This is a genomic window from Streptomyces sp. G5(2025), from assembly GCF_049542075.1.
GTDB lineage: Bacteria > Actinomycetota > Actinomycetes > Streptomycetales > Streptomycetaceae > Streptomyces.
The window spans coordinates 4,571,440-4,629,110 of record NZ_JBMUZT010000006.1 but is presented as its reverse complement, the minus strand read 5'-3'; the positions used below and the strand labels follow the sequence as shown (position 1 = coordinate 4,629,110).

49 protein-coding genes and 1 pseudogene (2 of these 50 only partly in view) are annotated in these 57,671 nt (G+C 70.7%); 16 read left to right on the top strand and 34 right to left on the bottom strand.

The window, feature by feature from the left end:
* The 5 genes and pseudogenes from ACOBQB_RS31870 to ACOBQB_RS31850 all read right to left on the bottom strand — a co-directional run.
* Window positions 1-99: pseudogene (locus ACOBQB_RS31870) on the bottom strand (NuoI/complex I 23 kDa subunit family protein); its annotated part reaches 430 nt to the left of the window's first position; the annotation flags it as partial.
* Window positions 99-1,067 (bottom strand): complex I subunit 1/NuoH family protein, encoded by a 969-nt coding sequence (locus ACOBQB_RS31865; protein WP_423596649.1) that lies wholly within the window; start codon window positions 1,065-1,067, stop codon window positions 99-101. The gene ACOBQB_RS31865 and the pseudogene ACOBQB_RS31870, both read right to left, overlap by 1 nt.
* Complete coding sequence (locus ACOBQB_RS31860) at window positions 1,064-2,548, bottom strand: NADH-quinone oxidoreductase subunit C (RefSeq protein WP_423596647.1); 1,485 nt, start codon at window positions 2,546-2,548, stop codon at window positions 1,064-1,066. The genes ACOBQB_RS31865 and ACOBQB_RS31860 overlap by 4 nt, the downstream gene beginning before the upstream one ends.
* Window positions 2,545-3,144 (bottom strand): NADH-quinone oxidoreductase subunit B, encoded by a 600-nt coding sequence (locus tag ACOBQB_RS31855; RefSeq protein ID WP_423598894.1) that lies wholly within the window; start codon window positions 3,142-3,144, stop codon window positions 2,545-2,547. Before ACOBQB_RS31855 ends, ACOBQB_RS31860 begins: the two co-directional genes overlap by 4 nt.
* A gap of 74 nt (window positions 3,145-3,218) precedes the next feature.
* Entirely contained in the window at window positions 3,219-3,608 is a 390-nt protein-coding gene (locus ACOBQB_RS31850; protein WP_423596645.1) for an NADH-quinone oxidoreductase subunit A, read from the bottom strand.
* 244 nt (window positions 3,609-3,852) lie between these two features.
* Between ACOBQB_RS31850 and ACOBQB_RS31845 the strand changes: the two genes are divergently transcribed.
* The 6 genes from ACOBQB_RS31845 (at window position 3,853) to rarD (ending at window position 12,207) form a co-directional block, all read left to right on the top strand.
* The gene (locus ACOBQB_RS31845; RefSeq protein ID WP_423596643.1) at window positions 3,853-5,055 is read left to right on the top strand and encodes a sensor histidine kinase; all 1,203 of its coding nucleotides are present in this window, start codon (window positions 3,853-3,855) and stop codon (window positions 5,053-5,055) included.
* Between the two features lie 202 nt (window positions 5,056-5,257).
* Window positions 5,258-6,616: a sensor histidine kinase gene (locus ACOBQB_RS31840; RefSeq protein ID WP_423596641.1), complete on the top strand. Its 1,359-nt coding sequence runs from the start codon at window positions 5,258-5,260 to the stop codon at window positions 6,614-6,616.
* Between the two features lie 379 nt (window positions 6,617-6,995).
* Window positions 6,996-7,655, top strand: coding sequence for a LuxR C-terminal-related transcriptional regulator (locus tag ACOBQB_RS31835; protein ID WP_423598892.1), 660 nt, complete (start codon window positions 6,996-6,998; stop codon window positions 7,653-7,655).
* A 384-nt stretch (window positions 7,656-8,039) separates the two neighbouring features.
* Complete coding sequence (locus ACOBQB_RS31830; protein WP_423596639.1) at window positions 8,040-9,971, top strand: 2-oxoacid:acceptor oxidoreductase subunit alpha; 1,932 nt, start codon at window positions 8,040-8,042, stop codon at window positions 9,969-9,971.
* The gene (locus ACOBQB_RS31825; RefSeq protein ID WP_423596637.1) at window positions 9,964-11,025 is read left to right on the top strand and encodes a 2-oxoacid:ferredoxin oxidoreductase subunit beta; all 1,062 of its coding nucleotides are present in this window, start codon (window positions 9,964-9,966) and stop codon (window positions 11,023-11,025) included. The genes ACOBQB_RS31830 and ACOBQB_RS31825 overlap by 8 nt, the downstream gene beginning before the upstream one ends.
* A 198-nt stretch (window positions 11,026-11,223) precedes the next feature.
* Window positions 11,224-12,207 carry an EamA family transporter RarD gene (gene rarD / locus ACOBQB_RS31820; protein ID WP_423596635.1) on the top strand — a complete coding sequence of 328 codons (984 nt, stop codon included), beginning with the start codon at window positions 11,224-11,226 and terminating at the stop codon, window positions 12,205-12,207.
* Between the two features lie 93 nt (window positions 12,208-12,300).
* On the opposite strand, the gene ACOBQB_RS31815 is transcribed toward rarD, so the two are convergent.
* Window positions 12,301-12,552: a hypothetical protein gene (locus ACOBQB_RS31815; protein ID WP_423596633.1), complete on the bottom strand. Its 252-nt coding sequence runs from the start codon at window positions 12,550-12,552 to the stop codon at window positions 12,301-12,303.
* Between the two features lie 14 nt (window positions 12,553-12,566).
* Entirely contained in the window at window positions 12,567-13,040 is a 474-nt protein-coding gene (locus tag ACOBQB_RS31810) for an SDR family oxidoreductase (protein ID WP_423596631.1), read from the bottom strand.
* Between the two features lie 277 nt (window positions 13,041-13,317).
* On the opposite strand from ACOBQB_RS31810, the gene ACOBQB_RS31805 reads away from it, so the two are divergent.
* Window positions 13,318-14,181 (top strand): AraC family transcriptional regulator, encoded by an 864-nt coding sequence (locus ACOBQB_RS31805; RefSeq protein ID WP_423596629.1) that lies wholly within the window; start codon window positions 13,318-13,320, stop codon window positions 14,179-14,181.
* On the opposite strand, the gene ACOBQB_RS31800 is transcribed toward ACOBQB_RS31805, so the two are convergent.
* On the bottom strand, window positions 14,118-14,369 hold the full coding sequence (locus tag ACOBQB_RS31800; protein ID WP_423596628.1) for a hypothetical protein: 252 nt from the start codon (window positions 14,367-14,369) through the stop codon (window positions 14,118-14,120). The two genes, ACOBQB_RS31805 and ACOBQB_RS31800, sit on opposite strands and share 64 nt — an antisense overlap.
* Before the next feature lie 202 nt (window positions 14,370-14,571).
* Between ACOBQB_RS31800 and ACOBQB_RS31795 the strand changes: the two genes are divergently transcribed.
* From ACOBQB_RS31795 to ACOBQB_RS31785, 3 genes are all read left to right on the top strand, one after another.
* Window positions 14,572-15,024 (top strand): VOC family protein, encoded by a 453-nt coding sequence (locus ACOBQB_RS31795; RefSeq protein ID WP_423596626.1) that lies wholly within the window; start codon window positions 14,572-14,574, stop codon window positions 15,022-15,024.
* Between the two features lie 695 nt (window positions 15,025-15,719).
* A complete protein-coding gene (locus ACOBQB_RS31790) occupies window positions 15,720-17,234 on the top strand; it encodes a hypothetical protein (RefSeq protein WP_423596624.1) in 1,515 nt (504 codons plus the stop codon).
* A 239-nt stretch (window positions 17,235-17,473) separates the two neighbouring features.
* Window positions 17,474-18,070, top strand: coding sequence for a flavodoxin family protein (locus ACOBQB_RS31785; RefSeq protein WP_423596622.1), 597 nt, complete (start codon window positions 17,474-17,476; stop codon window positions 18,068-18,070).
* Window positions 18,071-18,136: 66 nt separating this feature from the next.
* On the opposite strand, the gene ACOBQB_RS31780 is transcribed toward ACOBQB_RS31785, so the two are convergent.
* The 4 genes from ACOBQB_RS31780 to ACOBQB_RS31765 form a co-directional block, all read right to left on the bottom strand.
* Complete coding sequence (locus ACOBQB_RS31780; protein WP_423596620.1) at window positions 18,137-19,069, bottom strand: ABC transporter permease; 933 nt, start codon at window positions 19,067-19,069, stop codon at window positions 18,137-18,139.
* The gene (locus tag ACOBQB_RS31775; RefSeq protein ID WP_423598890.1) at window positions 19,056-20,057 is read right to left on the bottom strand and encodes an ABC transporter ATP-binding protein; all 1,002 of its coding nucleotides are present in this window, start codon (window positions 20,055-20,057) and stop codon (window positions 19,056-19,058) included. The genes ACOBQB_RS31780 and ACOBQB_RS31775 overlap by 14 nt, the downstream gene beginning before the upstream one ends.
* A 247-nt stretch (window positions 20,058-20,304) precedes the next feature.
* Window positions 20,305-21,600, bottom strand: coding sequence for a LolA family protein (locus ACOBQB_RS31770; RefSeq protein WP_423596618.1), 1,296 nt, complete (start codon window positions 21,598-21,600; stop codon window positions 20,305-20,307).
* A 287-nt stretch (window positions 21,601-21,887) separates the two neighbouring features.
* Complete coding sequence (locus ACOBQB_RS31765) at window positions 21,888-22,898, bottom strand: polyprenyl synthetase family protein (RefSeq protein ID WP_423596616.1); 1,011 nt, start codon at window positions 22,896-22,898, stop codon at window positions 21,888-21,890.
* A 381-nt stretch (window positions 22,899-23,279) separates the two neighbouring features.
* Here ACOBQB_RS31765 and ACOBQB_RS31760 point away from each other — a divergent pair, with 381 nt between their 5' ends.
* Together ACOBQB_RS31760 and ACOBQB_RS31755 are read left to right on the top strand one after the other, a co-directional pair.
* Entirely contained in the window at window positions 23,280-23,513 is a 234-nt protein-coding gene (locus ACOBQB_RS31760; RefSeq protein WP_423599024.1) for a hypothetical protein, read from the top strand.
* A 64-nt stretch (window positions 23,514-23,577) separates the two neighbouring features.
* Complete coding sequence (locus ACOBQB_RS31755) at window positions 23,578-25,581, top strand: CocE/NonD family hydrolase (protein ID WP_423596614.1); 2,004 nt, start codon at window positions 23,578-23,580, stop codon at window positions 25,579-25,581.
* A 4-nt stretch (window positions 25,582-25,585) separates the two neighbouring features.
* On the opposite strand, the gene ACOBQB_RS31750 is transcribed toward ACOBQB_RS31755, so the two are convergent.
* Complete coding sequence (locus ACOBQB_RS31750) at window positions 25,586-26,398, bottom strand: HAD family hydrolase (protein WP_423596612.1); 813 nt, start codon at window positions 26,396-26,398, stop codon at window positions 25,586-25,588.
* A gap of 443 nt (window positions 26,399-26,841) precedes the next feature.
* Between ACOBQB_RS31750 and fahA the strand changes: the two genes are divergently transcribed.
* Entirely contained in the window at window positions 26,842-28,176 is a 1,335-nt protein-coding gene (fahA, locus tag ACOBQB_RS31745) for a fumarylacetoacetase (RefSeq protein WP_423596610.1), read from the top strand.
* 580 nt (window positions 28,177-28,756) lie between these two features.
* Here fahA and recQ read toward each other — a convergent pair.
* From recQ to ACOBQB_RS31670, 15 genes are all read right to left on the bottom strand, one after another.
* Window positions 28,757-30,805, bottom strand: coding sequence for a DNA helicase RecQ (gene recQ, locus ACOBQB_RS31740; protein ID WP_423596608.1), 2,049 nt, complete (start codon window positions 30,803-30,805; stop codon window positions 28,757-28,759).
* 188 nt (window positions 30,806-30,993) lie between these two features.
* A complete protein-coding gene (gene nuoN / locus ACOBQB_RS31735) occupies window positions 30,994-32,643 on the bottom strand; it encodes an NADH-quinone oxidoreductase subunit NuoN (protein WP_423596606.1) in 1,650 nt (549 codons plus the stop codon).
* On the bottom strand, window positions 32,640-34,253 hold the full coding sequence (locus ACOBQB_RS31730; protein ID WP_423596604.1) for an NADH-quinone oxidoreductase subunit M: 1,614 nt from the start codon (window positions 34,251-34,253) through the stop codon (window positions 32,640-32,642). Before ACOBQB_RS31730 ends, nuoN begins: the two co-directional genes overlap by 4 nt.
* A 5-nt stretch (window positions 34,254-34,258) precedes the next feature.
* Window positions 34,259-36,214, bottom strand: coding sequence for an NADH-quinone oxidoreductase subunit L (nuoL, locus tag ACOBQB_RS31725; protein WP_423596602.1), 1,956 nt, complete (start codon window positions 36,212-36,214; stop codon window positions 34,259-34,261).
* Between the two features lie 10 nt (window positions 36,215-36,224).
* Entirely contained in the window at window positions 36,225-36,524 is a 300-nt protein-coding gene (gene nuoK / locus ACOBQB_RS31720) for an NADH-quinone oxidoreductase subunit NuoK (RefSeq protein WP_409006188.1), read from the bottom strand.
* Window positions 36,521-37,360 (bottom strand): NADH-quinone oxidoreductase subunit J, encoded by an 840-nt coding sequence (locus ACOBQB_RS31715; protein ID WP_423596600.1) that lies wholly within the window; start codon window positions 37,358-37,360, stop codon window positions 36,521-36,523. The genes nuoK and ACOBQB_RS31715 overlap by 4 nt, the downstream gene beginning before the upstream one ends.
* Window positions 37,357-38,154 carry an NADH-quinone oxidoreductase subunit NuoI gene (gene nuoI / locus ACOBQB_RS31710; RefSeq protein WP_423596598.1) on the bottom strand — a complete coding sequence of 266 codons (798 nt, stop codon included), beginning with the start codon at window positions 38,152-38,154 and terminating at the stop codon, window positions 37,357-37,359. Before nuoI ends, ACOBQB_RS31715 begins: the two co-directional genes overlap by 4 nt.
* Window positions 38,147-39,496 carry an NADH-quinone oxidoreductase subunit NuoH gene (gene nuoH, locus ACOBQB_RS31705; protein WP_423598888.1) on the bottom strand — a complete coding sequence of 450 codons (1,350 nt, stop codon included), beginning with the start codon at window positions 39,494-39,496 and terminating at the stop codon, window positions 38,147-38,149. The genes nuoI and nuoH overlap by 8 nt, the downstream gene beginning before the upstream one ends.
* Before the next feature lie 38 nt (window positions 39,497-39,534).
* On the bottom strand, window positions 39,535-42,045 hold the full coding sequence (locus ACOBQB_RS31700; protein WP_423596596.1) for an NADH-quinone oxidoreductase subunit G: 2,511 nt from the start codon (window positions 42,043-42,045) through the stop codon (window positions 39,535-39,537).
* Complete coding sequence (nuoF, locus tag ACOBQB_RS31695) at window positions 42,042-43,403, bottom strand: NADH-quinone oxidoreductase subunit NuoF (protein ID WP_423596594.1); 1,362 nt, start codon at window positions 43,401-43,403, stop codon at window positions 42,042-42,044. The genes ACOBQB_RS31700 and nuoF overlap by 4 nt, the downstream gene beginning before the upstream one ends.
* Window positions 43,403-44,275: an NADH-quinone oxidoreductase subunit NuoE gene (gene nuoE, locus ACOBQB_RS31690; protein ID WP_423596592.1), complete on the bottom strand. Its 873-nt coding sequence runs from the start codon at window positions 44,273-44,275 to the stop codon at window positions 43,403-43,405. The genes nuoF and nuoE overlap by 1 nt, the downstream gene beginning before the upstream one ends.
* Window positions 44,272-45,612: an NADH-quinone oxidoreductase subunit D gene (locus ACOBQB_RS31685; RefSeq protein WP_423596590.1), complete on the bottom strand. Its 1,341-nt coding sequence runs from the start codon at window positions 45,610-45,612 to the stop codon at window positions 44,272-44,274. The genes nuoE and ACOBQB_RS31685 overlap by 4 nt, the downstream gene beginning before the upstream one ends.
* Entirely contained in the window at window positions 45,612-46,310 is a 699-nt protein-coding gene (locus tag ACOBQB_RS31680; protein WP_423598886.1) for an NADH-quinone oxidoreductase subunit C, read from the bottom strand. The genes ACOBQB_RS31685 and ACOBQB_RS31680 overlap by 1 nt, the downstream gene beginning before the upstream one ends.
* A 98-nt stretch (window positions 46,311-46,408) precedes the next feature.
* Window positions 46,409-46,963, bottom strand: coding sequence for a NuoB/complex I 20 kDa subunit family protein (locus tag ACOBQB_RS31675; protein ID WP_031035164.1), 555 nt, complete (start codon window positions 46,961-46,963; stop codon window positions 46,409-46,411).
* Window positions 46,964-46,984: 21 nt separating this feature from the next.
* The gene (locus tag ACOBQB_RS31670; RefSeq protein WP_003992243.1) at window positions 46,985-47,344 is read right to left on the bottom strand and encodes an NADH-quinone oxidoreductase subunit A; all 360 of its coding nucleotides are present in this window, start codon (window positions 47,342-47,344) and stop codon (window positions 46,985-46,987) included.
* 956 nt (window positions 47,345-48,300) lie between these two features.
* Between ACOBQB_RS31670 and ACOBQB_RS31665 the strand changes: the two genes are divergently transcribed.
* Complete coding sequence (locus tag ACOBQB_RS31665; RefSeq protein WP_423596587.1) at window positions 48,301-49,134, top strand: C40 family peptidase; 834 nt, start codon at window positions 48,301-48,303, stop codon at window positions 49,132-49,134.
* A gap of 103 nt (window positions 49,135-49,237) precedes the next feature.
* Here the strand turns inward: ACOBQB_RS31665 and ACOBQB_RS31660 are convergent, their stop codons facing one another.
* On the bottom strand, window positions 49,238-49,567 hold the full coding sequence (locus tag ACOBQB_RS31660) for a putative quinol monooxygenase (protein WP_423596585.1): 330 nt from the start codon (window positions 49,565-49,567) through the stop codon (window positions 49,238-49,240).
* A gap of 139 nt (window positions 49,568-49,706) precedes the next feature.
* Between ACOBQB_RS31660 and ACOBQB_RS31655 the strand changes: the two genes are divergently transcribed.
* On the top strand, window positions 49,707-50,306 hold the full coding sequence (locus ACOBQB_RS31655; protein WP_423596583.1) for a Uma2 family endonuclease: 600 nt from the start codon (window positions 49,707-49,709) through the stop codon (window positions 50,304-50,306).
* A 42-nt stretch (window positions 50,307-50,348) separates the two neighbouring features.
* Here the strand turns inward: ACOBQB_RS31655 and ACOBQB_RS31650 are convergent, their stop codons facing one another.
* Window positions 50,349-51,632, bottom strand: coding sequence for a geranylgeranyl reductase family protein (locus ACOBQB_RS31650; protein WP_423596581.1), 1,284 nt, complete (start codon window positions 51,630-51,632; stop codon window positions 50,349-50,351).
* A gap of 97 nt (window positions 51,633-51,729) precedes the next feature.
* Here ACOBQB_RS31650 and ACOBQB_RS31645 point away from each other — a divergent pair, with 97 nt between their 5' ends.
* On the top strand, window positions 51,730-52,272 hold the full coding sequence (locus ACOBQB_RS31645) for a GNAT family N-acetyltransferase (protein ID WP_423596579.1): 543 nt from the start codon (window positions 51,730-51,732) through the stop codon (window positions 52,270-52,272).
* Window positions 52,273-52,353: 81 nt separating this feature from the next.
* On the opposite strand, the gene ACOBQB_RS31640 is transcribed toward ACOBQB_RS31645, so the two are convergent.
* From ACOBQB_RS31640 to mqnC, 4 genes are all read right to left on the bottom strand, one after another.
* Window positions 52,354-54,891 (bottom strand): zinc ribbon domain-containing protein, encoded by a 2,538-nt coding sequence (locus tag ACOBQB_RS31640; RefSeq protein ID WP_423596577.1) that lies wholly within the window; start codon window positions 54,889-54,891, stop codon window positions 52,354-52,356.
* 155 nt (window positions 54,892-55,046) lie between these two features.
* Window positions 55,047-55,742 carry a demethylmenaquinone methyltransferase gene (locus tag ACOBQB_RS31635; RefSeq protein WP_423596575.1) on the bottom strand — a complete coding sequence of 232 codons (696 nt, stop codon included), beginning with the start codon at window positions 55,740-55,742 and terminating at the stop codon, window positions 55,047-55,049.
* A gap of 379 nt (window positions 55,743-56,121) precedes the next feature.
* Window positions 56,122-56,721, bottom strand: a complete 600-nt coding sequence (locus tag ACOBQB_RS31630) for an imidazolonepropionase-like domain-containing protein (protein WP_423596573.1) — start codon at window positions 56,719-56,721, stop codon at window positions 56,122-56,124.
* Between the two features lie 7 nt (window positions 56,722-56,728).
* Window positions 56,729-57,671, bottom strand: partial view of a cyclic dehypoxanthinyl futalosine synthase gene (gene mqnC, locus ACOBQB_RS31625; RefSeq protein WP_423596571.1) — the 3' portion only. The gene runs 272 nt beyond the window's last position; only the last 943 of its 1,215 coding nucleotides appear in the window; its start codon lies beyond the right edge, outside the window; its stop codon occupies window positions 56,729-56,731.

The window sequence follows — 57,671 nt, the reverse complement described above, 5'->3', positions numbered from 1 at the left end:
CTGGGCGTCGGGGTATTGCTCGGTGACGGTCTTCTTCGTCATCGTGCGGAGGGTGACGGCGAGGCCCTTGGCGAGGCCGGACCCTGGGATCGGAGGCATCAGTTGATCGCCACCTTCACGATTCCGGTGAGCGCGATCTGCGCGAGGGCGAGGGGGACGAGGGTGGTCCAGGCCAGCTTCTGGAGCTGGTCCTCACGGAGGCGGGGGTAGGACACGCGGAGCCAGATCACGACGAACGCGAGGACGGCCGTCTTGAGCAGGGTCCAGACCCAGCCCAGGCCGTCAGCGCCCCATGGGCCGTGCCAGCCTCCCAGGAAGAGGACGGTGGTCAGGCCGCACAGGACGACGATTCCGGCGTACTCAGCGAGGAGGAAGAGGGCGAAGCGCAGGCCCGTGTACTCGGTGTAGGCACCGAAGATGATCTCGGAGTCGGCGACCGGCATGTCGAAGGGCGGGCGCTGGAGTTCGGCGAGGCCGGCGACGAAGAACACGAGGGCGCCGACGATCTGCCAGGGCAGCCACCACCATTCGAACGCGTCGACGATGCCGGGCAGGGAGACCGTGCCCGCGGCCATCGCGACGGAGGCGGCGGCGAGCAGCATCGGCAGTTCGTAGGCGAGGAGCTGGGCGGCGGTGCGCAGGCCGCCGAGGAGGGAGAACTTGTTGGCGCTGGCCCAGCCCGCCATGAGCGAGCCGAGCACACTGATGCCCATGATCGCGAGGACGAAGAAGACGCCCGCGTCGACGACCTCGCCGACCGCGCCCTCGCCGGGGCCGATCGGGATGGCGACGAGTACGAGGAGGTAGGGCAGCAGGGCGATGGCCGGGGCGAGCTGGAAGACGCGGCGGTCGGCCTCGGCCGGGACGATGTCTTCCTTCTGGGCGAACTTGACGCCGTCGGCGACGAGTTGGGCCCAGCCGTGGAAGCCGCCGGCGTACATGGGGCCGAGGCGGCCCTGCATGTGGGCCATCACCTTGTGTTCGGTCTGACCGATGACGAGGGGCAGGACCAGGAACACCGCGAAGACGATGACGAGGCGCAGGGCGACGTCGAGGGCGTCGTTCACTCGGTGCCTCCGGTGCGGTCGTCGTTATCGGGGTGCGGGGTGGTGGGGGGAGTGGGGCGCGGGGTGGGGCCGGGCTTCGGCTCGGGCTGCGGCTCGGGCTGCGCGGGCGCCGCTTCCGGCTGGTTGGTCTTCGGCTCAGGACGTGTGACCTCAGCGTCGGGCCGCGTGAACTCGGCTCCGGGCTGGACAGCCTCCGGGTCAGGACGCGCGGACTCCTCTCCCGACTGCAAGGACCCCACTCCCGGCCGGTCAGCCTCCGGCTCAACACGCGCGGACTCCACTCCCGGCTGCACGGGCTCCACTCCCGGCCGGTCAGCCTCCGGCTCGGGGCTCACCGGCTTCCCTTCCGGCTGGGCAGCCTTCGGCTCGGGGCTCACCGGCTTCCCTTCCGGCTGGGCAGCCTTCGGCTCGGGGCTCACCGGCTCCCCTTCCGGCTGGGCAGCCTTCGGCTCGGGGGGGTCGGTTCGTGGTGTCGGCTGGGGCGGGGTGTCGAATGTCGGGCGGGCGTGGTGCCAGGGGGCGTCGGAGTTGCGTGGCGGTGAGGGGCGCTTGGCCTCGGGGCTCGCCGTGGCCGCAGCGTCGTTCTCGGGATCGGTCTTGCGGGCCGCCTCCGGCTTGGCCTCAGGCTCCGCGGCGGCCGCCGCATTCGGCTTCGGCTTCGGGGTCGCCTCAGCTGACGTCGGCTCCGGATCCGTAGCCGTCGCCCGCTGGGAAGCCGAGCCCTGGCTGACGCTGCGGGAGCGGCGCGGGGGGCCGCTGGGGGCTTCCGGGGGCTGGGGGGCGGCCTGGCTCGCCGAGCCCTCGCTCGCCGAGCGGGTTCGCCGCGCGGGACGCTCACCGGCTGCCGCTCGACCGGCGGCGCCCGCCGCGCCCGCCGCGCGGCCCGCGCCTCGGGCTGGGCGGGCCGGGGCCGCCGGGAGCTGCCCCTTCAGGGGGCCCCACTCGTTGGGGTCGGGTACGCCGGGCGGCAGCATCTGGCGGCGCTTGGGGCCGCCGTGCTCGGACTCCCCCGGCTCCTTGGCGCCCGGCCAGGCCTTCGCGACACGCGCCGCGAGCACGAAGTCCTTGCGCAGCGGGTGGCCCTCAAAGGTTTCGGGCAGCAGCAGCGGGGTCAGTCCGGGGTGGCCCTCGAACGTCACGCCGAACATCTCGTGTGTCTCGCGCTCATGCCAGGCGGCGCCCGCGTAGACGTCGACCGCGGAGGCGAGCACTGGGGCGTCGTGCGGAACCGTCGTACGCAGGAGGAGGCGGCGTACGGGCGCGAGTGCGACCACGTGGGCGCAGATCCTGAAGCCCGTGCCGGGTTCGTCGACCGCGCTCAGCCAGTCGAAGTAGGTGCAGGAGAGCGTGGTGCGGGCCGTCTCCAGGGCGGTCGTCCACTGAGCCGGGGGGACGTCGACGGTCAGTACGTCGTACGACTCCTCGGCCGTCGCCTCCGCGCCGAAGAGCTCCTCGACGGGGCTCGGCAGCCAGCCGGTCACCGGTCACCTTCCCGAGCTTCGGGCGTGGCCGCGGGTCCCTGGACGAGGCCGCTGCGCAGCGCCGCTACGGAAGGTCGCGTACCGCTGCCGTACCGCTCGCCGAGCGACTCGCGGGCGATCTTCTCCTGGAGCTTGAGAATGCCCTGGAGCAGCGCCTCGGGCCGGGGCGGGCAGCCGGGGACGTACACGTCGACCGGGATGATCTGATCGACGCCCTTGGTGACGGAGTACGAGTCCCAGTAGGGGCCGCCGCAGTTGGAGCAGGCGCCGAAGGAGATGACGTACTTCGGTTCGGGCATCTGTTCGTACAGACGCTTCACGGCGGGCGCCATCTTGTCGGTGACCGTGCCGGACACGACCATCAGGTCGGCCTGGCGCGGCCCCGGTGCGAAGGGGATGACGCCGAGCCGGATGAAGTCATGGCGCGCCATGGAGGCGGCGATGAACTCGATCGCGCAGCAGGCGAGGCCGAAGTTGAAGACCCACAGGGAGTAGCGGCGGCCCCAGTTGAGGACCACCTTCATCGGCTCGGGGGCCAGACGGGAGAGCACGCCCAGCCGCTTCGGCTCCGGAAGGTCCACGGGAGCGGGATCCATGGGAGCGGGGTCCACGGAAGCGGGGTCCACGGAAGCGGAGTTCACGGAAGCGTGGGGCACGGGGGTCATGGGGCTCACGTCCATGTGAGGACGCCCTTCTTGTATGCGTACAGCAGGCCCACGGCGAGGAAGCCGAGGAAGATGAACATCTCCACGAGCGTCGTCGCGCCGTAGCCGTGCGCGGCGAAGACCGTCGCCCAGGGGAAGAGGAAGATCGAGTCGACGGCGAAGATCACGTAGAGGAAGGCGTAGACGTAGTAACGGACCTGGGTGTGGGCCCAGCCCTCGCCGACGGGGTCGACGCCGCACTCGTACGTCAGGAGTTTCTCAGGGGTGGGCACCACCGGGCGCAGCAGCCGTCCCGCGCCGAAGGCGACGGCGACGAACAGCACGCCGACGACCGCGAGCAGCCCCACGACGGAGTACGACTGGTAGTAGCTCGCCGCGACGTTCGTCACGTGCACGTCAGCCCCTCACTCCCCGACCGCCCTGATCCTGTTCTTGATCCTGTTCGACGATCTGTACGCACGGGAGTCTAGGGCCTGCTAAAGGATAGGTAAGCAGAGCGTCACACTTCGGTCAGGGTGAGCGTCGCCCGCCGGTCAGGGTGAGCGTGTCCGCCGGTCACGGCGAGGTGGGGTTATCCCCCGGCCGGCCTGGCGGGGGCCCTCATGGCGTTACGGCGGCGCGCCCGGCACTCTGTCGCGTATGACCGCACCCGGCACCACACTCCCGCACGATGACGAACCGCTGCCGCCCGCGCGCTTCGCGTACGAAACGCGCACCTGGCAGGAGGTCGCCCACCTCCTGGTGAACCTGCCGATGGGCATCGCCGGCTTCGTCTACGCGGTGTTCACGCTGTCGCTGGGGGCCGGGCTGACGGTGACGGTCGTCGGCCTGCCGCTGCTGGCGGTGGGGCTGCTCGGTGCGCGGCGGCTGGGCCAGGCCGAGCGGGCGCGGGCGAGGAAGCTGCTCGGCGTGCGGGTGGAGGAGCCGAGCCCGATGCGGGTGCTCGACGGAGGCGGCTTCTTCGGCCGGCTCTGGTTGACCCTGAAGGACCCGGTGGGGTGGCGCACGATGCTGTACGCGTTCATCCGGTTGCCGTGGGGCGTGGTCACCTTCACCGTGACGCTCGTCGGGCTCTTCGTGCTCTGGCCGGTGCTGCCCTTCATCGCCCGTGGCCTGACCAATGCCGACCGGGCGATGGTGCGCGGGCTGCTCTGCCCCTCCGACGAGCTGGAGCGGCGCATCGCCGAACTGGAGTCCGACCGGGGCGTGGTCGTGGACACCGCCGCCGCCGACCTGCGCCGCATCGAGCGCGATCTGCACGACGGCGCGCAGGCCCGCCTGGTCGCCCTCGCGATGGGGCTCGGCCTGGCCAAGGAGAAGCTGCTGGAGGACCCCGACGCCGCGGCCCTGATGGTGGACGAGGCGCACGGCGAGGTGAAGCTGGCCCTTCAGGAGCTGCGTGACCTGGCCCGCGGCATCCACCCGGCAGTCCTCACCGACCGCGGTCTGAACGCCGCGCTGTCCTCCGTTGCGTCGCGCTGCACGGTGCCGGTGAAGGTGACCGCCGACCTGCCGACGCGTCCGGCGGCGGCCATCGAGGGCATCGCGTACTTCACGGTCTCCGAGCTGCTGCAGAACGTCAGCAAGCACAGCGGGGCGCGGAGCGCGAGCGTCGAGGTGTGGCGCGCGGAGGACCGGCTGCTCATCCAGGTGTGGGACGACGGGCGGGGCGGGGCCCGGCTGGACGGCGGCACCGGCATGGCGGGCCTTGCGGACCGGCTCGGCGCGGTCGACGGCCTCTTCGTGATCGACTCGCCGCAGGGCGGGCCGACCACGATCACGGCGGAGCTGCCGTGGCGTGACCGCACGGCGGACCACGCTTCCGGGGCGCGCCGACCGTGAGACCCCGCCCGGGGGTAGGGAAAACCCCCGCCCTAAGACGCCGACGCGCTCCATGGCCCGGCGGCGGCCGGACGGCGAGGCTGGAGGCACGGGAAACAGGCAGCTGAGCTCGGAAAGACCTTGAGCGAACTTGGCAGACCTTAAGCGAACTTGGCAGACCTTGAGCAGCCTAGGCAACCTTGAGCAGAAACGGATGGCGGCGATGGCCACGGAGTACGGACAGGGGTACGCGCGCATGGACCGGCCGGACTTCCGGGCAGCCGACGTCGCGGAGCGGCGCCACCGCCTCCCCGCGGGGCTGCGCGCCCCGATCGAGGCCCGCACCTGGCAGGAGCTCGGCTACACCCTGCTGAGTCTGCCCATCGGCATCGTGTCCTTCGTCTTCGCGGTCACGATGTTCTCGCTCGGCGTGGGGCTGCTGGTCACCTTCATCGGCGTCCCGGTCCTCGCCGGCGCCCTGGCCGGCTGCCGCGGCATCGGCGCCCTGGAGCGGACGCGGGCCCGCAGCCTGCTCGGCCTGGACGTCGCTCCCCCGGAGCCGCTGCGCCCCAAGGGCGGCGGCGCGATGGCGCTCATCGGGTCCGTCCTCAAGAGCGGCGCGTCCTGGCGGCACCTGCTCTACTCCCTGCTGCTGATGCCGTGGTCGATGTTCTCGTTCATCGTGGCGGCGGCCTTCTGGTCGTACGGCTGGATGATGCTCACGTACCCGCTGTGGTTCTGGCTCTTCCCGCTGTACGGCGGCCAGGACGGCATCCAGCTCTACGGCGGCGACGGCCACGGCGTCTACCTCGACAACCCCTTCGAGATCGGCGTCACGGCGGCGACCGGGCTGCTGATCACGCTGGCCACGCCGTGGATCCTGCGGGCCCTGACGACCGTGGACCGGCTGATGGTGCACGGGCTGCTCGGCCCCTCGCGGCTCGCGACGCGCGTCGAGGAGCTGGAGTCGGACCGGGGCGTGGTCGTGGACACCGCCGCCGCCGACCTGCGCCGCATCGAGCGCGATCTGCACGACGGCGCGCAGGCCCGCCTGGTCGCCCTCGCCATGGACCTCGGCCTCGCCAAGGAGAAGCTGGCCGAGGACCCGGAGGCCGCGGCCCGCATGGTGGACGAGGCGCACGGCGAGGTGAAGGTCGCCCTCCAGGAGCTGCGCGATCTGGCCCGCGGCATCCACCCGGCGATCCTCACCGACCGCGGCCTGAACGCCGCGCTCTCCGCCCTGGCCGCGCGCTGCACGGTGCCGGTCCAGGTGGAGGTGGACCTGGCGAGCCGTCCGGCCGCTGCCATCGAGGGCATCGCGTACTTCACGGTCTCCGAGCTCTTGCAGAACATCAGCAAGCACAGCCGGGCGAGTCGGGCCTCGGTGGACGTGTGGCGGTCCGAGGCCCGGCTGATGCTCCAGGTCACGGACGACGGCTCGGGCGGCGCCGACGTGACGGCGGGCTCCGGCCTCGCGGGCCTCGCGGAGCGGCTGGACGCGGTCGACGGAATCCTGCTGGTCGACTCGCCGCAGGGCGGTCCGACGACGGTCACGGCGGAACTGCCCTGGCGGTACGCGTGAGGTGACGGCAACTCAGACGTCAGTCACTCAGACACTCAGACACTCAGACACTCAGTCACTCAGTCACCCGCGCCGCCCCTGGTCCGTACTCCGGACCGGGGGCGGCGCGATGGGGTGACGGCGACGGGTGCCGGGTGCCGGGTGCCGGGTGCCGGGTGCCGGGTGCCGGGTGCCGGGTGCCGGGTGCCGGGTGCCGGGTGCCGGGTGCCGGGTGCCGGGTGCCGGGTGCCGGGTGAACGAGTCTGGCGACAGCACCGGTGGACGGACCCGGATCGCGCGATACTGAGGTGCCGGACGCTCGGCCGACGTCACCGATGTCGGATCGACGCCGGTGACGTCGGCCGAGCGCGCCGGGGGGCCAAGAACAGTGGAGGACACAGTGCGGGTGGTCATCGCCGAGGATTCAGTGCTGCTCAGGGAGGGCCTGACCCGGTTGCTGACCGACCGCGGGCACGACGTGGTCGCCGGTGTGGGCGATGCCGAGGCGCTGATCAAGACCATCACCGACCTCGCGGCGCAGGACGCCCTGCCGGACGTGGTCGTCGCCGATGTGCGGATGCCGCCGACGCACACCGACGAGGGGGTGCGGGCCGCGGTGCAGCTGCGTCAGCGGCACCCGGGACTCGGGGTGCTTGTGCTTTCGCAGTACGTCGAGGAGCAGTACGCCACCGAGCTGCTCGCCGGGTCGAGCCGGGGCGTGGGGTACCTGCTGAAGGACCGGGTCGCGGAGGTGCGCGAGTTCGTGGACGCGGTGGTGCGGGTGGCCGAGGGGGGCACGGCGCTCGACCCGGAGGTCGTGGCGCAGCTGCTCGGCCGCAGCCGCAAGCAGGACGTCCTGACGGGGCTCACACCGCGTGAGCGCGAGGTACTGGGCCTGATGGCGGAGGGGCGGACGAACTCGGCGATCGCCCGGCAGCTCGTGGTGAGCGACGGCGCCGTCGAGAAGCACGTGAGCAACATCTTCCTGAAGCTCGGCCTGTCTCCCAGTGACGGAGATCACCGCAGGGTGCTCGCCGTCCTCACCTACCTCAATTCATGACCGAGTACCTCAATTCATGACCGGGCCGGGACGCGCCGTACGAGTCGGAGCCGTACGAGTCGGAGCCGTACGAGTCGGAGCCGTACGAGTCGGAAACGAGTGGGGCGCGTCAGGGCCGGGTCAGGGTCCGGTCAGGGACAAGCCGTAAGAGTCGAGTCCTAGAACCAAAGGATGTCCTGAACCAAAGGATGAACGGGGAGCGTCATCTACCAGGGGCCGGGGGAATAGGCGAATCATGGCGAACCAGGACAACAGGGCGTCTCAAAACAGCGTCCAAAATACGAGCTACCCCAGGAAGGCGACCCTTACAGACGTAGGGTGGGCCTTGGGAGCGCCGGGCGTCCCGGCGATTGCCCTCAGCCGCCTTGAGGGAGGTCCAGTTCAGTGACCAGCCAGGTCAGTAGCGAAGCCGAGCAGGCCGACGGGGCACTCGTCGGAGAGCAACGCAAGCGCGCGGGTGAGAAGGACGTACGGCGCCTGGACCGGGTGATCATCCGTTTCGCGGGTGACTCCGGTGACGGTATGCAGCTCACGGGTGACCGCTTCACTTCGGAGACCGCGTCCTTCGGCAACGACCTGTCGACGCTGCCGAACTTCCCGGCCGAGATCAGGGCTCCCGCCGGGACCCTGCCGGGCGTCTCCTCCTTCCAGCTGCACTTCGCCGACCACGACATCCTGACCCCCGGGGACGCCCCGAACGTCCTGGTGGCGATGAACCCGGCGGCCCTGAAGGCGAACATCGGCGACGTGCCGCGCGGCGCGGAGATCATCGTCAACACGGACGAGTTCTCCAAGCGGGCGATGCAGAAGGTCGGTTACGACGTCTCGCCGCTGGAGGACGGCTCCCTGGACGGCTACAGCGTGCACCCGGTGCCGCTGACCACGCTGACGGTGGAGGCGCTCAAGGAGTTCGACCTCTCGCGCAAGGACGCGGGCCGGTCCAAGAACATGTTCGCGCTGGGCCTGCTGTCGTGGATGTACCACCGGCCGACCGAGGGCACCGAGAAGTTCCTGCGGACCAAGTTCGCCAAGAAGCCCGAGATCGCCGAGGCGAACATCGCCGCCTTCCACGCTGGCTGGAACTTCGGCGAGACGACCGAGGACTTCGCGGTCTCCTACGAAGTCGCCCCGGCCGCCACGGCCTTCCCCACCGGCACGTACCGCAACATCTCGGGGAACCTGGCCCTCTCGTACGGCCTGATCGCGGCGGGCCGGCAGGCGGATCTGCCGCTGTACCTCGGCTCGTACCCCATCACGCCGGCCTCGGACATCCTCCACGAGCTGTCCAAGCACAAGAACTTCGGCGTACGCACCTTCCAGGCGGAGGACGAGATCGCGGGCATCGGCGCGGCGCTCGGCGCGGCGTTCGGCGGCTCGCTGGCGGTGACGACGACTTCTGGGCCCGGCGTGGCGCTGAAGTCGGAGACCATCGGGCTCGCCGTCTCGCTCGAACTGCCGCTGCTGATCGTGGACATCCAGCGCGGCGGGCCCTCCACCGGCCTGCCGACCAAGACCGAGCAGGCCGACCTGCTCCAGGCGATGTACGGCCGCAACGGCGAGGCACCCGTGCCGATCGTGGCGCCCAGGACCCCGGCGGACTGCTTCGACGCCGCCCTGGAGGCGGCCCGGATCGCGGTCACCTACCGCACGCCGGTCTTCCTGCTGAGCGACGGCTACCTCGCCAACGGCAGCGAGCCGTGGCGCATCCCGGACGTGGACGAACTGCCGGACCTGCGCGTGCAGTTCGCCTCAGGGACCAATCACACCGAGGACGACGGCACCGAGGTGTTCTGGCCCTACAAGCGCGACCCGCAGACCCTGGCCCGCCCCTGGGCGATCCCCGGCACGCCCGGCCTCGAACACCGGATCGGCGGCATCGAGAAGCAGGACGGCACGGGCAACATCTCCTACGACCCGGCCAACCACGACTTCATGGTCCGCACCCGCCAGGCCAAGGTCGACGGCATCGACGTACCGGACCTGGACGTCGACGACCCGAGCGGCGAGGCCGACACGCTGGTGCTCGGCTGGGGCTCGACATACGGGCCGATCACCGCGGCCGTCCGCCGGCTGCGCGCGGCCGGTGTCCCCATCGCGCAGGCCCATCTGCGCCACCTGAACCCGTTCCCGCGGAACCTGGGCGAGGTGCTCGGGCGTTACGACAAGGTGGTGATCCCCGAGATGAACCTCGGTCAGCTCGCCACCCTCGTCAGGGCGAAGTACCTGGTGGACGCGGTCTCGTACAACCAGGTCAATGGAATGCCGTTCAAGGCCGAGCAGCTCGCCACGGCTCTCAAGGAGGCCATCGATGACTGACGTCGGCAGCGGACCGCTGAAGCTGGTGCCCAAGGCCGAGGCCAAGCAGTCCATGAAGGACTTCAAGTCCGACCAGGAGGTGCGCTGGTGCCCGGGCTGCGGCGACTACGCCGTGCTGGCCGCCGTGCAGGGCTTCATGCCGGAGCTGGGCCTGGCGAAGGAGAACATCGTCTTCGTCTCCGGCATCGGCTGCTCCTCCCGCTTCCCGTACTACATGAACACGTACGGGATGCACTCCATCCACGGCCGTGCCCCCGCCATCGCCACCGGTCTCGCCTCCTCGCGGCGCGACCTGAGCGTGTGGGTGGTCACCGGTGACGGCGACGCGCTGTCCATCGGCGGCAACCACCTCATCCACGCCCTGCGCCGCAACGTGAACCTGAAGATCCTGCTCTTCAACAACCGGATCTACGGCCTGACCAAGGGGCAGTACAGCCCCACCTCGGAAGTCGGCAAGGTCACCAAGTCGACGCCGATGGGCTCGCTCGACGCGCCCTTCAACCCGGTCTCGCTGGCGATCGGCGCGGAGGCGTCCTTCGTGGCGCGGACGGTGGACTCCGACCGCAAGCACCTCACGTCGGTGCTGCGCGAAGCCGCCGAGCACCCCGGCACGGCGCTGGTGGAGATCTACCAGAACTGCAATATCTTCAACGACGGCGCCTTCGAGGTCCTCAAGGACAAGCAGCAGGCCGAGGAGGCGGTGATCCGCCTGGAGCACGGGCAGCCGATCCGCTTCGGCGCCGACCAGTCGAAGGGCGTCGTCCGCGACGCGGTGACCGGTGACCTGAAGGTCGTCGCCGTCACCCCGGAGAACGAGCGCGACATCCTCGTCCACGACGCGCACTCCGCCTCCGCGACGACCGCGTTCGCCCTCTCCCGGCTCGCCGACCCGGACACCCTGCACCACACGCCGATCGGCGTCTTCCGCGACGTCGAGCGACCGGTCTACGACACGCTCATGGCCGACCAGCTCGACACCGCCATCGAGAGAGACGGCAAGGGCGACCTCGCCGCCCTGCTCGCGGGCGGCGACACGTGGACGGTCGTCGGCTAGCCCGGCCGCCGTCTTCCTTCCTCCGGGGCCCGGTCCTGAACCTCTCAGGACCGGGCCCCGTCGCCTTGGCCCGGATCAGGGCGCGGCGGACGGAGGGCGCTGTCATGAGTGTTCCCGGCATACGGGCATGACAGGTGAGGGCTCTCGGCGCTACCTTCGGTCTGGCAGCGTCGGACTGCCGCGCACGAAGGAGGGGCCGTGGACAGCGGAGCAGCCGGGCAGTCGAGGAGCGAGCAGCGCATCGGGCTGCTGAACGGCTTCGCGGCCTACGGGATGTGGGGGCTCGTCCCCCTGTTCTGGCCGCTCCTCAAGCCGTCCGGGGCAGCCGAGATCCTCGCGCACCGCATGGCGTGGTCCCTGGTCTTCGTGGGCGTCGCGCTGCTCTTCGTACGACGCTGGGGTTGGGCGCGCGAGCTGATCCGCCAGCCGCGCAGGCTGGGTCTGGTGGCGATAGCGGCGGCCGTCATCACCGTCAACTGGGGCGTCTACATCTGGTCCGTGAACACCGGCCACGTCGTCGAAGCCTCCCTCGGGTACTTCATCAACCCCCTGGTCACCATCGCGATGGGCGTCCTGCTGCTCGGCGAACGGCTGCGGCCCGTCCAGTGGGCGGCGGTCGCCGTCGGGCTCTCGGCGGTCCTCGTCCTGGCCTTCGGCTACGGGCGGCCGCCGTGGATCTCGCTCTGTCTCGCCTTCTCCTTCGCCACGTACGGCCTGGTGAAGAAGAAGGTGAACCTGAGCGGCCTGGAATCGCTCACCGCCGAGACCGCCGTGCAGTTCCTGCCCGCCGTCGGCTATCTGGTGTGGCTCGGCGCGCAGGGCGAGGCCACGTTCGGCACGGAGGGCCTCGGTCACTCGGCGCTGCTGGCCGCCACCGGTGTGGTGACCGCCGCTCCGCTGGTCTGCTTCGGGGCGGCGGCGATCCGGGTGCCGCTCTCCACGCTGGGGCTGCTTCAGTACCTCGCGCCCGTCTTCCAGTTCCTCCTCGGCATCCTGTACTTCCACGAGGCGATGCCGCCCGAGCGGTGGGCCGGCTTCGGGCTCGTGTGGCTGGCGCTCTCGTTGCTGACGTGGGACGCGCTGCGGACGGCCCGCCGCAACGCCGTCCGGCTGGCCGCCGCCCGCCGGGCCGCGACGGCCACCCGGCCCGCCGTCCAGGGCGAACGGGAGCCCGCGGCCTGACGACCGTGCCAGTCCCTCCCTCTTCCCCGTGCTCTCCCCGGACCTGTCCCGAGGCTTTTCCAAAGGGCTTGTCCCAAGGGCCTGTCCGAAGGCTTATCCCCAGGCGCCCGACTCCGCGGCCCTCTTCGCGTACTCGGTGAAGTCGCGGGCCTCCCCGCCGAGGACCTTGCGGACGCCGGACACCGGCGCGGAGTTGTGGCCCCCGGCGAGGAAAGCGAGCACGGCCGCCAGCGAGCGGGCGGCCTCCTCGGGCACGCCCTCGCCGACCAGCTCGGCGACATACGCCTCCTCCGTGACGTCCTCGAACCGCATCGGCCGCCCCGACGCCTTCGCGATCTCCGCCACCGCCTCGGCGAACGTCAGCGAGCGGGGCCCGACAGTTCGTACGTACGACCCGAGTGGCCGTCCTCGGTGAGCAGGACGGCGGCCACCTCCGCGATGTCCTCGACGTCGATGAACGGCTCCGGCACGTCGCCGACGGGCAGTGTCAGGCGCCCTTCGAGCAGGGGCCCGCGGAAGACGTCCTCGTCGAAGTTCTGCGAGAAGTTGTTCGGACGGATCACCGTCCAGTCCACGCCCGCCTCACGGACCACGCGCTCGGCCTCCGCCATGGACGGTCCGAAGGAGTCGCCGTAGATTTCGATGCCCCTGCCGGACAGGACCACGAAGCGGCGCACGCCCGCCGCCCGCGCCTGCGCGACGAAGTCGGCGATCGGCTCGGGGTCGGGCGGCCCGACCAGATAGAGCGCGCCCACACCCTCCAGGGCGGGGCCCCAGGTGACGCGGTCGGTCCAGTCGAACGGTGTCTCCGCCGTCCGGGAGGCGGCCCGCACGGTGCGCCGGCCGCGCGGAGCCGGGTGACGACGCGGCTGCCGGTCTTGCCGGTGGCACCGAGGACGAGGATGGGGGCGCCACCGCCCCCGCCCCCGCCCCCGTCGGACGTCTGGTTCCACGCGGTGGAGAGCCGCGAGGCCTGGTGGGCCCGGCGGATCTGCTCGGTCTGCTGGTTCTTCCGCTGGTTGTTGGTCATGTGTTCGGCCAACTTCCTTGGCGCGTCAGGGGGCATGGGTATCCGTCTCGAAGGGATGGACGTCCGTCTACCGTGGGGGCATGGACGCTCTGGGGGATCTGCTGCGAGGGGTGCGTGCGGACGGCGCGCTGTTCAACCGGACGGTGCTGACGCGCCCGTGGGAGACGAACTGCACCGAGAGGGCGGCGCTCGAACTGATCACGGTGGTACGCGGTTCGGCCCGCGTCTGTGTGGCGTCGGGCGAGCCACGGACCCTCCGTGAGGGCGGCGCCGCGATCGTGTGCACGAAGGCGCCGTTCACCCTGGCCGCCGTCGGCGCCGAATGCGAACTGGTCAGCGGCTCCTACCAGTTGGACAGCGCCGTCGGTCGGCGTCTGACCAGCACGCTCCCACCCCTGCTCGCCGTCCCCTCCGGCGAGGAGTGCATGCCCATCGTGGAACTCATCGCCGCCGAGATCGCCGTCGACCGTCCCGGACGCCAGTACGTGATGGACCGGATGCTCGACTGGATGCTGGCCTGCACCCTGCGCGAGTGGTTCGACCTGCCCGAAGCCTGCCCTCCCGCCTGGTACCGCGCACTCGGCGACGACATCGTCGGCCCCGCCCTGCACGCCATGCACGACGAACCCACGCGCCCCTGGACGGTGGCGGCGCTCGCCGCGCGCGCCCAGGTCTCGCGCGCGGTGTTCGCCAGGAACTTCACCGACCTGGTCGGCAGGCCCCCGATGGCGTACCTCACCGAGTGGCGCATGACGCTCGCCGCCGAGCTGCTCGCCGAGCCCGGCGCGACGGTCGCCTCCGTGGCCGGGCAGGTGGGCTACGCCGACGGGTTCGGCTTCAGCGACGCCTTCAAGCGGATCCGGGGCATCGCGCCGAGCGCCTACCGCGCCTCGCTGACCACGGGCAGCACGGCCTCCGGCGCGGGGCTTCGCGCGGTGGGCTGAGCGGCGCGCTGAACCTTGGCCCGGGCGGCGGGCTGAGCAGCGCGCTGAACCTTGGCCTGGGCGGCGGGCTGAGCGGCGCGCTGAACTGCGGGCTGTGCCGCGAGGAACGTGGAGACCACCCAGAGCAGCCCCAGATCGATGCCCAGCTCGATGACCGCGGCGAACTGGTCCATCGTGAACTTGGACATCTGGCCGACCAGGGATGTCCACGAGCAGCGCCGCCTGGAAGAGCCACGTCCTCTACGACCCCTCCAGCGTGACGCCCCGGGCGCCTCCCCGCGATCCGGGAACACCCCGATCCGACCCTCAACCTCCCCCTAGGTGAACCGAGTTCGCGTGAGAGCGCGGAAAACGGCACCTCCACGCCTCGTAACCGATATAACTGGTTACATGACCACTCTGCACTGGAAGCTCGTCATCGACGCCACGGACCCGCATGCGCAAGCCACGTTCTGGGGCGAGACGCTGGGATACGAGGTCGAGGACAACAGCGCGCTGATCGACCGCCTCCTCGGACTCGGCGCGGCACCGGAGGAGGCGACCGTCGAGTTCCGCGGCCGCCGCGCCTGGCGCGACCTCATCGCCGTGCGGCACCCCGACGACCCGTACGAGCAGGAGACCGGCGTGGGGCTGGGCCGCCGGATCCTCTTCCAGCGCGTCCCCGAGGCCAAGACCGGCAAGAACCGGCTGCATCTCGATGTGCACTCCGCGGCCGGGCGCCGCGACGAGGAGGTCACCCGTCTGGAGGCGCTGGGCGCGTCCGTGACCCGGCACGTCAAGGAACCGGGTGGCGAGTGGGTGATCATGAGCGACCCGGAGGGGAACGAGTTCTGTGTCCACTAGGGGCGGCGGCCCGGCGGTGGCAAGCTGGCCGTGACGTCCCCCTGGCCCCTCGGGCCACAGGGGACGGCACTGCCGAGCCAGCCCCACCTGCCAGCGTCGAGGAGGCCGTCCCTCATGGCCCTTTCCGGTCTGACCCTGTCCGGTACGGCCCCGTCCAGCAGGACCCCGGCCAGGCTCCCCCGCCTCACCGCGCGCGCGGCCTGCCCTGCCTGCCGCCGGTGCGCCCGGCCCCCGGGCTCCGCATGCGCGAGACCAAGGCATACGGAGTCCGGGGACCTGCCGGCGGAAGGGCTGATCGCGGCGGCGAAGACACGGTGAGCGAGCGAGGGGTCGCACGCCGCCGAGCCGCCACGAACGCCGACAGCCCGGCGCCACCCGCAAGCTCCGCGCCCGGCAAAGCCTCCGCGGATCCGCCCGCCACAGCCCCGGTAGACCACCAGCCCGCAGATCCACCCGACACAGCTCCGGTAAACCACCAGCCCGCGGAACTGCCCGCCACAGCCTCGCCAGACCCCCGGCCCGCGGAACTGCCCGCCACAACCCCGGCAGACCCCCAGCCCGCAGAACTACCCGCCACAACCCCGGCAGACCCCCAGCCCGCAGAACTACCCGCCACAACCCCGGCAGACCCCCAGCCCGCAGAACTACCCGCCACAACCCCGGCAGACCCCCAGCCGGACGACGCCTCCGGGTCCTTGCCCGGCGCAGCCTCCGCCCGCGCAGGCACAGAGCCCCGCCCCGAGCGCCTCGCCCACCGCCTCCTCCTCGCCGTCTGCTGCGCCTTCGCCCTGCTGTCGTGCGTCCTCGTTCCGCTCACACTGCCCCTCGGCTGGGACGAGCTCGTCTACGCCAGCCGGTACTCGCCCTACGCTCCCGCCACGCCGTACAGCGCCCCCCGCACGCGCGGCGTGCCGTTCCTCATCGCGCCCGTGGCCACGTGGAGCGGTTCCACCGTGCTCCTCAGGGTGTGGCTGACGCTGCTGGCGACCGCCGCCCTCTATCTGGGGTTCCGCCCCTGGCTGCGCGCGGCCCACCGGCCCTGGGCCGCGCCCGTCGCCGCCGCGCTGTACGGCAGTCTGTGGATCGCGCTCTTCTACGCGAACGAGGCCATGCCCAACCACTACACGGCCATGGGCGCCGTCGGCGCGGTCGGACTCTTCCTGTGGCCACGGCAGTCCCTCCTGACCTGCACCGGCGTCGCGACCGGTATCGCCCTCGCCACCCTGATGCGGCCCAACGACGGCTTCGCCATAGGGCTGCCCCTCCTCGTCGCCGCCCTGCTGATTCCTGCCTGGCGCGGACGTAGCCGCGTCCTCGCGGTGCTCGCCGGGCTCGGGGCGGGCGCGCTGCCCTGGGCCGTGGAGGCGTACATCCGTTTCGGTGGGGTCCGTGAACGGCTGACGGAGGCGAGCGAGGTGCAGGGCGACCTGCGTCCGCTGCTCTCGTTCGTCCACCACCTCACGGTCATCGACGGGCCGCTGCTCTGCCGCCCCTGTGACCACGACAGCGTCCGGCCCGTGGCGGCGGAGTGGTGGGTGCTGCTGACACTCCTGGTGGCGGCCGGCCTGTGGACCCTGCGCCGCGCGGGCTCCCGGCCCACCCCACGACAGGCGGGGCCCGCCACGCCGACCCCGTCCGCCACAGCCCCGGCGGACCCCTTTCGCGACGCCCTCCTCGCCCTCGTCACGGGCCTGGCTATCGCCCTCCCGTACTTCGTGCTCGTCCCCTACGCGACCCCGCGTTTCCTGCTCCCGACCCACGCCCTGTTCGCCCCCACCGCGGCCATCGGACTCCTCACCCTGCTCCGCCTCGCGCGCGCGGTCCGGCCCCGGTGGATCGGCGTCGCCGTGCCCGCCCTCGTACTCGGCGGCCATCTCGCCGTCCAGGCGGCCCTCGCCCATGGCAACGCCAAGATCCAGGGGGACGCCCGCCGCGACTGGGCGCGGGTCGCGGAGACCCTGGAGCGGCATGGCGTCGGCAACGGCACGAGCCCCGGCACCGGCGCCCCCTGCCTCCTGAACGGCAACACCTCCGTCATCCCCCTCGCCCACACCGCGGGATGCGCGCCCGGCGACGGACTCGACGATCCGCGCCGCCCCACCGCTCTGGTGATGCGCGGGGCCGCGCCCCCGGAGTGGGCCCGCGACTGGCCCCGCCATACGGTCCCCGGCACGTATATGCGCGGGTGGGTCATCCACGTACACCCCTGAGGCAGGCGGCTGGTCCGGGCCCGGGTCGGGGTCCGGGTTCGGGTCGGGGTCCGGGTTCGGGTCCGGGTCGGGGTCCGGGTCCGGGTCCGGGCAGCCAGGACGACCCCTGAACCCGACGGAACCCTGGACGAAGTTGCTTGCGCATGCATATAGTGCACGCGCAAGCAATCGCCGCAGCGATCGGCCCGGCACGCCCGACGCACTCACGCACACCGGGCCACCTCCAGGGGGAGACTCTTATGACCCGCAAGTTCCTCTTCGTCGTCGGCAGCGCCCGCCCCGAGGGCAACACCGAGCTCCTGGCCCGCAAGGCCGCCGAGCAGTTGCCTCCGGACGTCGAGCAGCGCTGGATCCACCTCGCCGACCATCCGCTGCCCGACTTCCAGGACCTGCGTCACGACGACACCCGGCCCCGCGCCCGCCCGCGCCCCGAGGGCGACGACGAGGCGCTGCTGCTGGACGCCACCCTCGACGCCACGGACATCGTCATCGTGTCGCCGCTGTACTGGTACTCGGTGTCGGCCACCGTCAAGCGGTACCTCGACTACTGGGACGCGTGGCTGGAGGTGCCGGAGATCGCCTTCAAGGACAGCCTCAAGGGCCGCACGCTCTGGGGCGTGACGGCGCTCGCGCACCGCGAGGAGGAGGTGGCGGAGCCGCTGATAGGTACGTTGAACCACACCGCCGCCTTCTTCCCGATGCGCTTCGGCGGTGTCCTGCTCGGCAACGGCACCCGGCCCGGCCACGTCCTTCAGGACTCCGAGGCCCTGGCCCGCGCCAAGACGTTCTTCGCGCAGGAGCCGCCGCTCGCCCGCTACCCGTACGACAAGGCCTGAGGACACCAAGTCCTGAGTACGACAAGGCCTGAGTACGACAAGGCCTGAGTACGACAACACCTGGGGCTACGCCATGACGTCCTTCGCCCCGAACCGCGCCCACGCCGCCGAGCCGAAGACAGCGGCGTAGAGCCCCTGCATCTGGAAGTTCTTGACGAGGTCGTCCCAGTGGACGGGCTCGCGCATCAGGTCGGCGAAGGACAGCCAGTAGTGGGAGAAGAAGTACGGATGGAGGGCGTCCAGTTGCGGGATCTGGTCGAGGATCTGCACGGTGATCAACAGGCCGACGGTCGTCGCCATCGCCGCGATGCCGCTGCTGGTGAGCGTCGAGACGAACAGTCCGAGCGCCGCGACGCCGATCAGTGACGCGGCCACGACGAGCGCGATGAGCAGGGCCCGCAGCAGCCCCTCGCCGAAGCCGATGCGGGTGCCGGAGATCGTGGTGACCTCGCCGAGCGGAAAGAGCAGCGCGCCCGTCGCGAGCGCGGACGCGGCGACGACCAGGGTCGCGACCAGGCAGAACGTCAGCGTGGTCGCGTACTTCACGAGGAGCAGGCGGGTGCGTCCGGCGGGCGCCACCAGCAGATAGCGCAGCGTGCCCGCGCTCGCCTCGCCCGCGATGGCGTCACCGGCGACGACGCCGACCGCCATCGGCAGGAAGAACGGCAGCGTCGCGGCGAGCGCGGTGAAGACCAGGAACAGGCCGTTGTTGGTGATCTGCGCGATGAACGCCGGGCCGCCGCCCCCGCCACCCCCGCCGATCGCCGAGCCGTCGCTCGTCTCGATCCTGACGGCGATGCCGACGAGGACCGGCACGGCGGCGAGCACGCCGAGCAGCGCGAGGGTCCGCCAACGGCGGAAGGTGATCGCGAGCTCGCTACGGAAGAGCCCGAGGGCCCAGCTGGGCCTCGGCTCCCTCGGCTCTCTCTGCTCCGTCGGCTCTCTCGGCACGCCGGCCACGCCCGCCTTGGATACGTCCATCGGCTCAGCCCGCGACATCGAAGCCCTCCCCCGTCAGCGCCACGAACGCGTCCTCCAGTGAGGCCCGTTCGAGGCCGAAGCCACGGACGCGTACGCCCGCTTCGACCAGCGCGGCGTTCACATCGGCGAGTTCCGTGTCCTGGCCGGACGCGTCCTTGCCCGGCGGCTCGCCCGTCACGCGGTCCTCCGTCACCACGAGATCCGCCACGCCCCGCTCCTTCAGGACGCGGGCCGCCTCGCCCGGGTCCGGTGTCGTCACCACCAGCCTGCCGCGTGCGCCCGCCGCCAGCTCGGCGACCGGGCCCTGGGTGATCAGGCGGCCCCGGCTCATCACGGCCGCGTGGGTGCAGACCTGCTCGATCTCGTCGAGGAGGTGCGAGGAGAGGAAGACGGTCGTCCCCTCCGCCGCCAGGTCCCGCACCAGGATGCGGATCTCCCGCATGCCCTGCGGGTCGAGGCCGTTCGTCGGCTCGTCCAGGACCAGGAGCCTGCGCGGCTGGAGCAGCGCGGCCGCGAGGCCGAGCCGCTGTTTCATGCCGAGCGAGTACGCCTTCGCCTTCTTGCCCGCGGCGGCGGTCAGGCCCACCCGGTCCAGGGCGGCCTCGGCACGGCTGCGCCGGGTACGGGGATCGGCGGTCGGGTCGGCGGAGTCGTACCGCAGGAGGTTGTCGCGGCCCGACAGGAAGCCGTAGAGGGCGGGGCCCTCGATCAGCGCGCCCACGTGCGGCAGGACGGTGCGCGCGGCGCGCGGCATGGGGCTGCCGAGGACGCGCGCGGTGCCCGAGGTCGGCTCGATGAGGCCCATCAGCATGCGGATGGTGGTCGTCTTGCCCGAGCCGTTCGGCCCGAGGAACCCGAAGACGCTGCCTTCGGGGACGGTCAGGTCCAGCTGGTTGACGGCGAGATGCCGGCCGTAGCGCTTGGTGAGCCCGCGCGTCTCGATCACGTACGGGAACGGTGCGTCACCGTCCGACCGCACACGCCCGCGCACCTGCCCTTCCCCGATCCCGCCCGACCGCACACGCCCGCCCGCCTTCCCCTCCTCGCTCCTGCCCGACCGCCCCCTCCCGCTCGGCTCCCCGCTGTCCCCCGGCGCCTGTCGTGGCGTCGGCGGTGGTCCCCCGATCGTGCCCGGCACCGTCTCCTCCTGTCGCCCGGCCGGCTTCGGCACGCGCACGGTTCGGCGGTGCCGGAACGGCCCCTCGCCGCGGGCCACGGTGCCGCCACCGTGGCCCACCGCTCGGGCCCCACGCCTAGTGCGCCGCGTTCGCCGCCTTCACCAGGGCGTCCTTCGTGACCGCGCCCGCGTAGACCTTGCCGTCATCGGTGACGAGGGCGTTGATCAGGCGGGTCGAGAAGACCGTGCCCGAGCCGAACTTCCCGCTGACCTGGTCGCCCAGCGAGTCGAGCAGCTTCTGCGCGTCCGGCGGGACGTCGCCCGAACCGGCCGTCGGCAGGCCCTGGCCGCCCGGCAGCCGCAGCTCGGCGATGGAGGTCCAGCCCTCGCCGATGACCTTCAGGCCGTTCATATCCTCTTCCCTGAACTCCTTGCCGTCCTTCGCCTTGTCCTTGAAGTCACGGTCCTTGAAGTCACGGTCCTTGAAGTCACGGCCCTTCGGCGCGTGTTCGTCGGCCTCGGTGACCTTCGCGCCCTTGGGCGGCGCGAAGTCGAACGTGCTCGCGGACGGCTTGCCGAAGTCGACCTTCGTGAAGCCCGTGTCGATCACCGCCGCGCCGCCGGAGGCCGGGGTCAGCGTGAACTTGAGCGGCGTACCCGTCTCCGCGTCCACGGCGACCGTGATCCGGCCGACCGTCGAACCGGACTGCTTCGGCTCGACGACCAGGCGGTACGCGTCGCGTCCCGCGACCTGCGCGGTCCCGTCGACCTTCACGGACGTCGTGTCGTCGACGGCCTTCAGCGCCTGCTCGGCGAACTCCTTGGGTGTCGCGGGCCCGCCCTTGGGCGGCTCCGCCTCACCCTTGTCCCCCGAGACCTGGAAGCCCTTCGCGTGGTACGCCTCGTTCGACGCGCTGTCGTACGCCCACACCTCGTCGCCATTGTGGATCAGGCTGTACTCGGCGGCATCCTCCAGGATGGACACCTTCTGCTTGTCGGGACCGTCGGCCGCGACGCGCAGCGTGTGCGTGCCGGACGCCAGCTCCATCAGCTTGCTCTGGGGGTCGGCGGCCGAGCCTCCGCCGCCTTCACCGCGGTCGGCGCCATCGCCACCGCCGCCTCCGCCTCCGCCTCCACCGCCGGCGAAGCCGCCCGCCATGCCGCCCATCGACGGCAGGCCCAGATCCGTGCTGATCTTCACGTTGCCGGAGAGCTGCTGCGTGTCCGACGCGGCGATCTTCTCGATGAGTTCCTGAGCGGTGACCTTCGGCAGATCCGGGTCGCCCGAGCTGGCGAGCGCCGGGACGAGCCCGATGGTCGCCGCCGCCACCCCCGCCACCGCGACCGGGACGACGTAACGGGCCGCCTTGCGGCGCCCGACGCGCAGTTCCCCGGCTTCGCTGGTGTCCTGTTCCGGTTCGTACGGTGCCATTGTGTGCCCTACCTCCGTGGTCGGCGGCGGCTCTCCTGTACGTGCCTGTACGTGCCTGTACGTGCCTACGTCCACTCCGCGCCGCCATTCTCACCCGAATTGGTCAGGAGTGGTGGTGTCCTTACTGAGGTCCATCCGACCAAATCCGCCGCGCAGAAGCGTCAGACCCCGGGCGCAACTCGACGTACTGCCACGGGATGACAAAAAGCGGCGGCGCCTCCCCCGACCCGTAGGGGGTGACGCCGCCGATGATGAGTACCGCGTACCGGAGTACCGCGTACCGGCCCTCAGCCCGCCCGGTGCACCACCAGATCGCAGAGCTCGACCAGCGAGGTCTTCGCGTCGCACTCCGGCAGCGGCGCCAGCGCGGCCCGCGCCTCCTCGGCGTAGCGCACCGTGTCGCGGCGGGCCTGCTCCAGCGCGGGGTGGGCGCGCAGCCCGGCGAGCGCCTCGGCGTGCCGGGCGTCGTCGGTGAGGTCGGAGTCGAGCAGATCGCTCAGGGCGATGTCCTCGGGCAGGCCGAGCCGCTCGACGCGTTCGCGCAGGCGCAGGACCGGCAGCGTCGGAATGCCCTCGCGCAGGTCGGTGCCCGGGGTCTTGCCGGACTCATGGGAGTCGGAGGCGATGTCGAGCACGTCGTCGGCGAGCTGGAAGGCGACGCCGAGCCGCTCGCCGTACTGCGTGAGGACGTCGACGACGGTCTCGTCGGCGCCCGACATCATCGCGCCGAACCGGCATGCCACGGCGACCAGCGATCCGGTCTTGCCGCCGAGCACGTCGAGGTAGTGGTCGACCGGGTCACGGCCCTCGCTGGGCCCCGCGGTCTCCAGGATCTGGCCGGTGACCAGGCGTTCGAAGGCCTCCGCCTGGATGCGGACGGCCTCCGGGCCGAGGTCGGCGAGGATGTACGAGGCGCGGGCGAAGAGGAAGTCACCGGTCAGCACGGCCACGGAGTTGCCCCAGCGCTGGTTGGCGCTGGCGACGCCGCGGCGCACGTCCGCCTCGTCCATCACGTCGTCGTGGTAGAGCGTCGCGAGGTGCGTGAGCTCGACGACCACGGCGGAAGGCACGACACCCGGCGCGTAGGGGTCGCCGAACTGGGAGGCGAGCATCACGAGCAGCGGGCGGAAACGCTTCCCTCCGGCCCGGACGAGGTGCTGGGCTGCCTCGGTGATGAACGGGACCTCGCTCTTGGTGGCCTCAAGCAGGCCCTCCTCGACAGCCGCCAACCCTGCCTGGACATCGGCTTCGAGAGCCTGGTCCCGCACGCTCAGCCCAAAAGGCCCGACGACGGTCACGAGAGGTTCTCCTGTCTGCTGACGATCACATGGCGAACTCGGTCGATCATTGGATCTCGGTCGATGACACGGTTTGTCGATGTGTCGCTGCCATCACTCAAGTCAGCGTATCCGGTCGCGTTTCGATCACAGCGAGCACCTGCCCGTGCAGAGGCGGCCGGGCAGCCCGCGATCACCACCGGTATGTTCTTGATCAGGCCATACGACTGATAGGACCGACCCGCACCAGAAAGTGCATAAAGACCGGGAGCAACCACTTTGTCCCGTACTACCGCCGAGTACGAGCCGCCTACGGAACCGCCCCCGGGTCCGCCCCCGGGTCCGCCGCCAGGTCCGCCGCCAGGTCCGCCGCCGGGTCCGCCGCCGGATCGGTACCGCGCGGTGCTGTGGGGCGGCGTCCTCATCGCCTGCGGCCACTACGCGATGGCCGTGCCGACGGCGGCGATGACGTGGGTGGGCCTCGGCCTGGTCAGCGCGGGCACCGGCCTGCTCAAGCCCGACCTCGCCCCGCAGGCCTTCGCCAGTCAGACCATGGGCGGGCTCGCCGTGCTCGCCGGCATCGCCGTGATCGCGCTCGCGCCGTGGCTGCGGCGCACCATGCACCCCGTCCACTGAAGCCGCCCAGCGCACTCCGTGCGCAGAACCCGCACCCCACACCCCGTCCACCGAGGTCCCTCCCATGACGACGCACCCGAAGATCCGGACCGACTTCCCGTACGAGACGACCCACGAGGACATCCGCGTACCCCTCGCCGACGGCACCAAGCTCTACGCACGCGTATGGCGTCCGGTCACCGACGAGCCCGTGCCCGTGCTCCTCGAATACCTCCCCTACCGCCTCAGCGACTGCACGGCACCCCGCGACCGGCAGCGCCACCCCTGGTACGCGGGCCACGGCTACGCCTCCGTACGCGTCGACATCCGCGGCCACGGCAACAGCGAGGGCCTGCCCACGGACGAGTACTCCGCGCAGGAGCTGGCCGACGGCGTCGAGGTGGTCAACTGGCTGGCCGCGCAGGACTGGTCGACCGGCAAGGTCGGCATGTTCGGCATCTCCTGGGGCGGCTTCAACTCCCTCCAGATCGCGGCCCTCGCGCCCGAGCCGCTCAAGGCGGTCGTCACGGTCTGCTCGGCGGACGACCGTTATGACAACGACGTGCACTACATGGGTGGTTCCGTCCTCGCGGTGGACATGCACGCGTGGGCGGCGACGATGCTCGCCTTCGTCTCGCGCCCGCCGGACCCGTACTTCGTGGGCGACGCGTGGCGCGAGATGTGGCTGACGCGCCTGGGATCCGTCGAGCCCCTCATCCACACCTGGCTGGACCACCAGACCCGCGACGACTACTGGCGGCACGGCAGCGTCTGCGCCGACCACTCGGCGATCGGCGCCGCGGTGCTCGCGGTGGGCGGCTGGCACGACCCGTACCGCGACACGGTCCTGCGCCTGGTCGAACACCTTCCCGACGAACAGGTGCGGGGCCTGATCGGCCCGTGGTCGCACCAGTACCCCGACCGGGGCCTGCCGCCGGGCCCGGCGATCGGCTTCCTCCAGGAGACGCTGCGCTGGTGGGACCACCATCTCAAGGGCGTCGACACCGGTGTCATGGCCGAGCCGAAGCTCCGCTCCTGGATCAGCGACTCGCACCCGCCGGCCACGGTCTACCCCGAGCTGCGCGGCGGCTGGGTCGGCGACCCCGCCTGGCCGTCCCCGAACGTCACCCCGACCACCTACGCCCTCCAGGGCACCCCGCTGCTCGTCAACTCCCCGCAGCACACCGGCCTGGACGCGGGCCGCTACTTCCCGCTCGGCAACGACGCCGACCTGCCGCCCGACCAGCGGGACGAGGACGCGAAGTCGGCGTGCTTCGAGTTCGAGGTGCCTTCGGAGGTACGGATCCTCGGGCGCCCCAAGGTGACGCTGCGGCTGCGGATGGACGTGCCGTACGGCCAGGCCATCGCGCGCCTGTGCGACATCGCGCCCGACGGCTCGTCCACGCTGGTCACGCGCGGCGTGCTGAACCTCTCCGCCCGGCACGGCAGGGACCGCGCGGACGCCTGGCCGCTCGGCGCCACCGAGGACGTGACGTTCCCGCTCAACGGCATCGGGCACACCTTCCCGCCGGGCCACCGCATCCGCCTCGCGATCTCCTCCGCGTACTGGCCGTGGATCTGGCCGCAGGCCGACACGGCGGGCTTCACCCTGGAGCCGCTCGGCAGCTCGCTGGAACTTCCGGTGCGGGCGGGCGACTTGGACCCGGCGATCACCTTCGAGCCCCCGGAGCAGTCCGAGCCACTCGGCGCGGCATCCCCGGCGACCCTCGACGAGGAGCGCCCCGAACGTCTGGTCGTACGCGATGTCGCCAAGGGCGAGTGGCGCCTGGAGGTCGACCCGCGCTACGGCGGCACGCGCGTATACCCCGACGGCCTGGAGTTCACCGAGGACGCCCTGGAGACGTACACGATCCACGAGCACGACCCCCTGAGCGCCCGCACCCGCTCCGACTGGACGATCCGCCTGCACCGCCCCGAACTCGGCTGGGACGTCTCGGTCGAGACCCACTCGGAGATCACCTGCGACGCGGCGGACTTCCTCACCTCCGACGAGGTGATCTGCCGCCATGGCGACGAGGTCGTCTTCCACCGGACGTGGGAGCGGCGGATCAGGAGGACGGCGGGGTGACCGGTCAGGCCCTGGCCATCATCCGTTCCAGGACGACAGCGATCCCGTCATCCTCGTTCGAGAGAGTCAACTCGTCGGCCACCGCTTTGAGTTCCCCATGGGCATTGGCCATGGCCACGCCGTGCGCCGCCCACAGGAACATCGGGATGTCGTTGGGCATGTCCCCGAAGGCCACCGTGTCCGCGGCCGTCAGGCCGAGGCGCTCGGCGGCGAGCGCGAGACCGGTCGCCTTGGTCACCCCGCACGGCTGGAGCTCCACGGTGCCCGGCCCGGACATCGTGACCGTCGCGAGCGACCCCACGACGCCGCGCGCCACCGCGGCCAACTCGTCGTCCGCCAGCGTCGGATGCCGCAGCAGCACCTTGCTGATGGGGGCCTCCCACAGCACGTCACGCCCGGGCACGCGCACCGCGGGCAACGTGGGGTGCGGCATCTCGTACCCCGGCTCGATGAGCGTGAGGCCGTCCACGCCGTCCTGGTCGACGGCGGCGAAGACCTGCCCGACCTCCGCCTCGACCTTCCCGAGAGCGGCCTCGGCGAGCTCACGCTCCAGGGTCACGGACCACACCATGCGGTGCGCCCCGGCGTCATAAAGCTGCGCACCCTGCCCGCAGACGGCGAGCCCGGTGTACCCGAGGTCGCCGAAGAGGGGCCGCACTCTGGGCGCGGGCCGCCCTGTCACCACCAAGTGCCGCCCACCCGCCTCACCCACGGCGGCCAACGCCCTCCGTGACCGGTCGGACACCGTGTCGTCGCCGCGCAGCAGCGTCCCGTCCAGGTCAGTGGCGATGAGGGCATATGCGAGGGGAGCGGCCATGATCCAGAGAATACGGATCCTGAGCGATGCGGGAAGCGGCTTGGCAAGGCCGATGCGGACGGGGGGCGGCGGAGCCGCATGCAGTTCATCAGAAAGTGGAAGTTGACGTTCCAACACAACGACGCGGAAGACCCGTGCCACGCGCCAGCGTCCCGTCCGGAACCCGCGCCCCCGCCCCTCTCCCTCCCATCCCCCCGGGCCAACCAGCACAACGATCGTGACCGCGCTGGTAGGCACCCCGACCGCCGCGCACGGCACCCCGCTCGATCGAGTCCGGGCCTTCTGTCTCGGCATGGCCGCGGACGGCACGGGCCATGTCGGCATGGACCAACAAGGCTTATCCGGACATGGCGACCTCTTCAGGCACTGCCGTAACGGGGGCCTTCACACGTAACGTGTGGCACACCCTGTAGCTCACCCCATGGAAAGCGAGGCAGGTACGCATGTCCGAGCAGACCCCGCTCGACCCGGCCGCCGGTGACTCCTCCGGCCCCGAGCGCGATTCCTTCGGCCGGTCCGGGGGCGACCCCCTCGGCGCGTCCGAGGGCGATCCCTTCGGCCTGCCCGAGGGCGACCCCTTCGGACCGCACAACCTCCCCTACGGCGTCTTCTCCCTGCCCGGCGAGCGGGACGACCAGCGCAGGGTCGGCGTACGGCTCGGCTCGTACGTCCTGGACGCGGGCGCCGCGGCCGCCGCGCTCGGCTCCCCCTACGTCTCGCTGCTCGCCCGGCCCACGCTGAACCCGCTGCTCTCCGCGGGCCGCACCGCCTGGTCCGACGTGCGGCGCGCCCTGACCGCGTGGCTGACGATCCCCTCGCACCGCGACTCCGTACGCCCCCTGCTCCACCCCCTCTCCGACGTCACCCTGCACCTGCCGTTCGAGGTCGCGGACTACGTCGACTTCTACACGTCCGAGCACCACGCGACCCACCTGGGCCAGATCTTCCGCCCCGACTCGCCGACGCCGCTGACCCCCAACTGGAAGCACCTGCCCATCGGTTACCACGGCCGAGCCGGCACCGTCGTGGTCTCCGGGACGGACGTGGCGCGCCCCTGCGGCCAGCGCAAGGCGCCCGCCGACGCGGCCCCTGTCTTCGGCCCCTCGATCCGCCTGGACATCGAGGCGGAGGTCGGCTTCGTGGTCGGCACGCCCTCGGCACACGGAACTCCCGTGCCCCTCGCCGACTTCCGCGAGCACGTCTTCGGCCTCACCCTCCTCAACGACTGGTCGGCGCGCGACATCCAGGCCTGGGAGTACGTCCCGCTCGGCCCCTTCCTCGGCAAGTCCTTCGCCACGTCGGTGTCGGCGTGGATCACCCCCCTTGAAGCGCTGGACGCGGCCCGGGTCGCACCCCCGGAGCGCACGCACCAGCTCCTGCCCTACCTGGACGACTCCGCCGAGTCCGCGGCGGACGAACCGGGCGGCTACGACCTGCGCATGACCGTCACGCTCAACGGCGAGGTCATCTCCGAGCCGCCGTACTCCACCGTGTACTGGACGGCCGCGCAGCTGCTCGCGCACATGACGGTCAACGGCGCCTCCCTGCGCACCGGCGACCTGTACGGGTCCGGCACGGTCAGCGGCCCCTCAGCCGGCCAGTACGGCTCCCTGATCGAGATCACCTGGAACGGTCGCGACCCCCTTGAACTCCCCGACGGCAAGCGGGCGTTCCTGGAGGACGGCGACGAGGTCACGCTCTCCGCGTGGGCCCCGGGCCCCGACGGTACCCGGGTGGGCCTCGGCGAGGTGACAGGACGGATCGTGGCGCCGCGCTGACCTCCGCCGCACCGCCGATTTCCGCCCGGCCTCGGTACCGCTCCCTGCTCCCACGGGCCCGGCCTCAGCCGAGCCCGTGGGACTGAGACGCGCCCAGCTTGCGAGGCCGGGGTGTGCCGAGCCCGCGGGCGGGGACAACCCGGTCCCGCGGGACCGGGACAGGCCCAACACGCGGGACCGGGACGGGCCCAGCCCGCGAGGCCGGTACAAGCCAACCCACGGGACCGGGACGGGCCCATCATGCGAGGCCGGTACAGGCCCAACCCGCAGCCAGCACACGCCCAACCCGCGACGCCCGGGACGAGCCCAACCGCGGGACCGAAACAGGCCCAACCCGCAAGGCCAGCACACGCCCAACCCGCGACGCCCGGGACGAGCCCAACCCACGGGACCGAAACAGGCCCAGCCCGCAGGACCGAGACAAGCCCAGCCCGCGAGGCCGGTACAAGCCCAACCCGCGAGGCCCGGGACGATCCCAACCCGCGGGGCCGGGACGGGCCCATCATGCGAGGCCGGTACTGGCCCAACCCGCAGGACCGAGAAGGACCGAACCCGCAAGGCCGGGACAGGCCGAGCGCCGCTACGACGCCCAGTCCGGCTCCTCCTCGAACCCCCAGTCCGGCTCCGCGTCCTCGACCGGCGGCGACTCCCTCCCGATCCCGCCGGCCGAGGCGCCCCCGGCAACCGCACCCCCGCCAGGCGACACGCCTCCCTCAGCCGCACCCCCGGCGGGCAACGCACCGCTCCCACCGGCCGCCGTCCCGCCCGAGAACTCCGCGACGACCCCGATCACGCCCTCGCCGTACGTCGCCCGCTTCTTCTCGCCCACCCCACTGACGCCCGCGAGGTCCGCCACGGACGTCGGCCGCAGCGTGGCGATCTCGCGCAGCGTGGCGTCGTGGAAGATGACGTACGCCGGGACGCCCTGCTCCTTGGCCTGGGCGCCGCGCCAGGCGCGCAGTGCCTCGAAGACCTGCACGGCCTCCTGGGGCAGGTCGGCGACGGCCGCCGCCGACTTCGCCTTGCGCTCGCCCTTGGCGGCCCGCGCCGCCGAGACCCGCTTCGGCTCCTTGCGCAGCCGCACCTCGCGCTCCCGGCCCAGCACGGAACCGCTCGTCTCGGTGAGCACCAGCGTGCCGTACTCCCCCTCGACCGCGAGCAGGCCCTGCGCCAGCAACTGCCGTATCACACCCCGCCATTCGGCCTCCGCCAGCTCCTCGCCGATGCCGAAGACGGAGAGCTGGTCGTGGTCGAACTGGATGACCTTCGCGGTCTTCTTGCCGAGCAGGATGTCGATGATCTGGCCCGCGCCGAACTTCTGGCCGCGCTCCCGCTGGAGGCGCACCACCGTGGAGAGCACCTTCTGCGCGGCGACCGTGCCGTCCCAGGTCTCGGGCGGGGTCAGGCAGGTGTCGCAGTTCCCGCACGACTGCGCCGTCGCTTCCTGGCCGAAGTAGGTGAGGAGCTGGGCGCGGCGGCACTGCGCGGTCTCGCAGAGCGCCAGCATCGAGTCCAGGTGGGAGGCCGCGCGGCGCCGGAACGCCTCGTCACCCTCGCCGGCCTGGATCATCTTCCGCTGCTGGACGACGTCCTGGAGGCCGTACGCCATCCAGGCCGTCGAGGGCAGGCCGTCACGGCCCGCGCGGCCCGTCTCCTGGTAGTACCCCTCGACCGACTTGGGCAGGTCGAGGTGGGCGACGAAGCGGACGTCCGGCTTGTCGATGCCCATGCCGAACGCGGTCGTGGCGCAGACGACGAGCCCCTCCTCGCGCAGGAAGCGGGACTGGTGTGCCGCGCGCGTGCCGCCGTCGAGACCCGCGTGGTACGGGACGGCCTCGATGCCGTTTCGGCAGAGGAACTCGGCGGTCTTCTCGACCGAGTTCCGCGAGAGGCAGTAGACGATGCCGGCGTCGCCCGCGTGCTCCTCCTTCACGAAGGCGAGCAGCTGCTTCTTCGGTTCGGCCTTGGGCACGATGCGGTATTGGATGTTAAGCCGGTCGAAGCTCGCCACGAAGTGCTTGGCGTCCGGCATGCCGAGCCGCTCGGTGATCTCCCGGTGCGTGGCGTGCGTGGCCGTCGCCGTCAGGGCGATGCGGGGCACGTCCGGCCAGCGCTGCCCGAGCACGGAGAGCGTGAGGTAGTCGGGCCGGAAGTCGTGGCCCCACTGCGCCACACAGTGCGCCTCGTCGATGGCGAAGACGGAGATCTTGCCCCGCGACAGGAGGTCGAGGGTGGCGTCCAGACGCAGCCGCTCCGGGGCGAGATAGAGCACGTCGAGCTCCCCCGCGAGGAACTCCGCCTCCATCACGCGCCGCTCGTCGAAGTCCTGCGTGGAGTTGATGAAGCCCGCGCGCACGCCGAGCGCCCGCAAGGCGTCCACCTGGTCCTGCATGAGCGCGATCAGCGGCGAGACCACGATGCCCGTGCCCGGTCTGACCAGGGCGGGGATCTGATAGCAGAGGGACTTTCCGCCGCCGGTCGGCATGAGGACGACGGCGTCCCCGCCGGCGACCACATGCTCGATGATCGCCTCCTGCTCGCCCCGAAAGGCGTCGTACCCGAAGACGCGATGGAGCGTCCGCAGCGCGTCGCTCTCCGTCACCTCGCTCATACCGCTGTTCCCGTCCATCGCTCTGTCCCCCGCCGTACGTCCTGCCTCGGTCACCGCTCCGGTCACTGCCCCGACCACTGCCTCCACGATAGGGCCCCGCACCGACAGCCCGAGAAGTTATCCACAGGCCGCCGCCCGGCATCCCAGATCAGGATGCCGGGCGGCGACATACGTTCGAGGCCGAGGAGAGCGGCCGGGAGGACGGCCTACCGGACGAAGACCCCCGCCTGCCCCGCCAGGTCCAGGAAGTACTGCGGGGCCACACCGAGCACCAGCGTCACCGCGACGCCCACACCGATCGCCGTCATCGTCAGCGGCGAGGGCACGGCGACCGTGGGGCCGTCCGCCTTCGGCTCGCTGAAGAACATCAGCACGATCACGCGGATGTAGAAGAACGCGGCGATCGCCGACGACAGCACGCCGACGACGACCAGCGCACCCGCGCCACCCTCCGCCGCCGCCTTGAACACCGCGAACTTGCCCGTGAACCCGGAGGTCAGCGGAATGCCCGCGAAGGCCAGCAGGAAGACCGCGAAGACCGCCGCGACCAGCGGGGACCTGCGCCCGAGCCCCGCCCACTTCGACAGATGCGTGGCCTCACCCCCCGCGTCCCGTACCAGCGTGACCACGGCGAAGGCGCCGATCGTCACGAAGGAGTAGGCGGCGAGGTAGAAGAGGACCGAGGAGACACCGTCCGGAGTGGTGGCGATCACACCGGCGAGGATGAAGCCCGCGTGCGCGATGGACGAGTACGCCAGGAGCCGCTTGATGTCGGTCTGGGTGATCGCGACGATCGCGCCACCCAGCATCGTGATGATCGCGATGCCCCACATGACCGGCCGCCAGTCCCAGCGCAGGCCCGGCAGGACCACGTAGAGCAGCCGCAGGAGGGCACCGAACGCGGCCACCTTCGTCGCCGCCGCCATGAAGCCGGTGACCGGCGTCGGAGCGCCCTGGTACACGTCCGGGGTCCACATGTGGAACGGCACCGCGCCCACCTTGAAGAGCAGCCCCATCACGACCATCGCGACGCCGATCAGGAGCAGCGCGTCATTGCCCATGGTGTCGGCGAGCGCCGGGTCCACGGTCGTGACGTTGCCCTCGACGACGTTCGCGATGGTCGCGTACGACACGGAGCCCGCGTACCCGTACAGGAGGGCGATGCCGAAGAGCGTGAACGCCGAGGCGAAGGCGCCGAGCAGGAAGTACTTGACGGCGGCTTCCTGCGACATGAGGCGCTTGCGGCGGGCGAGCGCGCACAGCAGGTACAGCGGCAGGGAGAAGACTTCCAGCGCGATGAAGAGCGTCAGGAGGTCGTTGGCCGCGGGGAAGACGAGCATGCCGCCGATGGCGAAGAGCGCCAGCGGGAACACCTCGGTGGTGGCGAACCCCGCCTTCGTCGCGGCCTTTTCGCCCTCGCCGCCCGGCACGGCCCCGGCCTGGGCGACGAACGAGTCGACGCGGTTGCCGTGCGCCACCGGGTCGAGCCGCCGCTCGGCGAAGGTGAAAATGGCGACGAGCCCGGCGAGCAGGATGGTGCCCTGGAGGAAGAGCGCGGGTCCGTCGACCGCGATCGCGCCCATCGCCGCGATCTGCGCCTTCGTCGTGCCGAAGCCGCGGGCCGCGAGCCCGACCACCGCGGCGAAGGCGGCGGCGAGCGCGACTACGGAGACGAACAGTTGGACGTAGTAACGGGACTTGCGCGGGACGAAGGCTTCGATGAGCACTCCGACGACGGCGGCGCCGATGACGATCAACGTCGGCGACAGCTGCCCATACTCGATCTTGGGGGCGCCGATCTTGTCGACCGGATCCGCCGCCATTGTCCACAGGCTGTGGACGGCTGATGCGCTCACTTGGCCGCCTCCACCTCGGGCTCGGGGTCCTTCTTCTGGACGTCGGACATGGTGTGCTCGACCGCCGGGTTCACCAGCTCGGCGAGCGGCTTCGGGTAGACCCCGAGGCCGATCAGGAGGGCGATCAGCGGGGCGACGACGACCAGTTCCCGCACCCGGAGGTCAGGCATGGCCGACACCTCCGGCTTCACGGGGCCCGTCATCGTCCGCTGGTAGAGGACGAGGGTGTAGAGCGCCGCGAGCACGATGCCGACCGTCGCGATGACCCCGACCACCGGATAGCGCGCGAACGCGCCGACCAGCACCAGGAATTCACTCACGAAGGGCGCGAGGCCGGGCAGTGAGAGCGTGGCCAGACCGCCGATCAGGAAGGTGCCCGCGAGGACCGGGGCGACCTTCTGCACCCCTCCGTAGTCGGCGATCAGCCGCGAGCCGCGCCGCGAGATCAGGAAGCCGGCCACCAGCATCAGCGCGGCCGTCGAGATGCCGTGGTTGACCATGTAGAGCGTCGCGCCGGACTGGCCCTGTGAGGTCATCACGAAAATGCCGAGGACGATGAACCCGAAGTGCGAGATCGACGCGTACGCCACCAGGCGCTTGATGTCGCGCTGGCCGACCGCCAGCAGCGCGCCGTAGATGATGCTGATCAGGGCGAGTACGAGGATGACCGGCGTCGCCCACTTGCTCGCCTCGGGGAAGAGCCCGAGGCAGAACCGCAGCATCGCGAATGTGCCGACCTTGTCGACCACCGCCGTGATCAGCACCGCGACCGGGGCCGTGGCCTCCCCCATCGCGTTCGGCAGCCAGGTGTGCAGCGGCCACAGCGGCGCCTTCACCGCGAAGGCGAAGAAGAAGCCGAGGAAGAGCCACCGCTCGGTGTTGGTCGCCATGTCCAGCGAGCCGTTGGCCCGGGCCTCGGCGATCTCCTGGAGCGAGAAGTTCCCCGCGACCACATAGAGTCCGATGACCGCGGCCAGCATGATGAGGCCGCCGACGAGGTTGTAGAGCAGGAACTTCACGGCCGCGTAGCTGCGCTGCGCCGACGCGTTCTCGTCGCTGCCCGCGTGGGCGCGGTCCCCGAAGCCGCCGATGAGGAAGTACATCGGGATGAGCATGGCTTCGAAGAAGATGTAGAAGAGGAAGACGTCGGTGGCCTCGAAGGAGATGATCACCATCGCTTCGACGGCCAGGATCAGGGCGAAGAAGCCCTGGGTGGGCCGCCATTTGTAGGGGGCTTTCGTCTCACTGGGGCCTCCCCTGCTCGAACGAAGTTGAGAGCTTGGGGAAGGGTCGGCGTCGTGCCAGCCGGCCAGGATGATGAACGGGATCAGCAGCGCGGTCAGCCCGATGAGGGCGACACCGATGCCGTCGACCCCCAGTTCGTACCGCACCCCGAAGTCCGCGATCCACGCGCGGGACTCGGTCAGTTGATAGCGGTCGCCGTCCGGGTCGAACCGCACGAGCACGGTCACGGCCAGCGCGAGCGTGGCGAGCGAGACGAGCAGCGCGAGCCACTTGGCGGCGGTCCGCCGGGCGGCCGGGACGGCCGCCGTGACGATCGCGCCGACCGCGGGCAGGGCCGCCGTCGCTGTCAGGAGAGGAAAGGACATCGGTATCAGACCGCCCTCATCAGCAGGGTCGCGGCGATGAGCACCGCAGCGCCGCCGAACATCGAGACCGCGTAGGAGCGGGCGTAGCCGTTCTGCAGTTTGCGCAGCCGTCCGGAGAGGCCGCCCATGGAGGCCGCCGTGCCGTTGACGACACCGTCGACCAGGGAGTGGTCGACGTAGACCAGGGAGCGCGTGAGGTGCTCGCCGCCGCGCACCAGGACGACGTGGTTGAAGTCGTCCTGGAGGAGGTCGCGGCGGGCGGCCCGGGTGAGCAGCGAGCCGCGCGGGACGGTGACCGGCACCGGCCTGCGCCCGTACTGGACGTAGGCCAGGGCGACGCCGATGACGAGGACCACCATGGTGGCGCCCGTGACCGTCGCGGCGCTCAGCGGGGAGTTCCCGTGGTCGTGGCGGGTGACCGGCTCCAGCCAGTGCACGAAGCGGTCACCGATGCTGAAGAATCCGCCCGCGAAGACCGACCCGAAGGCGAGCACGATCATCGGGATCGTCATGGACTTCGGGGACTCGTGGGGGTGCGGTTCATCGTGCGCCCCGTGCGCTCCCTGCGTCTCGGCTGCGGGCTCGACGTCCGGCTGGGCCGGGGAGGCGGTCGGGCGGTTGCGCCACCGCTCCGCTCCGAAGAACGTCATCAGCATGACGCGCGTCATGTAGTACGCGGTGATGGCCGCGCCCAGGAGCGCCACCGAGCCGAGGATCCAGCCCTCCGTGCCGCCCTTGGCGAAGGCCGCCTCGATGATCTTGTCCTTGGAGAAGAAGCCGGACAGGCCGGGGAAGCCGATGATGGCCAGATATCCGAGGCCGAACGTCACGAAGGTGACCGGCATGTACTTCCTGAGGCCGCCGTACTTCCTCATGTCGACCTCGTCGTTCATGCCGTGCATGACCGAACCGGCCCCGAGGAAGAGCCCGGCCTTGAAGAAGCCGTGCGTCACCAGGTGCATGATCGCGAAGACGTAACCGATGGGGCCGAGGCCCGCGGCCAGGATCATGTAGCCGATCTGGGACATCGTCGACCCGGCGAGGGCCTTCTTGATGTCATCCTTCGCGCAACCGACGATCGCACCGAACAGGAGCGTGACCGCTCCGACGATCGTGACGACGAGCTGGGCGTCCGGCGCGCCGTTGAAGATCGCTCCGGAGCGAACGATCAAGTAGACACCGGCGGTCACCATCGTTGCGGCGTGGATCAGGGCCGAGACCGGGGTCGGGCCCTCCATCGCGTCGCCGAGCCAGGACTGGAGCGGCACCTGCGCGGACTTGCCGCACGCGGCGAGCAGCAGCATCAGGCCGATGGCGGTGAGCTTGCCCTCGCTGGTCTCACCGGTGGCCTCCAGGACGGGCCCGAAGGCGAACGTCCCGAAGGTGGTGAACATCAGCATGATCGCGATCGACAGGCCCACGTCGCCGACCCGGTTGACCAGGAAGGCCTTCTTCGCGGCGGTCGCCGCGCTGGGCTTGTGCTGCCAGAAGCCGATCAGGAGGTACGAGGCGAGGCCGACGCCCTCCCAGCCGACGTACAGCAGGAGGTAGTTGTCGGCGAGGACCAGCAGGAGCATCGCCGCGAGGAAGAGGTTCAGGTAGCCGAAGAAGCGGCGGCGCCGCTCGTCGTGCTCCATGTACCCGATGGAGTAGACGTGGATCAGGGTGCCGACACCGGAGATCAGCAGGACGAACGTCATCGACAGCTGGTCGAGCTGGAAGGCGACGTCCGCCTGGAAGCCCTCGACGGGGATCCAGCTGAACAGGTGCTGCGACAGGGTGCGCTCCTCGGCGCCCTTGCCCAGCATGTCGGTGAAGAGCACCGCGGCGACGACGAAGGAGGCGGCCGCGAGCAGCGTGCCGAGCCAGTGGCCCACGCGGTCCAACGCCCGCCCGCCGCACAGCAGTACGGCCGCTCCGAGCAGAGGCGCCGCGACGAGCAGCGCGATCAGGTTCTCCACTTTCAGCCCCTCACAGCTTCATCAGGCTGGCGTCGTCGACCGAGGCCGAGTGGCGGGAACGGAACAGCGACACGATGATCGCCAGCCCGACCACGACCTCCGCGGCGGCGACGACCATCGTGAAGAAGGCGATGATCTGGCCGTCGAGGTTGCCGTGCATCCGGGAGAAGGTCACCAACGCGAGGTTGCAGGCGTTGAGCATGAGCTCGATGCACATGAACACCACGATCGCGTTCCGCCTGATGAGCACGCCGGTCGCGCCGATCGCGAACAACAGGGCGGCGAGATAGAGGTAGTTGACCGGGTTCACTTCGACGCCTCCTCGGTCCGCCCGGTGTCAGTGCCACGCAGGTCCGGCCGCTCCAGACGGTCGGCGGAACGCTGCTCCAGCGCCCGCAGGTCGTCCAGGGCCTCGGCCGACACGTCGCGGATCTGGCCGCGCTCACGCAGCGTCTTGTTGACCGTGAGCTCCGACGGGGTGCCGTCGGGGAGCAGGCCCGCGATGTCCACGGCGTTGTGCCGGGCGTACACCCCCGGGGCGGGCAGGGGCGGCAGGTGCTTGCCCTCGCGCACGCGCTCCTCGGACCGCTCGCGCTGGGTCTTGGCGTGCTCCGTGCGCTCCCGGTGGGTGAGCACCATCGCGCCGACCGTGGCGGTGATGAGCAGGGCGCCGGTGATCTCGAAGGCGAAGACGTACTTGGTGAAGATGAGGGTCGCGAGGCCCTCCACATTGCCGCCGGCGTTCGCCTTGCCGAGGCCGTTGAACTCCTGCACCGAGGCGTTCCCGATGCCCGCGAAGAGCAGCACCGCGAAGCCGAGTCCGCACAGCAGGGCCAGCCAGCGCTGCCCCTTGATGGTCTCCTTCAAGGAGTCGGCGGCGGTGACACCGACGAGCATGACCACGAAGAGGAAGAGCATCATGATCGCGCCGGTGTAGACGACGATCTGGACGACACCCAGGAAGTACGCGCCGTTGGCGAGGTAGAACACCGCGAGGATGATCATGGTCCCGGCGAGGCAGAGCGCGCTGTGCACGGCCTTCTTCATGAGGATCGTGCACAGAGCGCCGATCACGGCGACCGTGCCGAGCACCCAGAACTGGACGGCCTCGCCGGTGGAGGTGGCGTAGGCGGCGAGCTGCGTCATCGGCCGGCCGCCTTTCCGGAAGCCGGGTCGGCGGCCGCTTTTCCGGAGGCCGGATCGACGGACGCCGCCCCGGAGGACGATTCGCCGGCCGCCGTCCCGGTGGCCGGTCCGGCGACCACCTTCTCGGACGCCGGTTCGCCGGGCCCGAAGTCGGAGGCCGCTTCCTGAGGCGCCTCGTCCTTGGAGCGGGACGCCTGGGGGATCGTCCCCGGGGCGGCCTCGGTCACCAGGCCCTGGTAGTAGTCCTGCTCGTCCATGCCGGGGAAGATCGAGTGCGGGGTGTCGACCATGCCCTCTTCGAGGCCCGCGAGCAGCTGCTCCTTGGTGTAGATGAGGCTCTCGCGGCTGCTGTCGGCCAGCTCGAACTCGTTCGTCATCGTCAACGCGCGCGTGGGGCACGCCTCGATGCACAGGCCGCACAGGATGCAGCGGGCGTAGTTGATCTGGTAGACGCGGCCGTACCGCTCACCTGGGGAGTAGCGCTCCTCTTCGGTGTTGTCCGCGCCCTCCACGTAGATCGCGTCGGCGGGACAGGCCCAGGCGCAGAGCTCGCAGCCGACGCACTTCTCCAGGCCGTCCGGATGGCGATTCAGCTGGTGCCTGCCGTGGAAGCGGGGAGCGGTGATCTTCTGCTGCTCCGGATACTGCTCGGTCAGCCGCTTCTTGAACATGGCCTTGAAGGTCACGCCGAAGCCCGCGACGGGGTTCTGGAACCCCTGCTTCGATTGGTTCGACTCGTGGGGTGACTCAGGTGATCGCGGTGCTTCCGGCGATGTGTGGTTCGACTCAGCCATCGGACGCCTCCTTTCCGTCACTTCGGGTTCCGCCACTTCCAGTTCCGTCACTTTGAGTATCCGGCCCACCACTGACAATCAGCTCCCGCTCCTGGCGCGAGCGCCGGCGCGGGACGGGCGGCAGGCTCTGCCCGGGCAGCGGTGGCACGGGGAATCCGCCCGCCATCGGGTCGAAGGCGACCGGCTTCTCCTCGGCGGCGGCCTCCTTCTCCCGTTTGTCGCGGAAGATGTCGACGACCACGGAGAGCAACAGCAGCGCGATGACCCCGCCGCCCACGTAGAGCGCGATCGAGGTGAAGTCGTAGTTCTCGTTCCGCATCACCCTGACCGTGGCGACGAGCATCAGCCAGACGACCGAGACCGGGATGAGGACCTTCCAGCCGAGCTTCATCAGCTGGTCGTAGCGCACCCGTGGCAGCGTGCCGCGCAGCCAGATGAAGAAGAACAGCAGCAGCTGGACCTTGATCACGAACCAGAGCAACGGCCACCAGCCGTGGTTCGCGCCCTCCCAGAAGGTGCTGACCGGATACGGGGCCCGCCAGCCGCCCAGGAAGAGCGTGACCGAGACCGCCGAGACGGTGACCATGTTGACGTACTCGGCGAGCATGAACAGCGCGAACTTGATGGAGGAGTACTCGGTGTTGAAGCCGCCGACGAGGTCACCCTCGGACTCCGGCATGTCGAACGGCGCCCGGTTGGTCTCACCGATCATCGTCACGATGTAGATCAGGAACGAGACCGGCAGCAGGAGGACGTACCAGCGGTCGGCCTGTGCCTCCACGATCGCCGAGGTCGACATCGACCCGGAGTAGAGGAAGACGGAGGCGAACGCGGCGCCCATCGCGATCTCGTACGAGATCATCTGCGCGCAGGAGCGCAGGCCACCGAGGAGCGGATAGGTGGATCCAGAACTCCAACCCGCCAGCACGATGCCGTAGATGCCGACGGAGGCGACCGCGAGGATGTAGAGCATCGCGATCGGCAGGTCGGTCAGCTGCATCGTGGTGCGCTGGCCGAAGATGGAGATCTCGTTGCCCGCGGGCCCGAAGGGGATCACCGCGATCGCCATGAAGGCCGGGATCGCCGCGACGATCGGGGCAAGGATGTAGACCACCTTGTCCGCGCGCTTGACGATCACGTCTTCTTTGAGCATCAGCTTGATGCCGTCGGCAAGCGACTGGAGCATGCCCCAGGGGCCGTGCCGGTTGGGGCCGATGCGCAGCTGCATCCAGGCGACGACCTTGCGCTCCCACACGATGGAGAACAGGACCGTCACCATCAGGAACGCGAAGCAGAAGACCGCCTTGAGGGCGATCAGCCACCAGGGGTCTCGGCCGAACATGGACAGGTCTTCCGCCGCAAGCGGCACCACGGTGTGCGTCACGACGTCACCTCCGGGGCCTCAGTGGACTCCGGCAGGACCGCCGGGCCGATGCGGACGAGGTCGCCGGGGCGCGCGCCGGTGTCCGAAGTGACGCCTCCCCCGGCCGAGTTCAACGGCAGCCAGACCACGCGGTCCGGCATCGGCGTGACCTGGAGCGGCAGCGCGGTCGACCCGGCGGGCCCGGTGACCGCGAGGAGGTCGCCGTCCTTCACGCCCACCTCGGCGGCCGTGGCGGGTGACACGCGTGCGTGGGCGGCGTGCCGCGTGCCGGCCAGCGCTTCGTCGCCGTCCTGGAGGCGGCCCTGGTCGAGCAGCAGCCGGTGCCCGGCGAGCACGGCTTCTCCGGAGGCGGGCCGCGGCGGCTGCGCCGCCGTCTCGCGGGGCTCGTCCGCGTACGGCCCGTCCCAGCCACCGAGCCGGTCCAGCTCCCGGCGGAGCGTCACCAGGTCGGGCAGGCCGAGGTGGACGTCCCCGGCGTCGGCCAGCATGTGCAGCACGCGCGCGTCGGTGGGTGCCAGCCTGCGCGTCATCTGGTCGGGCTTCAGCGCGGCATCGAACATCCGCGCCCGGCCCTCCCAGTTGAGGAAGGTGCCCGGCTTCTCCGCGACCGCGGCCACCGGAAGCACGACGTCCGCCCGCTCCGTCACCTCGCTGGGCCGCAGCTCCAGCGAGACGAGGAAGCCGACCGCTTCGAGCGCCTCACGCGCGCGTGCCGGGTCGGGCAGGTCGGCGACCTCGACGCCGGCGACGAGCAGCGCGCCGAGCTCGCCGGTCGCGGCGGCCTCGATGATCTGGCCGGCGTCGCGGCCGTAGCGGTGCGGGAGTTCGGCGACGCCCCAGGCGGCCGCGACCTCGTCCCGCGCGCGCGGGTCGGTGGCCGGGCGTCCGCCGGGCAGCAGCGACGGCAGCGCGCCCACCTCGACGGCGGCCCGCTCCCCCGCCCTGCGCGGAATCCACACCAGGTGGGCGCCGGTCGCGGTGGCGGCGCGGGCGGCGGCGGTGAGCCCGCCGGGCACGGCCGCGAGCCGCTCACCCACGACGATGACCGCGCCGGGCGTACGCAGCGCCTCGGCGGCCCTGGCCCCGTCATCCGCGAGGCCCGCACCGGCGGCGAGCGCGTCCAGCCACTCCGTCTCGGTGCCGGGAGCCGCGGGCAGCAGCGTGCCGCCCGCCTTCTCCAGGCCCCTGGTCATGTGCGTGGCGAGGGAGAAGGTGCGCTGGCCGTGCTTGCGCCAGGCCTTGCGCAGCCGCAGGAAGACGCCGGGCGCCTCCTCCTCTGACTCGAACCCGGCGAGCAGGACGGCGGGCGCCTTCTCCAGAGCGGTGTACGTGACTCCGCTCCCGTCGAGGTCCCGGCCCCGCCCGGCCACGCGTGCCGCGAGGAAGTCGGCCTCCTCGCTGCTGTGCACGCGCGCGCGGAAGTCGATGTCGTTCGTGTCGAGCGCCACGCGCGCGTACTTGCTGTACGCGTAGGCGTCCTCCACGGTGAGCCGGCCGCCGGTCAGCACGCCCGCCCGGCCGCGCGCGGCGGCCAGACCACGGGCCGCGACCGCCAGGGCCTCGGGCCAGCTGGCGGGCTCCAGCTCACCCGCGGCGTTGCGCACCAGGGGGTTCGTGAGCCGGTCGGGCCGCTGTGCGTAGCGGAAGGCGAAGCGTCCCTTGTCGCACATCCACTCTTCGTTGACCTCGGGGTCCTCCTGCGCGAGGCGCCGCATGACCTTGCCCCGGCGGTGGTCGGTACGGCTCGCGCAGCCGCCCGAGCAGTGTTCGCACACCGACGGCGACGACACCAGGTCGAAGGGCCGGGAGCGGAATCGGTACGCCGCCGAGGTCAGCGCGCCGACCGGGCAGATCTGGATGGTGTTCCCGGAGAAATACGACTCGAAGGGGTCGCCCTCGCCGGTGCCGACCTGCTGGAGGGCGCCGCGCTCGATGAGCTCGATCATCGGGTCGCCGGCGATCTGGTTGCTGAAGCGGGTGCAGCGCGCGCACAGCACACACCGCTCGCGGTCGAGCAGCACCTGCGTGGAGATCGGCACCGGCTTCTCGAACGTCCGCTTCTTGCCGTCGAAGCGGGAGTCCGGGTCGCCGACCTGCATCGCCTGGTTCTGGAGCGGACACTCGCCGCCCTTGTCGCACACCGGGCAATCCAGCGGGTGGTTGATGAGCAGCAGCTCCATCACGCCGCGCTGCGCCTTCTCGGCGACCGGCGAGGTCAGCTGCGACTTCACGACCATGCCGTCGGTGCAGGTGATGGTGCAGGACGCCATCGGCTTGCGCTGGCCCTCCACCTCCACGATGCACTGGCGGCAGGCGCCCGCCGGGTCGAGCAGCGGGTGGTCGCAGAACCGCGGGATCTCGATGCCGAGGAGTTCGGCGGCGCGGATCACCAACGTGCCCTTGGGGACGCTGATCTCGATGCCGTCGATCGTCAGCGAGACGAGGTCCTCCGGCGGGACGGCTGCCTCCCCGCCCCCGGAGGGGGCGCTGTTCGTGGTCACTGTCATGCGTTCACCTGCGCGTTTCCAGCGGGCCGGTCGGCCCAGAGAGTCGACTTGGCCGGGTCGAAGGGGCAGCCCCTGCCGGTGATGTGCTGCTCGTACTCCTCCCGGAAGTACTTCAGCGAGGAGAAGATCGGTGAGGCCGCGCCGTCGCCGAGGGCGCAGAAGGACTTGCCGTTGATGTTGTCGGCGATGTCGTTCAGCTTGTCGAGGTCGGCCATGACGCCCTCGCCGGCCTCGATGTCGCGGAGCAACTGAACGAGCCAGTACGTTCCTTCACGGCAGGGCGTGCACTTTCCGCAGGACTCGTGGGCGTAGAACTCGGTCCAGCGCGTCACGGCCCGCACGACGCACGTCGTCTCGTCGAAGCACTGGAGCGCCTTCGTGCCGAGCATCGATCCGGCGGCGCCCACGCCCTCGTAGTCGAGGGGTACGTCGAGGTGTTCGTCGGTGAACATCGGCGTCGAAGAGCCGCCGGGCGTCCAGAACTTGAGCCGGTGTCCGGCCCGCATGCCGCCGCTCATGTCGAGCAGCTGGCGCAGCGTGATGCCGAGCGGGGCCTCGTACTGGCCGGGGTTGGTGACGTGGCCGCTGAGCGAGTAGAGCGTGAAGCCCGGGGACTTCTCGCTGCCCATCGACTTGAACCAGTCTTTTCCGCGATGGAGGATCGCGGGAACCGACGCGATGGACTCGACGTTGTTCACCACAGTGGGGCATGCGTAAAGGCCCGCGACGGCCGGGAAGGGGGGACGCAGTCGCGGTTGGCCCCGGCGGCCTTCGAGCGAGTCGAGCAGCGCGGTCTCCTCACCGCAGATGTACGCGCCCGCGCCCGCGTGCACGGTGAGTTCCAGATCGAGTCCGCTGCCCAGGATGTCCTTGCCGAGGTAGCCCGCCGCATAGGCCTCGCGGACGGCTTCGTGCAGCCTGCGCAGCACGGGGACGACCTCGCCCCGCAGATAGATGAAGGCATGCGACGAGCGGATCGCGTAGCACGCGATCACGATCCCCTCGATGAGGGAATGCGGGTTCGCGAAGAGGAGCGGGATGTCCTTGCAGGTCCCCGGCTCCGATTCGTCGGCGTTGACAACTAGATAGTGTGGTTTGCCGTCTCCCTGCGGGATGAACTGCCACTTCATCCCGGTGGGGAATCCGGCGCCGCCCCGGCCCCGCAGGCCCGAGTCCTTCACGTACGCGATGAGGTCGTCCGGCGCCATGGCGAGCGCCTTGCGCAGGCCTTCGTACCCGTCGTGGCGCCGGTAGGTCTCCAGCGTCCAGGACTTCTCCTCGTCCCAGAAGGCGGAGAGAACCGGCGCGAGCAGCTTCTCCGGGCTCGTCTCGTGGTCGATCTCGGCTGCCAAGGTCATCACTCCCCCTCCTCGGCGGTCGGTCCGGCCGGGTGGGCCGGGTCGGATGCCGAGGTCTGCTGCGGTGCGTCGTGCGAGCTGAGGTGCTCGGCGGCGTCCTGCGGGCCCGCGTGGGAGCCCTCGTCCTGCGGGCCTCCCGCGCGTGGGTGGACGACGCGCCGCTGCGGTGCCTCGCCCTTGGCCAGGCGCAGTCCGATCAGGGAGGCGGGGCCCGCGCCGCCGCTCGCCTCCACGGCACCGGGCCGTTCGTCGGGGAAGCCCGCGAGGATCCGGGCGGTCTCCTTGTACGTGCACAGGGGCGCGCCGCGCGTGGGCTCGACCGGCACGCCCGCGCGCAGGTCGTCGACGAGCTGCTTGGCGGACTCGGGCGTCTGGTTGTCGAAGAACTCCCAGTTGACCATCACCACGGGGGCGAAGTCGCAGGCCGCGTTGCACTCGATGTGTTCGAGCGTGATCGTGCCGTCCTCGGTCGTCTCGTCGTTGCCGACGCCGAGGTGCCGCTTGAGCTCGTCGAAGATCGCGTCGCCGCCCATCACCGCGCAGAGCGTGTTGGTGCAGACGCCGACCTGGTAGTCGCCGGAGGGCTTGCGCCGGTACATGGTGTAGAAGGTCGCGACGGCGGTGACCTCGGCCGTGGTCAGGCCAAGGATGTCGGCGCAGAACTGCAGGCCGGTGCGGGTGACGTGGCCTTCCTCGGACTGCACCAGGTGCAGCAGCGGCAGGAGCGCGGACCGCGATCCGGGGTAGCGGGCGATGATCTCCTTGGCGTCCGCCTCAAGACGGGCCCGGACGTCGGCCGGGTAGTCGGGGGCAGGGAGTTGGGGCATGCCCAGGCTGACGCCCGCGGCCTTCTCTGACGGAGTGGTGGTCACCGGTCGACGCCTCCCATCACGGGGTCGATGGACGCGACGGCGACGATGACGTCGGCGACCTGGCCGCCCTCGCACATCGCCGCCATGGCCTGGAGATTGGTGAAGGACGGGTCGCGGAAGTGGACCCGGTAGGGGCGGGTGCCGCCGTCGGAGACGACGTGCACGCCCAGTTCGCCCTTGGGCGACTCGACCGCGGTGTAGGCCTGTCCGGCCGGGACCCGGAAGCCCTCGGTCACCAGCTTGAAGTGGTGGATCAGGGCCTCCATGGAGGTGCCCATGATCTTCTTGATGTGGTCGAGGGAGTTGCCGAGTCCGTCCGGACCGAGCGCCAGCTGTGCGGGCCAGGCGATCTTCTTGTCGGCGACCATCACCGCTCCCGGCCGCAACCGGTCCAGGCACTGCTCGACGATGCGCAGCGACTGGCGCATCTCTTCGAGGCGGATCAGGAAGCGGCCGTAGGAGTCGCAGGTGTCCGCGGTGGGGACCTCGAAGTCGTAGTTCTCGTAGCCGCAGTAGGGCTGGGACTTGCGCAGGTCGTGCGGGAGGCCCGCCGAGCGCAGGACCGGGCCGGTGGCGCCGAGCGCCATGCAGCCGGCGAGGTCGAGATAGCCGACGTCCTGCATACGGGCCTTGAAGATGGGATTCCCGGTGGCGAGCTTGTCGTACTCGGGAAGGTTCTTCTTCATCTTCTTCACGAACTCGCGGATCTGGTCCACCGCGCCCGGCGGCAGGTCCTGGGCGAGTCCGCCGGGCCGGATGTACGCGTGGTTCATCCGCAGGCCGGTAATCAATTCGTAGATGTCGAGAATGAGTTCACGATCTCGGAAGCCGTAGATCATGATCGTGGTCGCGCCCAGCTCCATGCCGCCGGTGGCGATGCACACCAGGTGCGAGGAGAGGCGGTTGAGCTCCATGAGGAGCACGCGGATGACCGAGGCGCGGTCGGGGATCTGGTCCTCGATGCCGAGGAGCTTCTCGACCCCGAGGCAGTACGCCGTCTCGTTGAAGAACGGCGTCAGATAGTCCATCCGCGTGACGAACGTCGTGCCCTGCGTCCACGTGCGGTATTCGAGGTTCTTCTCGATGCCCGTGTGCAGATAGCCGATGCCGCAGCGGGCCTCGGAGACGGTCTCGCCCTCGATCTCCAGGATGAGGCGGAGCACTCCGTGCGTGGAGGGGTGCTGGGGCCCCATGTTGACGATGATGCGCTCGTCGTCGGCCTTGGCGGCGGACTGGACGACTTCGTCCCAGTCGCCGCCGGTGACCGTATATACGGTCCCCTCGGTCGTCTCCCGAGCGGAAGCATGAGAAGCGGAAGCGTGCGAAGAAGCAGACATCAGCTGTACGACCTCCGCTGGTCCGGAGCCGGGATCTGGGCGCCCTTGTACTCGACGGGGATGCCGCCGAGGGGGTAGTCCTTGCGCTGCGGGAAGCCCTGCCAGTCGTCCGGCATCATGATCCGCGTCAGGGCCGGGTGTCCGTCGAAGATCAGCCCGAAGAAGTCGTACGTCTCGCGCTCGTGCCAGTCGTTCGTCGGGTAGACGGAGACCAGCGAGGGGACGTGCGGATCGGCGTCGGGGGCGCTGACTTCGAGCCGGATCAGCCGGTTGTGGGTGATCGAGCGCAGGTGGTAGACGGCGTGCAGCTCGCGGCCCTTGTCCTCCAGGAAGTGCACACCGGAGACGCCCGTGCAGAGCTCGAAGCGCAGGGCCGGGTCGTCGCGGAGCGTCTGGGCGACGCGGAGAAGGTGCTCGCGCGCGATGTGGAAGGTCAGCTCGCCACGGTCGACGACCGTCTTCTCGATCGCGTTCTCCGGGAGCAGGCCCTGTTCCTCCAGGGCCCCTTCCAGTTCGTCCGCGACCTCGTCGAACCAGCCGCCGTAGGGGCGCGCGGAGGCGCCGGGCAGCGTGATGGTCCGCACCAGGCCGCCGTAGCCGGTGGTGTCGCCGCCGTTCTCGGCGCCGAACATGCCCTTGCGTACGCGGATGACGTCGCCGGCCGCGTCGCGCGGGGCGGGCAGGCCGTTGCCGTTCAGTTGTTCGCCGCTGCCATTCCCACTGCCGTTGCCGTTGCCGTTGCCGTTCGGGTTCTTGTCATCGCCCTTGTCACTCGGGCGCTTGTCGTGCGCGTCGCTCACCGCAGCAGCCCCTTCATCTCGATGGTGGGGAGCGCCTTGAGGGCCGCCTCCTCCGCCTCGCGGGCCGCTTCTTCCGCGTTCACGCCGAGCTTGGAGCCCTGGATCTTCTGGTGGAGCTTGAGAATCGCGTCCATCAGCATCTCGGGCCGCGGCGGACACCCAGGCAAATAGATGTCAACGGGGACAACATGGTCCACACCCTGCACAATCGCGTAATTGTTGAACATCCCACCCGACGAGGCGCAAACTCCCATGGAGATCACCCACTTGGGGTTGGGCATCTGGTCGTAGACCTGTCGCAGCACCGGCGCCATCTTCTGGCTCACCCGGCCGGCCACGATCATCAGATCCGCCTGGCGCGGTGAGCCGCGGAAAACCTCCATGCCGAAGCGCGCCAGGTCGTACCGCCCCGCACCCGTCGTCATCATCTCGATGGCGCAGCACGCGAGGCCGAACGTGGCGGGGAAGACGGATGACTTGCGCACCCAGCCCGCGGCTTGTTCGACGGTGGTCAGCAGAAAACCGCTCGGCAGTTTCTCTTCGAGTCCCATGCTCTTTGGCCCCTCAGACCTTTAGTCCCATTCCAGGCCGCCGCGCCGCCATACGTACGCGTACGCGACGAAGACGGTGAGCACGAAGAGCAGCATCTCCACGAGCCCGAAAATCCCCAGCGCGTCGAAGGTGACGGCCCAGGGGTAGAGGAAGACGATCTCGATGTCGAAGACGATGAAGAGCATCGCCGTCAGGTAGTACTTGATGGGGAATCGCCCCCCACCGGCCGGCGTCGGCGTCGGCTCGATACCGCACTCGTAGGCCTCTAGCTTCGCGCGGTTGTACCGCTTTGGACCGATAAGCGTGGCCATGACCACGGAGAAGATCGCAAAGCCTGCCCCGAGGGCTCCCAGCACGAGGATGGGCGCATAGGCGTTCACGCTCCTCGCTCCTCTCAGTCGGCACTGACTGTTGGCGGTTACGTCGGACCGAGCCCCGGCTCCCCTTGAAGATCGCTTACATGTGAAGCAGGTCACAAGCCCAACTGCACCGCATCTTATGCCCGGCGGTCTGTGATCTGCGACACGGGGTGCAACAACGGCTTTGTGATCTCCACCACCTGACGAAGGATCATGAAGTCGGATGAGCGGTGATCTTCGTACGCGAAGCGCCTGAGTGATCACCAGAGGTGACATCTCAGCGCGTCACCGCTGGTCGAAGGGGTGGCGCTCTATCAAGACGTGACCGCCGCACGCAAATTGGCGCTGGACGGGATCACTTGATAAAGGCACCGCGTTCACACTTTGGCGGCAGAGGTGGGGACAGATGTGGACGTGTGCACCGATTCACGAGCACGGCCGGTGCAGCCACGGGCGCGGACGGTGTGGTCACGGGCGCCGTCGGTCCGTCAGGAGCGCGCCCGGCCGCCGGTTCGGGAGCGCGACCGCCGGTTCGGGAGCGCGGCCGCCGGTTCGGGAGTCCCGTCATCGGCCCGCGGGCCGAGCCCGGCCGCCGGCGCGCACGCGAGGCGTCCCCGTCGGACCCGGAGATGGTTCGGGACTCACCTGACGGGCAGCCGAAAAGTACGGGAGATCTCAGGGAGGTCTCAGCGAGATCTCAGGGAGATCCCCGAGCGGCTCCCCTGTGACCTGCGCCACATCACCCCCACCCCCCAATGAACCGGGCTTGGCCAACTGCCTCAACCGGTGGTAGTCCGCGGGCAATTCGGGCGTATCTCAGAAAACCCATGATCACAGGCGTGATCGGCGGTGTCCGCATTGCCCGTTACGGCGTCAATAAGAAGCGACACGCCCGGGATTCGGGGCGCGAAACGGCAACTGTGGCGCACCACACGTTTCTTGAAGGGAACCGTGAGTCCCTGATAGCGGTTGTTCTCATGTCCCACACCGCTCACATACCCAGCCACCGGAAGCCCCGTCGCAGCGCCTCCAAGATCGCCCTGCGGGCCGGAGTTGCCGGTGGCGTCCTCAGCACCCTGGCAGTGGCCGCGGCGGCCGGTACGGCGAACGCGGCCGAGCCGGTGTCCGAGACCATCGAAATGCCCACCCTGACCGCCGATCTGTCCGCCCAGATCGCGCAGTCGGCGGACGCCACCCAGCAGGCCGCCGACACCTACGAGTCGCGCGCCGAGCAGGACGCCGCCGCCGCCAAGGCCGCCAAGCAGGCCAAGGAAGACCAGGCGCAGGCCGAGAAGAAGGCCGAGGCCAAGCGCAAGGCCGAGGCCGCCGCGGAGAAGAAGGCCGAGGAGGAGCGTGCCTCCCGCGCCACCGAGCGCACCACGCTCTCCACCCAGTCGACCTCCGGCTCCTCCACCTCCGCCTCCACCTCCGCCTCGGACTCGGTCGCCCCGGCCAGCGGCAGCGTCGGCACGGTCATCAGCTTCCTCAAGGCGCAGCTCGGCGACGCGTACGTGATGGGTGCCTCGGGCCCGAACGCCTGGGACTGCTCCAGCCTCGTGCAGGCCGCGTTCAAGCAGGCGGGCGTGGACCTTCCGCGCGTCTCGCAGGACCAGTCGGTCGCCGGTACGCCGGTCTCGCTCTCCAACATCCAGGTGGGCGACATCCTTTACTGGGGTGGCGCCGGTTCCGCGTACCACGTCGGTGTGTACATCGGCAACGGCCAGTACCTGGACGCCGCCAACCCCAGCAAGGGCGTTGTCATCCAGGACCTGTCGGGTTACCCGGCCTCGGGCGCCGTGCGCGTCCTCTGACGGCCCCTTAGAGCGACGTACCAAGGGCCGGAACCCCCGGGTGGGGTTCCGGCCCTTGGCGTGCCCTCAGGCGGCCGTACAGCCGTTCGTCGGGCGGGTGGACTCAGCTGCTCTTCGGCGACAGCTCCGCCATCCGCGACCAGTCGTCGCCCTCGATCTCCGTGTTGATGATCTGCGGGACCTCCGCGATCGCCTCGGACATCGTCTCCATGCCGGCCTTGAAGTGGTTGGAGTTCACGTGCGCGGCGCCGGCCTCCGGCGAGGCGAAGGCCTCCAGGAGCACGAACTGGTTGGGGTCGTCGACGCTGCGCGACCACTCGTAGAAGAGGTTGCCGGGCTCGGCGCGCGTGGCCCGGGTGAACTCGGCGGTCCGCTCCAGCCAGGTGTCGGCGTGCTCGGGGCGGACGGTGAACTTGACGGCGATGAAAATCATGACTTCAGCGTGCCTCGCGTCCGGCGGGTGGGCAAATCGGACGGCGAGGGCTCTGACCTGGGGAGGAATGCCGTTGCGGGGTGGACGGGCGACCCGCGGGCCGCGGGCCGCGGCCCTAGACTCGGATCAGGAGGTCCTCATGACCGTCGGTGATGTAACGCCCCCGATCGAAGGCATGCCCTCGTGGTTGGTCCCGCCTCGCCTCAGCGGCTGGGAGGTCGACGACCTGGATCAGCTGCCCGAGGACGTGCGCAGGCATGTGGAGCTATTGGACGGAGCCTTGATCGTGATGCTGGCCCAGCGGTCCTGGCACGACCGTGTCATCCGTCGGCTCGCCGACACGCTGGAGCAGCTTGTTCCGGACGCCGCCTGGACGGTGGAGACCCAGATGACAGTGGCACTCGACAGTAAGAGCGCCCCCGAGCCCGACGTCGTCGTCGCGTCCGTCCCCTACGACCCGGAGCGCACGCGGTTCGCCCCGTCGGACGTCGTCCTCGCGGTGGAAGTCGTGTCGGAGGAGTCGCACCAGCGCGACCGCGAGTACAAGCCCTTCAAGTACGCCCGCGCCCGCATCCCGTACTTCTGGCGGGTGGAGGACGAGCGGGGACAGCCTGTCGTGCACACCTACGAGCTCGACGAGACCACTCTCCAGTACGTCGCCACCGGCATCCACCGCGGGACGCTCAACGTGGCGGCCCCCGTGATGACCTCTCTCGACCTGTCCACCCTGGCTCGGTGACAGCCCGGGGGCGCCGCGACTCCCGCACGGCGCCCTCCCGGCTCACGCCTTCGGCGCCACCTTGCTCAGGCCGTTGATGATGCGGTCCATCGCGTCGCCGCCCGTCGGGTCGGTGAGGTTCGCCAGCATCTTCAGCGTGAACTTCATCAGGATGGGGTGCGTCAGACCGCGCTGCGTGGCGATCTTCATGACCTTCGGGTTGCCGATGAGCTTCACGAAGGCGCGACCCAGCGTGTAGTAGCCGCCGTAGGTCTCCTTGAGCGTCTGCGGGTAGTTCTGGAGCGCCAGTTCGCGCTGGGCCGGGGTGGCACGCGCGTGTGCCTGCACGATGACGTCGGCCGCGATCTGGCCGGACTCCATGGCGTACGCGATGCCCTCGCCGTTGAACGGGTTGACCAGGCCGCCCGCGTCACCCACCAGGAGCAGGCCCTTGGTGTAGTGCGGCTGGCGGTTGAAGGCCATCGGCAGGGCGGCGCCGCGGATCGGCATCGTCATGTTCTCGGGGGTGTATCCCCAGTCCTCCGGCATCGAGGCGCACCACGCCTTGAGGACCTCGCGCCAGTCCAGCTCGCGGAAGGCCTTGGAGGAGTTGAGGATGCCGAGGCCGACGTTGGACGTGCCGTCGCCCATGCCGAAGATCCAGCCGTAGCCGGGCAGCAGCCGGTCCTCGGACCCGCGGCGGTCCCACAGCTCCAGCCAGGACTCCAGGTAATCGTCGTCGTGGCGGGGCGAGGTGAAGTACGTCCGCACGGCGACGCCCATCGGCCGGTCCTCGCGGCGGTGCAGGCCCATGGCGAGCGAGATGCGCGAGGAGTTGCCGTCGGCCGCGACGACCAGCGGGGCGTGGAAGGTGACCGGGGTCTTCTCCTCGCCGAGCTTGGCGTGCACGCCGGTGATGCGGCCGGTGCGGTCGTCGATGACCGGCTCCCCGACGTTGCACCGCTCGTACAGCCGCGCGCCCGCCTTCTGCGCCTGCCGGGCGAGCTGCTCGTCGAAGTCGTCGCGCTTGCGCACGAGGCCGTAGTCGGGGTACGAGGCCAGCTCGGGCCAGTCCAGCTGGAGGCGTACGCCGCCGCCGATGATGCGCAGGCCCTTGTTGCGCAGCCAGCCCGCCTCTTCGGAGATGTCGATGCCCATGGACACCAGCTGCTTGGTGGCGCGCGGGGTGAGCCCGTCGCCGCACACCTTCTCGCGCGGGAACGCGGTCTTCTCCAGGAGGAGGACGTCGAGCCCGGCCTTCGCCAGGTAGTACGCCGTCGTCGAACCGGCGGGCCCGGCGCCGACGACGATGACGTCCGCTGTGTGTTCGGAGAGGGGCTCGGTCACGGCGGGTTCTCCCCAAGGCTCGAAATCTGTGTGCCGACCGGCACGGGATACGGGCAGTCTATGAGGCGGTACCGACCAGCCAGCCGAAGGGCCACACGTGACCGAGCAGACCGAGACCCTGCCCGCCCCGCACCTCCCCGAGGTGCGGCTGCGCGTCCCCACCCACGAGGACGCCTTCGCCTGGCACCGGCTCTTCCGCGACCGCGAGGTCATGGAGTTCCACGGGGGCGTGCCCGCGGAGCTCTCCATGTACGAGGAGCTGACCGCCCGGCAGCGCAGACACGATGCCGAACTGGGGTTCTGCCTCTGGACCTTGCTGGACGGGGCCGGTGAACCGGTCGGCTTCACGGGCGCCCAGCCCTGGACCCGACCGTGGGGCCCGACCGGGGAGATCGAGATCGGCTGGCGGCTGGCCCGCGCGGCCTGGGGCAAGGGGTACGCGACCGCCGCCGCCCACGCCACGCTGGAGCGGCTGCGGGCGGCGGGTGTGCCGAGCGTGGTGGCGATGGTCGACGCCGGCAACGAACGCTCCATCGCGGTGACGCGGCGGCTCGGCATGGAACTGGGCGAGACGTTCACGACGCCGGGGGCGGGCGACGTGGGGCGGCGCGTGGCCTACTGCTTCCGGCTCGCGCTGTAGCGCGGGGAGCCCCCTCCGGCCTGGAGTGGACGGGGACCCGCCGGGCGACGGTTCCGGGCGGCGGGTCCCCACTCCTCGGCCTCAGTCCGTGAGCCGCCAGGTCTTCAGCGCGGTCCGGTGCGTCTTCGCGCCCTCGCCCGCGGGCCAGAAGTCCTCGCGCCAGGAGAGCTGGATGGCGTACTCGGTGCCGTTCTCTGCGACGTAACTCTGGTTGATGGCGTGGATGGTGCGGTCCGCCTCGTCCGTGTACGTGTACTCCCAGATCGCGCCGTCCTGCCCCTGGAAGGTGTTCTCCTCCAGCCGGATGCGCCGGTAGTCCGACTTGTCCGAGGCGGTCTTGGTGTGCTTCTCGATGTCCGTCAAGTTCTCGTACGAGGTGTAGGGCGCGTCCGGCACGACGCCGACGAGGAACTCCTCACGCCCGGTCGAACCCGCGTACGTGATCTGCCCGGGCCGCTCCGGGTCCACGGACTGCCGCGTCCATCCCTCGGGGACCGCGAAGGAGAACCCCTCGGAGTCGCTCACCCGTTCTGAGCCCTTGGGGGCCTCGGCCTCGTCGGCGGGGTCCGCGCTGTCGCTCGGCTCCTGGTCCGGCGTGGTCGGCGAGGTGGACGGGCCCGGCTCCTGGCTCGGCCCTTGGCTCGGCTCCTCGGACCGGCTGACGGAGGGCTTGTCGTCCTTGCCGGCGTTGTCCGACTTACCGTCGTCGTTGTCCTGCCAGACCAGGATGCCGGCCGTCGCGCCACCGCCGATGAGGAAGGCCCCGGCGAGCGTGGCCACCCACACCCCGGCCCGGCCGCGCGGCTTGGCGGTGGCGGGGGGCTGCGGGGCGAGCTGGATGGCGTGGGGTCCGTACGTGTGGACGGGCGTGCCGGGGGCGGGAGGTGTGGCGGGGCCCGCGGGCGCCGACTGGGTGACGAACGCGGCGGCTTCGGAGGCGGGCGCCCCGGCCGGGTCCTTCGGGACCGGTGGCACCGCCGGTGAGTACGCGGGCGAGTACGCGGGTGCGGCAGGGCCACCGCTCCGCCCCGCCATCCGCAGCAGGTACGGCCCGAGCAGCGCGGCGGGGAAGATCCACAGCAGCCCGAACAGCAGGACCTCCGGGACGCTGAGCCCGACCTCCACACCGCCGTTGCCGCCGACCCCGCCCAGTCCCGACCCGCCGGTGACCGCGCCGGACGCCTCGACGCCGAGGCCGCCGACCGCGGCGAGCAGCAGGACGAGCCCGAAGAAGACGGCCGCGCTCAGGAGTTGTTCGCCGCGGCCCGCGCAGCGCCGCGCGGCGAGGACGCCGAGCGTCAGCGCGCAGACGAGGCCGAGCGCCAACGCGCCCACGATCGCCCAGTCGTTGGTGACGTCGCCCAGTTCGGAGAGGCCGAAGGACGTGCTCTCGTATCCGCCGTCGTACAGCGAGCTGCTGCCCCGCACGGAGGCCTCGGCCCCCGCGCCCCAGCTGATGCCGAGCGCCGCGACCGCGAGGTTCGGCAGGATGAGCAGCGCGACCAGGAGCGGCGAGATGCCGTCGTCGTCGAGGTCGGAGAGCTCGCCGAGGTCGTCGATCCGGGCCAGGCTGACGAAGGCGACGAGCGAGCAGAGCACGAGGACGACGACCAGGGCCCGCAGCGCGGTGCCCACGGCCCGGAAGGCGGCCTGGACGCCGGGGCGTGCGGTGACCTGGAGCGGGTCGACGCGGTACAGCACTCCGTAGGAGACGACGAGCGCGATGCCCAGTGCGCCGAGCGCCGCGAGCACCGGGGACGACGACAGTTCGACGCCCTCGATCTCGGGCTGCGCGAAGAGGGACAGCGCCAGGACGCCCGCGGCCGCCAACAGCGACACCCGAACGGCCGCTTCGAGCCCGGCCGTGCCGCCGCCCTGGTGTCCGTACCCGCGTGCGACGAGGCGGTTGCGCAGGACGCGTACGCCGATGAAGAGCGCCACGATCCACAGCGCGGTCACGGTGAGCGGGACGAAGTGCAGGGAGGCCGTGGCTTCGAGCGCGGCGTCCGAGGAGTCCGAGCCCATACCGCCCGAACCCAGCCCGTCCGAGCCCGGTCCGTCCGAGCCGAGCCCGCCCGAACCCAAGCCGCCCGAGCCCAAGCCGTCCGAACCCGTGTCGAGGCCGTTCGAGCCGCCGAAGGACGGGCGCTGCTCATGGCCCGTCAGGTCGAAGCCGCCGCCCACCGATTGGAGGAGCAGCGCGAGGGCGATCCGCAACCGGTCGGTGAAGCCGATGACCGTCTCGTCGCCCTGGCCGTACGACGGCATGGCGAGGGAGAGGCCACCGATCAGGAGCAGCGCGAAGGGCCAGAGAGCGGCCTGCGCGGATCCGGCCCAGTCGCCGCGGAACGTACGGCCGAAGAAGGCGCCGACGGGCGAGGGGGCGGTGGGGGCCGGAGCGGTGGCCGGGGCGGTGGCCGGGGCAGGGGTGTAGACGGGCGGGGGTGGTGAGGCGGGAGGCCGTGGTTCCGCGGGCGCCTCTGCCGGAGCGGGCGGAGTGGGCTGAGCGGGCGGTGTGTCCGGAACCGGCGGGTCCGGGAGGCGTTCCTTCCCGCACTTCATGCAGAAGCGGGCCTCATTGGGGGCTGGTGCCCCGCAGTGCGGGCAGTACGACGCCATCTAACGCTCCGTCACAGTCCGGAAGAACATCACCCACGAGGGGGAGAGACCGACCCTATAAGAACCGCATAAGTTCTGCCGGGGGTCGTATCAACGGACACAGTTTGACGGTGGCTGGTTCCCGGCCGGGCCGGTGGTTCCCGGCCTGGCCCGGCTCAGCCCTGCTTGAAGCCGCGGTGCAGCGCCACGATGCCGCCCGTGAGGTTCCGCCAGGCCACCTTCGACCAGCCCGCGCCCCGCAGTCGCGCGGCGAGCGCGGGCTGGTCGGGCCAGGAGCGGATCGACTCGGCGAGGTAGACGTACGCGTCGGGGTTGGAGGACACGGCGCGGGCGACCGGCGGCAGGGCCCGCATCAGGTACTCGGTGTAAACGGTCCGGAACGGCGTCCACGTGGGGCTGGAGAACTCGCAGATCACGACCCGGCCGCCGGGCTTCGTCACGCGGTACAGCTCGCGCAGGGCGGCGTCCGTGTCCTGGATGTTGCGCAGCCCGAAGGAGATGGTGACGGCGTCGAAGGTGTCGTCCTTGAACGGCAGCTTCGTCCCGTCGCCCGCCGTGAACGGCATCCAGGGGTGGCGCTCCTTGCCGACCCTGAGCATGCCGAGCGAGAAGTCGCAGGGCACGACGTACGCGCCGGCCTGGGCGAAGGGCTGGGAGGAGGTGGCGGTGCCGGCGGCCAGGTCCAGGACCTTCTGCGCGGGGCGCGCGTCGACTGCCTTGGCGACCTCCTTGCGCCAGAGGCGGGCCTGGCCGAGGGAGAGCACGTCGTTGGTGAGGTCGTATCGTTCCGCGACGTCGTCGAACATCGTGGCGACTTCGTGGGGCTGCTTGTCCAAGGATGCGCGGGTCACCCGGCCTATTGTGTCAGGCCGGTCTTCTTTCTTGGCGGGGGCCTTGGTCGCCGGCGGGCGGGTGTTTCGCCTGCGGCGGGCCATGCGCGGGAGCGTTTGCCCGGGCTGGGGAGGGGTGGCGGGTGCGGGCGTGTGGTGGTTGCTCGCGCAGTTCCCCGCGCCCCTGACGGGGCACACCTCCCGTGGCCCGTGCGAGTGCGTCGTGGTTGCTCGCGCAGTTCCCCGCGCCCCTGACAGGGCACACCTCCCGTGGCCCGTGCGAGTGCGTCGTGGTTGCTCGCGCAGTTCCCCGCGCCCCTGACAGGGCACACCTCCCGTGGCCCGTGCGAGTGCGTCGTGGTTGCTCGCGCAGTTCCCCGCGCCCCTGACGGGGGTTGGTTCAGCGGGAGCGGTAGAGCAAGCGGCCTGCGATGACCGTTGCCACGCAGGTCTGTGCCCCTTGGTGGGCCAGTTCGGCCCGCTCGGGGACGGCGAAGATCGCGAAGCGGGCCGGGGAGCCGGGGGTCAAGGGCGGGAGCAGGATCAGGGGGGTCGGGGAGAGGGTCGCGGGGCCCGGGAGGCGGGGCGGGCGTTGGCCCACCGCGAGGCCCGCTCTGCGTACCGCGTCGATGACGGGGCGGGCCCGGAGTTCGCCCGCGATGGCCACCGTGCCGTGGGCCAGCAGCCGCTGCACTCCGCGCCGCGCGCCGGCGCCGACGCGGGACGGGTCCGCGCGGAAGATCGCCCGGGCGCGCTCCCCGCCGATGGGCTCTGTGCCCAGGCGGTCGGCCTCGCGCGGGTCGGGGTGGTAGGTGGCCTCAAGGAGTTCAGGGCCGTACGGGTTGAGCAGGCCGGGGGTCAGGATGCCGGGCCAGCGGCGGACGCGGGCGGCGGGGTGTGCCGCCGCCAGCTCCTCGTACGGGCCGACCGCCGCGACGACCGCCCCGTCGACCAGGACCGCCGCCTCCGGTGAGTGTTCGGCGACGTGAAGGGTGAGCAACAGGGCCTCAGTTCGTGGCGAGGAGCTTCAGCTCGGGGTGCGCCGTGCCGCCCTCGATCGCGGTGGACGAGATGTGCGAGGCGACGCGGTCGTCGACCGGGTCGTTCGCCGGGTCGTCGTGCACGACGAGGTGCTCGTACGTCGTGGCGCGCTGCGCCGGCACACGGTCCGCCGTACGGATCATCTCGATCATCTCGCGGAGGTTCGAGCGGTGCTTGGCGCCCGCCGAGGAGACGACGTTCTCCTCCAGCATCACCGAGCCCAGATCGTCCGCTCCGTAGTGGAGGGTGAGCTGGCCGGCCTCCTTGCCCGTCGTCAGCCAGGAGCCCTGGATGTGCGCGATGTTGTCGAGGAAGATCCGCGCGATCGCGATCATGCGGATGTACTCGAAGATCGTCGCCTGCGTACGGCCCTTGAGGTGGTTGTTCTCGGGCTGGTACGTGTACGGGATGAAGGCGCGGAAGCCTCCGGTCCGGTCCTGTACGTCGCGGATCATCCGCAGGTGCTCGATGCGCTCGGCGTTCGTCTCGCCCGTGCCCATGAGCATCGTGGAGGTGGACTCCACGCCCAGGTTGTGGGCGATCTCCATGATCTCCAGCCAGCGCTCGCCGGACTCCTTGAGCGGCGCGATGGCCTTGCGGGGTCGGGCCGGGAGCAGCTCGGCGCCGGCGCCCGCGAAGGAGTCGAGGCCCGCGGCGTTGATCCGCTGGATCGCCTCCTCCACCGGCACCTTCGAGATGCGGGCCATGTGCTCGACCTCGGACGCGCCGAGGGAGTGGATGACCAGCTGCGGGAATTCCTTCTTGATCGCGGCGAAGTGCTTCTCGTAGTACTCGACGCCGTAGTCCGGGTGGTGGCCGCCCTGGAACATGACCTGCGTACCGCCCAGCTCGACGGTCTCCGCGCAGCGGCGCAGGATGTCGTCGAGGTCGCGGCTCCAGCCCTTCTTC

Excerpts from the sequence above, each read along its gene's own strand:
- ACOBQB_RS31800 (WP_423596628.1), bottom strand. The coding sequence starts at position 14,369 with ATGTCCAAGTTCACGATGGACCAGTTCGCCGCGGTCATCGAGCTGGGC.
- ACOBQB_RS31665 (WP_423596587.1), top strand. The coding sequence starts at position 48,301 with ATGTCCCACACCGCTCACATACCCAGCCACCGGAAGCCCCGTCGCAGC.
- ACOBQB_RS31655 (WP_423596583.1), top strand. The coding sequence starts at position 49,707 with ATGACCGTCGGTGATGTAACGCCCCCGATCGAAGGCATGCCCTCGTGG.
- ACOBQB_RS31755 (WP_423596614.1), top strand. The coding sequence starts at position 23,578 with ATGACGACGCACCCGAAGATCCGGACCGACTTCCCGTACGAGACGACC.
- ACOBQB_RS31770 (WP_423596618.1), bottom strand. The coding sequence starts at position 21,600 with ATGGCACCGTACGAACCGGAACAGGACACCAGCGAAGCCGGGGAACTG.
- ACOBQB_RS31795 (WP_423596626.1), top strand. The coding sequence starts at position 14,572 with ATGACCACTCTGCACTGGAAGCTCGTCATCGACGCCACGGACCCGCAT.
- ACOBQB_RS31660 (WP_423596585.1), bottom strand. The coding sequence starts at position 49,567 with ATGATTTTCATCGCCGTCAAGTTCACCGTCCGCCCCGAGCACGCCGAC.
- ACOBQB_RS31700 (WP_423596596.1), bottom strand. The coding sequence starts at position 42,045 with ATGACAGTGACCACGAACAGCGCCCCCTCCGGGGGCGGGGAGGCAGCC.
- ACOBQB_RS31675 (WP_031035164.1), bottom strand. The coding sequence starts at position 46,963 with ATGGGACTCGAAGAGAAACTGCCGAGCGGTTTTCTGCTGACCACCGTC.
- recQ (WP_423596608.1), bottom strand. The coding sequence starts at position 30,805 with ATGGACGGGAACAGCGGTATGAGCGAGGTGACGGAGAGCGACGCGCTG.
- nuoF (WP_423596594.1), bottom strand. The coding sequence starts at position 43,403 with ATGACCTTGGCAGCCGAGATCGACCACGAGACGAGCCCGGAGAAGCTG.
- ACOBQB_RS31730 (WP_423596604.1), bottom strand. The coding sequence starts at position 34,253 with ATGTCCTTTCCTCTCCTGACAGCGACGGCGGCCCTGCCCGCGGTCGGC.
- ACOBQB_RS31805 (WP_423596629.1), top strand. The coding sequence starts at position 13,318 with ATGGACGCTCTGGGGGATCTGCTGCGAGGGGTGCGTGCGGACGGCGCG.
- nuoI (WP_423596598.1), bottom strand. The coding sequence starts at position 38,154 with ATGGCTGAGTCGAACCACACATCGCCGGAAGCACCGCGATCACCTGAG.
- ACOBQB_RS31780 (WP_423596620.1), bottom strand. The coding sequence starts at position 19,069 with ATGTCGCGGGCTGAGCCGATGGACGTATCCAAGGCGGGCGTGGCCGGC.
- ACOBQB_RS31750 (WP_423596612.1), bottom strand. The coding sequence starts at position 26,398 with ATGGCCGCTCCCCTCGCATATGCCCTCATCGCCACTGACCTGGACGGG.
- ACOBQB_RS31715 (WP_423596600.1), bottom strand. The coding sequence starts at position 37,360 with ATGACGCAGCTCGCCGCCTACGCCACCTCCACCGGCGAGGCCGTCCAG.
- ACOBQB_RS31825 (WP_423596637.1), top strand. The coding sequence starts at position 9,964 with ATGACTGACGTCGGCAGCGGACCGCTGAAGCTGGTGCCCAAGGCCGAG.
- fahA (WP_423596610.1), top strand. The coding sequence starts at position 26,842 with ATGTCCGAGCAGACCCCGCTCGACCCGGCCGCCGGTGACTCCTCCGGC.
- nuoH (WP_423598888.1), bottom strand. The coding sequence starts at position 39,496 with ATGTTCGGCCGAGACCCCTGGTGGCTGATCGCCCTCAAGGCGGTCTTC.
- ACOBQB_RS31855 (WP_423598894.1), bottom strand. The coding sequence starts at position 3,144 with ATGGATCCCGCTCCCGTGGACCTTCCGGAGCCGAAGCGGCTGGGCGTG.
- ACOBQB_RS31785 (WP_423596622.1), top strand. The coding sequence starts at position 17,474 with ATGACCCGCAAGTTCCTCTTCGTCGTCGGCAGCGCCCGCCCCGAGGGC.
- ACOBQB_RS31685 (WP_423596590.1), bottom strand. The coding sequence starts at position 45,612 with ATGTCTGCTTCTTCGCACGCTTCCGCTTCTCATGCTTCCGCTCGGGAG.
- ACOBQB_RS31640 (WP_423596577.1), bottom strand. The coding sequence starts at position 54,891 with ATGGCGTCGTACTGCCCGCACTGCGGGGCACCAGCCCCCAATGAGGCC.
- ACOBQB_RS31840 (WP_423596641.1), top strand. The coding sequence starts at position 5,258 with ATGGCCACGGAGTACGGACAGGGGTACGCGCGCATGGACCGGCCGGAC.
- ACOBQB_RS31845 (WP_423596643.1), top strand. The coding sequence starts at position 3,853 with ATGACCGCACCCGGCACCACACTCCCGCACGATGACGAACCGCTGCCG.